The 54,988-nt window shown below is 68.9% G+C and carries 51 protein-coding genes (2 of these 51 running past the window's edge); 16 read left to right on the top strand and 35 right to left on the bottom strand.

Annotated features, from left to right (window positions below):
- Positions 1-230, bottom strand: partial view of a hypothetical protein gene (locus ASG63_RS01545; RefSeq protein WP_056211332.1) — the 5' portion only. Its footprint begins 136 nt before the window's first position; the window shows 230 of its 366 coding nt (coding positions 1-230); the start codon lies at positions 228-230; its stop codon lies off the left edge, out of view.
- Between the two features lie 455 nt (positions 231-685).
- Positions 686-1,489 (bottom strand): response regulator, encoded by an 804-nt coding sequence (locus ASG63_RS01540; protein WP_055953119.1) that lies wholly within the window; start codon positions 1,487-1,489, stop codon positions 686-688.
- 180 nt (positions 1,490-1,669) lie between these two features.
- On the opposite strand from ASG63_RS01540, the gene ASG63_RS01535 reads away from it, so the two are divergent.
- Positions 1,670-1,894 carry a NepR family anti-sigma factor gene (locus ASG63_RS01535; RefSeq protein ID WP_056211330.1) on the top strand — a complete coding sequence of 75 codons (225 nt, stop codon included), beginning with the start codon at positions 1,670-1,672 and terminating at the stop codon, positions 1,892-1,894.
- 142 nt (positions 1,895-2,036) lie between these two features.
- On the opposite strand, the gene ASG63_RS23900 is transcribed toward ASG63_RS01535, so the two are convergent.
- The 9 genes from ASG63_RS23900 to ASG63_RS01495 all read right to left on the bottom strand — a co-directional run bounded on the left by ASG63_RS23900 (position 2,037) and on the right by ASG63_RS01495 (position 7,721).
- On the bottom strand, positions 2,037-2,213 hold the full coding sequence (locus ASG63_RS23900) for a DUF1328 domain-containing protein (RefSeq protein WP_003599466.1): 177 nt from the start codon (positions 2,211-2,213) through the stop codon (positions 2,037-2,039).
- Positions 2,214-2,393: 180 nt separating this feature from the next.
- Positions 2,394-2,594, bottom strand: coding sequence for a hypothetical protein (locus ASG63_RS01530; protein WP_056211328.1), 201 nt, complete (start codon positions 2,592-2,594; stop codon positions 2,394-2,396).
- Positions 2,595-2,708: 114 nt separating this feature from the next.
- Positions 2,709-3,902, bottom strand: coding sequence for a poly(ethylene terephthalate) hydrolase family protein (locus tag ASG63_RS01525; RefSeq protein WP_056211486.1), 1,194 nt, complete (start codon positions 3,900-3,902; stop codon positions 2,709-2,711).
- 139 nt (positions 3,903-4,041) lie between these two features.
- Positions 4,042-4,245 (bottom strand): hypothetical protein, encoded by a 204-nt coding sequence (locus tag ASG63_RS01520; RefSeq protein ID WP_156394037.1) that lies wholly within the window; start codon positions 4,243-4,245, stop codon positions 4,042-4,044.
- Positions 4,246-4,336: 91 nt separating this feature from the next.
- The gene (locus tag ASG63_RS01515) at positions 4,337-4,777 is read right to left on the bottom strand and encodes a response regulator (RefSeq protein ID WP_056211325.1); all 441 of its coding nucleotides are present in this window, start codon (positions 4,775-4,777) and stop codon (positions 4,337-4,339) included.
- A 154-nt stretch (positions 4,778-4,931) separates the two neighbouring features.
- Positions 4,932-5,795 (bottom strand): dienelactone hydrolase family protein, encoded by an 864-nt coding sequence (locus ASG63_RS01510; protein WP_056211485.1) that lies wholly within the window; start codon positions 5,793-5,795, stop codon positions 4,932-4,934.
- Positions 5,796-5,925: 130 nt separating this feature from the next.
- Complete coding sequence (locus ASG63_RS25885) at positions 5,926-6,456, bottom strand: hypothetical protein (protein WP_200957516.1); 531 nt, start codon at positions 6,454-6,456, stop codon at positions 5,926-5,928.
- 138 nt (positions 6,457-6,594) lie between these two features.
- Positions 6,595-7,092 (bottom strand): DUF192 domain-containing protein, encoded by a 498-nt coding sequence (locus tag ASG63_RS01500; protein ID WP_443189761.1) that lies wholly within the window; start codon positions 7,090-7,092, stop codon positions 6,595-6,597.
- An 11-nt stretch (positions 7,093-7,103) separates the two neighbouring features.
- A complete protein-coding gene (locus tag ASG63_RS01495; protein WP_056211323.1) occupies positions 7,104-7,721 on the bottom strand; it encodes a cold-shock protein in 618 nt (205 codons plus the stop codon).
- A 302-nt stretch (positions 7,722-8,023) separates the two neighbouring features.
- Here ASG63_RS01495 and ASG63_RS01490 point away from each other — a divergent pair, with 302 nt between their 5' ends.
- Positions 8,024-9,013: a DUF1624 domain-containing protein gene (locus ASG63_RS01490; RefSeq protein ID WP_156389521.1), complete on the top strand. Its 990-nt coding sequence runs from the start codon at positions 8,024-8,026 to the stop codon at positions 9,011-9,013.
- A gap of 26 nt (positions 9,014-9,039) precedes the next feature.
- Here the strand turns inward: ASG63_RS01490 and efp are convergent, their stop codons facing one another.
- On the bottom strand, positions 9,040-9,606 hold the full coding sequence (efp, locus tag ASG63_RS01485; protein WP_056211320.1) for an elongation factor P: 567 nt from the start codon (positions 9,604-9,606) through the stop codon (positions 9,040-9,042).
- Positions 9,607-9,788: 182 nt separating this feature from the next.
- Here efp and epmA point away from each other — a divergent pair, with 182 nt between their 5' ends.
- The 3 genes from epmA (at position 9,789) to ASG63_RS01470 (ending at position 12,455) form a co-directional block, all read left to right on the top strand.
- Positions 9,789-10,841 carry an EF-P lysine aminoacylase EpmA gene (gene epmA / locus ASG63_RS01480; RefSeq protein WP_056211318.1) on the top strand — a complete coding sequence of 351 codons (1,053 nt, stop codon included), beginning with the start codon at positions 9,789-9,791 and terminating at the stop codon, positions 10,839-10,841.
- Positions 10,838-11,890 (top strand): lysine-2,3-aminomutase-like protein, encoded by a 1,053-nt coding sequence (locus ASG63_RS01475; RefSeq protein ID WP_056211316.1) that lies wholly within the window; start codon positions 10,838-10,840, stop codon positions 11,888-11,890. Before epmA ends, ASG63_RS01475 begins: the two co-directional genes overlap by 4 nt.
- A 115-nt stretch (positions 11,891-12,005) precedes the next feature.
- Positions 12,006-12,455: a hypothetical protein gene (locus tag ASG63_RS01470; RefSeq protein WP_056211314.1), complete on the top strand. Its 450-nt coding sequence runs from the start codon at positions 12,006-12,008 to the stop codon at positions 12,453-12,455.
- 3 nt (positions 12,456-12,458) lie between these two features.
- Here the strand turns inward: ASG63_RS01470 and ASG63_RS23895 are convergent, their stop codons facing one another.
- Positions 12,459-12,851 (bottom strand): phage holin family protein, encoded by a 393-nt coding sequence (locus ASG63_RS23895; RefSeq protein ID WP_082487734.1) that lies wholly within the window; start codon positions 12,849-12,851, stop codon positions 12,459-12,461.
- A 101-nt stretch (positions 12,852-12,952) separates the two neighbouring features.
- Complete coding sequence (locus ASG63_RS01460) at positions 12,953-14,377, bottom strand: DEAD/DEAH box helicase family protein (protein WP_056211312.1); 1,425 nt, start codon at positions 14,375-14,377, stop codon at positions 12,953-12,955.
- Between the two features lie 182 nt (positions 14,378-14,559).
- On the opposite strand from ASG63_RS01460, the gene ASG63_RS01455 reads away from it, so the two are divergent.
- The gene (locus ASG63_RS01455) at positions 14,560-15,201 is read left to right on the top strand and encodes a hypothetical protein (RefSeq protein ID WP_244479781.1); all 642 of its coding nucleotides are present in this window, start codon (positions 14,560-14,562) and stop codon (positions 15,199-15,201) included.
- Between the two features lie 6 nt (positions 15,202-15,207).
- Here the strand turns inward: ASG63_RS01455 and ASG63_RS01450 are convergent, their stop codons facing one another.
- Positions 15,208-17,262, bottom strand: a complete 2,055-nt coding sequence (locus ASG63_RS01450) for a methyl-accepting chemotaxis protein (RefSeq protein WP_056211309.1) — start codon at positions 17,260-17,262, stop codon at positions 15,208-15,210.
- 483 nt (positions 17,263-17,745) lie between these two features.
- On the opposite strand from ASG63_RS01450, the gene uvrA reads away from it, so the two are divergent.
- From uvrA to ASG63_RS01435, 3 genes are all read left to right on the top strand, one after another.
- Positions 17,746-20,721, top strand: a complete 2,976-nt coding sequence (uvrA, locus tag ASG63_RS01445) for an excinuclease ABC subunit UvrA (RefSeq protein WP_056211308.1) — start codon at positions 17,746-17,748, stop codon at positions 20,719-20,721.
- A gap of 511 nt (positions 20,722-21,232) precedes the next feature.
- Positions 21,233-22,192, top strand: coding sequence for a transporter (locus ASG63_RS01440; RefSeq protein WP_056211306.1), 960 nt, complete (start codon positions 21,233-21,235; stop codon positions 22,190-22,192).
- A gap of 255 nt (positions 22,193-22,447) precedes the next feature.
- The gene (locus tag ASG63_RS01435) at positions 22,448-23,026 is read left to right on the top strand and encodes a fasciclin domain-containing protein (protein WP_056211304.1); all 579 of its coding nucleotides are present in this window, start codon (positions 22,448-22,450) and stop codon (positions 23,024-23,026) included.
- A gap of 94 nt (positions 23,027-23,120) precedes the next feature.
- Here ASG63_RS01435 and hflX read toward each other — a convergent pair whose 3' ends face one another.
- From hflX to ASG63_RS01415, 4 genes are all read right to left on the bottom strand, one after another.
- Complete coding sequence (hflX, locus tag ASG63_RS01430) at positions 23,121-24,533, bottom strand: GTPase HflX (RefSeq protein ID WP_056211302.1); 1,413 nt, start codon at positions 24,531-24,533, stop codon at positions 23,121-23,123.
- Between the two features lie 113 nt (positions 24,534-24,646).
- Positions 24,647-24,901 carry an RNA chaperone Hfq gene (gene hfq / locus ASG63_RS01425; RefSeq protein ID WP_009866358.1) on the bottom strand — a complete coding sequence of 85 codons (255 nt, stop codon included), beginning with the start codon at positions 24,899-24,901 and terminating at the stop codon, positions 24,647-24,649.
- A gap of 154 nt (positions 24,902-25,055) precedes the next feature.
- Complete coding sequence (gene ntrX / locus ASG63_RS01420; RefSeq protein WP_056211300.1) at positions 25,056-26,426, bottom strand: nitrogen assimilation response regulator NtrX; 1,371 nt, start codon at positions 26,424-26,426, stop codon at positions 25,056-25,058.
- Positions 26,423-28,696, bottom strand: a complete 2,274-nt coding sequence (locus ASG63_RS01415; protein WP_056211298.1) for a sensor histidine kinase NtrY-like — start codon at positions 28,694-28,696, stop codon at positions 26,423-26,425. Before ASG63_RS01415 ends, ntrX begins: the two co-directional genes overlap by 4 nt.
- Positions 28,697-28,995: 299 nt before the next feature.
- Between ASG63_RS01415 and ASG63_RS01410 the strand changes: the two genes are divergently transcribed.
- Positions 28,996-30,594 carry a gamma-glutamyltransferase family protein gene (locus ASG63_RS01410; protein ID WP_056211295.1) on the top strand — a complete coding sequence of 533 codons (1,599 nt, stop codon included), beginning with the start codon at positions 28,996-28,998 and terminating at the stop codon, positions 30,592-30,594.
- Between the two features lie 99 nt (positions 30,595-30,693).
- The gene (gene oxlT, locus ASG63_RS01405; RefSeq protein ID WP_056211293.1) at positions 30,694-31,968 is read left to right on the top strand and encodes an oxalate/formate MFS antiporter; all 1,275 of its coding nucleotides are present in this window, start codon (positions 30,694-30,696) and stop codon (positions 31,966-31,968) included.
- Positions 31,969-32,040: 72 nt separating this feature from the next.
- Here oxlT and ASG63_RS01400 read toward each other — a convergent pair whose 3' ends face one another.
- The 4 genes from ASG63_RS01400 to dusB are packed head-to-tail and all read right to left on the bottom strand — an operon-like array spanning position 32,041 to position 36,322.
- A complete protein-coding gene (locus tag ASG63_RS01400; RefSeq protein WP_244479780.1) occupies positions 32,041-32,649 on the bottom strand; it encodes a DUF6886 family protein in 609 nt (202 codons plus the stop codon).
- Entirely contained in the window at positions 32,646-34,109 is a 1,464-nt protein-coding gene (gene ntrC, locus ASG63_RS01395; protein WP_056211291.1) for a nitrogen regulation protein NR(I), read from the bottom strand. Before ntrC ends, ASG63_RS01400 begins: the two co-directional genes overlap by 4 nt.
- Positions 34,110-34,118: 9 nt before the next feature.
- Positions 34,119-35,234: a two-component system sensor histidine kinase NtrB gene (locus ASG63_RS01390; protein WP_056211472.1), complete on the bottom strand. Its 1,116-nt coding sequence runs from the start codon at positions 35,232-35,234 to the stop codon at positions 34,119-34,121.
- Between the two features lie 35 nt (positions 35,235-35,269).
- On the bottom strand, positions 35,270-36,322 hold the full coding sequence (gene dusB, locus ASG63_RS01385) for a tRNA dihydrouridine synthase DusB (protein ID WP_056211289.1): 1,053 nt from the start codon (positions 36,320-36,322) through the stop codon (positions 35,270-35,272).
- 182 nt (positions 36,323-36,504) lie between these two features.
- Between dusB and ASG63_RS01380 the strand changes: the two genes are divergently transcribed.
- The 3 genes from ASG63_RS01380 to ASG63_RS01370 all read left to right on the top strand — a co-directional run bounded on the left by ASG63_RS01380 (position 36,505) and on the right by ASG63_RS01370 (position 40,349).
- Positions 36,505-37,800, top strand: a complete 1,296-nt coding sequence (locus ASG63_RS01380; protein ID WP_056211287.1) for a bifunctional 2-C-methyl-D-erythritol 4-phosphate cytidylyltransferase/2-C-methyl-D-erythritol 2,4-cyclodiphosphate synthase — start codon at positions 36,505-36,507, stop codon at positions 37,798-37,800.
- On the top strand, positions 37,797-38,300 hold the full coding sequence (locus ASG63_RS01375) for a CinA family protein (RefSeq protein ID WP_056211285.1): 504 nt from the start codon (positions 37,797-37,799) through the stop codon (positions 38,298-38,300). The genes ASG63_RS01380 and ASG63_RS01375 overlap by 4 nt, the downstream gene beginning before the upstream one ends.
- 258 nt (positions 38,301-38,558) lie before the next feature.
- Complete coding sequence (locus ASG63_RS01370; RefSeq protein WP_056211283.1) at positions 38,559-40,349, top strand: ABC transporter ATP-binding protein; 1,791 nt, start codon at positions 38,559-38,561, stop codon at positions 40,347-40,349.
- Positions 40,350-40,362: 13 nt separating this feature from the next.
- Here the strand turns inward: ASG63_RS01370 and ASG63_RS01365 are convergent, their stop codons facing one another.
- The 9 genes from ASG63_RS01365 to ASG63_RS01325 all read right to left on the bottom strand — a co-directional run bounded on the left by ASG63_RS01365 (position 40,363) and on the right by ASG63_RS01325 (position 48,776).
- Positions 40,363-40,818 carry a type II toxin-antitoxin system RatA family toxin gene (locus ASG63_RS01365; RefSeq protein WP_056211281.1) on the bottom strand — a complete coding sequence of 152 codons (456 nt, stop codon included), beginning with the start codon at positions 40,816-40,818 and terminating at the stop codon, positions 40,363-40,365.
- Between the two features lie 7 nt (positions 40,819-40,825).
- Complete coding sequence (gene lipA, locus ASG63_RS01360; protein WP_056211279.1) at positions 40,826-41,788, bottom strand: lipoyl synthase; 963 nt, start codon at positions 41,786-41,788, stop codon at positions 40,826-40,828.
- 130 nt (positions 41,789-41,918) lie between these two features.
- Complete coding sequence (locus ASG63_RS01355) at positions 41,919-42,227, bottom strand: GlsB/YeaQ/YmgE family stress response membrane protein (RefSeq protein WP_244479725.1); 309 nt, start codon at positions 42,225-42,227, stop codon at positions 41,919-41,921.
- Positions 42,228-42,340: 113 nt separating this feature from the next.
- The gene (gene lpdA / locus ASG63_RS01350; RefSeq protein WP_056211276.1) at positions 42,341-43,780 is read right to left on the bottom strand and encodes a dihydrolipoyl dehydrogenase; all 1,440 of its coding nucleotides are present in this window, start codon (positions 43,778-43,780) and stop codon (positions 42,341-42,343) included.
- 86 nt (positions 43,781-43,866) lie between these two features.
- Positions 43,867-45,297 (bottom strand): pyruvate dehydrogenase complex dihydrolipoamide acetyltransferase, encoded by a 1,431-nt coding sequence (locus ASG63_RS01345; protein ID WP_056211274.1) that lies wholly within the window; start codon positions 45,295-45,297, stop codon positions 43,867-43,869.
- A gap of 47 nt (positions 45,298-45,344) precedes the next feature.
- Complete coding sequence (locus tag ASG63_RS01340; RefSeq protein WP_056211469.1) at positions 45,345-45,626, bottom strand: DUF5076 domain-containing protein; 282 nt, start codon at positions 45,624-45,626, stop codon at positions 45,345-45,347.
- A gap of 58 nt (positions 45,627-45,684) precedes the next feature.
- Positions 45,685-47,127 (bottom strand): pyruvate dehydrogenase complex E1 component subunit beta, encoded by a 1,443-nt coding sequence (locus ASG63_RS01335; RefSeq protein WP_056211467.1) that lies wholly within the window; start codon positions 47,125-47,127, stop codon positions 45,685-45,687.
- A 100-nt stretch (positions 47,128-47,227) separates the two neighbouring features.
- Positions 47,228-48,322 carry a pyruvate dehydrogenase (acetyl-transferring) E1 component subunit alpha gene (gene pdhA, locus ASG63_RS01330; protein WP_056211273.1) on the bottom strand — a complete coding sequence of 365 codons (1,095 nt, stop codon included), beginning with the start codon at positions 48,320-48,322 and terminating at the stop codon, positions 47,228-47,230.
- Positions 48,323-48,464: 142 nt separating this feature from the next.
- Positions 48,465-48,776, bottom strand: a complete 312-nt coding sequence (locus ASG63_RS01325; protein WP_055953008.1) for an FtsB family cell division protein — start codon at positions 48,774-48,776, stop codon at positions 48,465-48,467.
- An 81-nt stretch (positions 48,777-48,857) separates the two neighbouring features.
- Here ASG63_RS01325 and ASG63_RS01320 point away from each other — a divergent pair, with 81 nt between their 5' ends.
- The gene (locus ASG63_RS01320; RefSeq protein ID WP_200917646.1) at positions 48,858-49,745 is read left to right on the top strand and encodes a LysR substrate-binding domain-containing protein; all 888 of its coding nucleotides are present in this window, start codon (positions 48,858-48,860) and stop codon (positions 49,743-49,745) included.
- Positions 49,746-49,851: 106 nt separating this feature from the next.
- Complete coding sequence (gene mntR, locus ASG63_RS01315) at positions 49,852-50,304, top strand: manganese-binding transcriptional regulator MntR (RefSeq protein ID WP_056211271.1); 453 nt, start codon at positions 49,852-49,854, stop codon at positions 50,302-50,304.
- A 27-nt stretch (positions 50,305-50,331) separates the two neighbouring features.
- Here mntR and ASG63_RS01310 read toward each other — a convergent pair whose 3' ends face one another.
- The 3 genes in view from ASG63_RS01310 to ASG63_RS01300 are tightly spaced (each overlapping or abutting the next) and all read right to left on the bottom strand, a layout consistent with a single transcriptional unit that may run on beyond the window.
- Positions 50,332-51,249: a transglutaminase family protein gene (locus ASG63_RS01310; RefSeq protein ID WP_056211269.1), complete on the bottom strand. Its 918-nt coding sequence runs from the start codon at positions 51,247-51,249 to the stop codon at positions 50,332-50,334.
- Positions 51,246-53,765: a circularly permuted type 2 ATP-grasp protein gene (locus tag ASG63_RS01305; RefSeq protein WP_056211266.1), complete on the bottom strand. Its 2,520-nt coding sequence runs from the start codon at positions 53,763-53,765 to the stop codon at positions 51,246-51,248. Before ASG63_RS01305 ends, ASG63_RS01310 begins: the two co-directional genes overlap by 4 nt.
- Positions 53,762-54,988, bottom strand: partial view of a transglutaminase family protein gene (locus ASG63_RS01300; protein WP_056211264.1) — the 3' portion only. The gene runs 2,058 nt beyond the window's last position; the window shows 1,227 of its 3,285 coding nt (coding positions 2,059-3,285); its start codon lies off the right edge, out of view; its stop codon occupies positions 53,762-53,764. Before ASG63_RS01300 ends, ASG63_RS01305 begins: the two co-directional genes overlap by 4 nt.

The following is a 54,988-nucleotide window of genomic DNA, read 5'->3' as shown; positions in this document are numbered from 1 at the left end:
GGAGCAACCGGCTCGGAACGCGGTGCCGCACTCGGAACGGACGCGAGATACACCTGGCCAACCGTTGCCGGAATGTCGCGGATTTCGGGATTTTCTTGCTGCGCAAGCGAAGCGACCGGTTTGGTTGCGGGCGCCCACTGATCGGCCGCCAGGCGGATCGTCGGATGGATCAGCAACGTCAGTACGGCGGCCGGTCCACTCACGCTGAGAAAGAAGCCAGACCGAGACATTGTCTTAATCTCCGCGCAGAGCTTGACAGGTTGTCAGCTCAACGCAGACCGGAAACAACGGTTCCTTAACCCTTTTGATCTGGATATCCAGTCCTTAAGGCGATGCGTCGCATTCTCTGGATTGCCGAGGCCATGGCCCCGGGCCTCTCGGATCCCGTGGCGAATTTGCATCGGCACAGGAAAAAAGCGCTCGCCGAGATGCCGGATCGGAACCGCTCCGGGCGCTGGTTGTTGTTCCTGCACCCGGCCGCCTGGTCCTCCCCCGCATTCCCCTTGTGCATAGGCCGGAACCTTTCAACGGGTCGGAGCAAATCCGACCCGTTTTTTTGTGCCGCTTTTCCGGGCGGCGGTGGCTCGTGAAGGTGGCGTGAAAAAACCCCGGCCGCTGGACCGGGGTTCGTTTGGTCGCTCGTAAGCCGATCCTCGCAGGCGGCCAATACGCGCTTGGCGGACGATCAGGCCGATTTGGCCTCGCGCCGCCGCGCGCTCTGCTGGAAGAACAGCGCCTGGCTGATCACCGCCGAGACGTTGGCGGGCTGGAAAGGCTTGGCGATGAGGAAGGCCGGCTCGGGCCGCTCGCCGGTGAGGAAGCGCTCGGGATAAGCTGTGATGAAGATCACCGGAACCTCGAAGGTCTTCAGGAGGTCGTTCACCGCGTCGAGCCCGGAGCTGCCATCGGCGAGCTGGATGTCGGCCAGGATCAGGCCCGGGCGCGTGCCGCCGGAGGCGATCTTGATCGCTTCGGTGCGGGTGCGTGCGACGCCGATCACATTGTGGCCCAGGCCTTCCACGAGCGCTTCGAGATCCATCGCGATCAGCGGCTCGTCCTCGATGATGAGGATCTCGGTCGCCATGTCGGCGGCGAGCTCGCGTCCGGCTTCGTCCACGAGGTCGCGGACCTGGCTGACGTCGACGTCGAGGATGATCGCGGCATCCTCCTCGGAGAAGCCCTCGAGGCAGGAGAGCAGGAAGGCCTGGCGCGGCAGGGGCGTGATCTGACCGAGGCGGACTTCCGCCGGCAGATCGTGCTGAACCTGCTCGCTCTGGCCGTTCACCGAGAGCGAGTTCCAGATGCGGGTGAAGACGCGGAACAGGTCGGCCTTTACGTTGGAGCTGCGGCCGAGTGTCTCCGGCTCGTTCACGAGTGTTTCCAGCGTGGCTGCCACGTAGGCGTCGCCAGCAACCTGGCTGCCGGTCAGCGCCCGCGCATAACGGCGCAGGTACGGCAGATGCTGAACGACGAGTTGAGCTGTCGACATTATATCCCCTTGGCTTTGCCGTTCTATCGGGCGCCTCCGCCACAACGCGGAATGCAGGGCTCCGTTCCGCTGAGCGGGAACCGATTGTTCACACCAGCGTTGCAGGTGCAGCCATGGCCTATGTGAAGCCGCAAAACAATCGCGGGGATGTCGCTTGTCGACATCCAAGGGGACCGACGTATGGACGAAAACGGACCGGGTGCCGGCCCCTCACCCGAGGGTGCCGACCCGAAGACAGGCGACGCTTTGCCCGGGCAGGGCCTGAGTGATCATACTCAGAAGCGAATCGGGCTTCACCTGCGGGCCATGTACGACACCATCGTGCAACAACCGGTGCCGGATCGATTCCGCGATCTCATTGCCAAACTCGACGCCTCGGCCACCAATTCCGAGCCCTCGAGCTGAGGCGGTTCCCGTCGCACCTGCATTCCCTCCCTGGGCCGCATAGGTCCGTGGCGGCGCCTCCGCCCGCATCGAAAAAGGGCCGCTCTTCGTGAGCGGCCCTTTTCATGTCTTCAAACGTCCGGCGCGCTTGCGTCGAGGGACGTCAGAGCGTCGGCGAACGACCGCGCATCAGGCCGATCACGGCCGAGATGGCGAACAGGACGATCGCGACGAAGAACACGAGCTTCGCGGCTTCCATCGCCGTACCGGCAATTCCACCAAAACCAAGCAGCGCCGCGACGAGGGCGACGACCAGGAACGTAACGGCCCATCCGAGCATGTGACTCTACCCTTCATCAAGTACGGTGCAGCATCGGCTGCGACCTCATGACAGCATAACGCCAAGTTAGCGGGACGGTTCCTGGGTTCGTCACAGGTTCGCCACGTTTTCCCCGGGCGATGGACGGCACGTTTCACTCAGTTCTTCGATGGCGCCCCTGGGCAGAAACCGGGATCGGCGTCACAGAGCGTTGCGGCGGACGACGCGTCGCCAGACGAGACCGGCTAGGGCGAGGGCGAGGCCGTACTGCGCGAAGCCGTTCTCCGCGAGATCGCCGATCGGTCCGTGCATCTGAAGCAGAAGGCGCGTCAGTCCATTCAGGACGATCACGGTACCACAGAACAACGCTGACGCGGCTAGGATAGCGATGAAATCGGGCATGGCGGCGTATCCGGTTGACCCGGACACCTCCACGCAAAGCGTGCGCCAGAGCCCCGATCCCTCACGAAAGCGGGCTTCCGCCTCCCGGCCGTACGGCGGGGCTGAACGCGCGCGTCAGGGGCGGCGCGACGCCGCCGGCTTCGGACGGGTACCCGTCGTCGCCGGGGTCGGTGCGGCGGCCGGCTGGGCCGCGGGCGGGCGCGGCGTTTCCACGACGAGGCGTTTCACCGGCCAGCCGTCGGCCCAACGCTCCATGTCGCTGAAGCGCGGGTTGGCTTTCAAGCCCGCGGCGTCTGTTCCACCGAAAGCCGCAGCCGCGGCGAGGTCGAAGGTCTTCCAATAGGCGAGATAGTCGAGGCTGTCGGCGCGGGAATTGTTGATCTGGGAGACCAGGGTGGTTTGCTCGCCGGTGAGGGCCATGTCGGGCGACCACTTGAAGGGCGGTGCCGGCTGCTTCGGGTCGCGGGGCGGCTCTGGCGGCAGCTTGATTGCCGATCCGTCATAGGCGGCATCCACGCCGGCCGGCGACGTCAGCGTCGCGGCTAGGGCGGGAAACCCATGGTCGTCCGAGAGGGCGCGCACGAACAGCTTGCGCTCGCTCGGCACGCCGCTGGCCTCCCGCAGAAGGCGTCGCCCCGCCAGGTCGGCAGCCCGCGCGTCCCGGTCGCCGATGACGGTGATGACCAGAGTCTCGGGCGCGATCCGGCCGAGATCGTGCAGGACGATCCCACGGGCACGTGCGTCGCTGGCGATACCGCCGGGCATGATCGCGAAGACGAGACGCGGGATCGGTAGGCCCTGCTCGGCCGCGTCGGCGGCGAGGTTGGCGGCGATCGGTGCGCCGGCGAGGTGCCCGATGACTGCGACCCGCTTTGGGTCGGGCTTGGCGTCGGCATCGCTCGCCAGGTCGGACAGCGTCGACTTGAGGATGCGCTCGGCGATCGCGCTCGCCTCCGACGGGCGCGTCCGGTTGAGGTCCTGAAAGCGCGGAAAGATGACGAGCGAGCCGGTTCGGGCAAGGTGGTCGATCCAGCTGCCGTAGGCCTGCGGATTGGGGGCGCCCCAAGCGTGAAGGAAGACGACGACCGGGCGGCCCTCGGCCGGTGCGGCGCCCGCCTTGTGGAAGACGAAGCTGCCGGAGCCGGCCTTGCCGAGGCCGCGCTTCACGACGGTCGCGGCGCGATCGCCGACCCCGCCGGGCCCTTCCGCGGGCTGGCTCGGCGGGGCGGCGGCGATGGCTGGAACGACCGCCGCCATCAGCGCGGCGAGGCCCAGAGCGGCAACGCCGAGGCTCAGTGTGAAACGCATGGACAGTCCGATGACGCGGCCCGTGAGCTTCGAAGGCCAGTCCTCGCGAAGCACGGATCGAATGTGGGCCGAACCATACGGTAATCCGACGCGTCTGAGTGCGGTATTCCCGCCGCACTGGGCCGGCGGAATGTGGGATTCAGCGCTTGAACTGGCCGCGCCGCTCGTCGATCATTGCCGCAAGTCGCATCAGATCGTTGGGCTGCGTTGCGTCGGTAACCGCTCGATAGACGTCGCGAAGACTGCTTCCGAGTGTCGCGAGCATCCGATCTTCGGGCAAGCCGGTCAGGGACGACCACGCTTCATCCAAACGCTGGGCACGGACCGATGGGGCAAAGTTCATCGTCGGCTTTCGGGCCATCGCGCGGCCTCTCGATTGCGTGAACCCGGACAACGGTCAAGCGCCCCGATGTTTCCACTGATCTATGATAATTTCAGGTTCCGCGCAGAGGGGAGCCGATGACGTCCGGCCCGGAGGCTACGTCGTCGGGGCGTCCGGCGGCCTCCTCGACCCAGGCCAGGATATCCGCGGCGCGCCAGGGCTTTGGAATGAACGTGGCCGAGACGCGCAGGTCGCTGGGCTGGTCCCCGGCATCCCCGGAGGTCAGAAGGACCCGAACACGCGGCCAGGTGACGCCGATGATCCGGGCCAGTTCGAAGCCCCCGATCGGCCCCGGTGTGCGGACATCCGAGAAGACGACGCTGACCTCATCGCCCCGATCATTGAGGATCGCCAGGGCGCGTTCGGCCGTCTCGGCCTCGATCACCCGGAAACCGGTCTCTTCGAGAAGCTCGGCCGCGAGGAACCGCTCATCTGGCTCGTCCTCGACGACGAGGATCACGGGACGTGCGTCAGATGGGGTCACTGCACTCATGGGTCCGGTACGCTCTTCGGGCCAGAACGGCGGGCCAAGTGCAATCTTGCGCCACGGAGGCGCGAAGCTGTCAATGTGGCGGAACCGACCAATAGCCCCGAAGGAACGCCGCGCAGGCCCGTTGTGCTTTCAGTGCCACGCTTTCGCGAGGTTTTTAGCCAACACCATGAGATTTGAGAAAGGCTAGGGCCCGCGCCCAACCGTCCTTCGCATCGCCTTCACGGTAGCTCGGCCGGTAATCCGCATGAAATCCATGCGGCGCGTCCGGATACACGACGAGTTCCACCGACTTGCCAGCGGCCCTGGCCTTGTCCCGCGCCGCTTCCACGGCCGGGACCGGGATGCCGGTATCCGCGCCACCGTACAGGCACAGGAGCGGTGCGTTGATATCCGCCGCCAGATCCGTGGCCGTGCGAGGCTGGATCTCGGTGCGCTCACCGCCGACGGGTCCGTACCACGCGACACCCGCCTTGAGGTCCTTCCGGTGGGCGGCGTAGAGCCAGACGCCACGGCCGCCGCGGCACCAGCCCATCGTTCCGATCCGTGACGGATCCCCATGCGAGGCCGAGACCGCCCAGCCCGCGGCGGCATCCAGGTCGGCGATCCATTGGGCGTCCGGAGTCTTCGAGATGACATCGCGAATGATCACCTTCGCGTCCGTCATGGTCGAAAGATCGCCCTGGCGGGCATAGAGCTCGGGAGCGACCGCACAGTAGCCGACCTTAGCGAGCCGGCGGCAGATATCCTTGATGTAGTCGTGAACGCCGAAGATCTCTTCGATGATGAGGATGACCGGAAACGGCCCCTCTCCCTTCGGCATGGCCCGGTATCCGGGCATCGGGCCATCGGCGGCGGGGATCTTCACTTCACCGGCTTCGATTTCCTCGGCGTCGGTCCTGATGACCTGGGCCTCGACGGAACTCGTCGCGAGGGTCAGCCCCGTCATCAGGCTCGTCATGACGAAACCGCGCCGGGAAAAGGGCGGTGTCAGGAGTCCGTCGAGGCCCTCGAGCGGCATGGTGTCAGCGCGATGATCCGACGTGTTCGACATGGTGTTCCCGGGGCGAACTGGGAGAAGCGATCGCGGGGGACGAAGACATCCTGGATCGCAACCGGGAAGTTAGGGCTCGGCGCCGCGCCGAACAGTCTCAGAGGGCCACGCGCTGGCGTGCCGCTCCGCCCGTCCGCGGATCGGCCGGCGAGCCTGCGCGCCGCGTCGCCGACCGGGCCTCGCCGGCCGGGTTGCGCTTCCGGGCCACCCCTGAACTCGCCGGCTTCGGCCGAACGAGATCGCCCAGGGTCACGAAGCCCGCGTCGCCCCGTCGCGTCCCGGCGCCGGTGACCACCCCGAAGGCGATCGCGAAGGACTGCGAGAGGCCGGAATCCATCTCGACCCCGAATGCCGCCACAGCGGCGAGGAACGCTTCCCGGAAGCTGCGCGGTGTGCACCAGCTTTTCTCGGCCAGATGCATCGGCCATTCCCAGAGGTCGCCCCGCCGCTGGGAAACCATGTCACGCGCGATGAAATAGCCGGTCTCGCGATGCACGAGGCCGTCGGCGGCGACGCACCAGTCGGCGTTCTCGAACAGGATCGCCATCGGCTGGCACCCGTGGTCGGGAGACAGGTCGTCGAGAGGCAGATCGTCCAGAGGCGAGTCGTCCAAGGGCAGGTCGAACATGATGTCCCCTCTTCGCCAGCTTCGGAGCCGCCGCGTGGCCGTCCCGAAATGGATCAGAACATTGAGGGAACAGTGGGGATAAATCGATCGAGCGTCAAGGGTTTGTTCTTGGTGTGTTCGATCGGAGCAAAGGCAGCCCTAGCGCGGCGTCCGCTCGAACAGCGCATGCTCCACCCGATCGCCGGCATGGATCCGAAGACGCGCGGCCGTTCCGGCGTTCAGCTCCAGCACGGAGAGAACCGGCTCGTTCGAAGGGATCACCTTGGTGGAGAGCGGCTCGGTATCGGCGGCGATCTTGGCGATGGTGCCGTCGGCCCGGATGAACAGCATGTCGAGCGGCAGGTAGGTGTTCTTCATCCACATGGCCACGGGCGCCGAGGCCTGGAAGTCGAACAGCATGCCGTGGTCGGGCGCCATGGTGCGCCGGTACATCAATCCGCGCGAGCGGTCGGCATCGGTGCGCATCACCTCGACGGCGAAGACGTGCCGCCCCTGGCGGCCGACGATGCTCAGCGGCTCGGTCGGCCCGGAGGCCGTATCCTGCGCCGTCGCGTGGCCGAGGAGCAGCCCGAACAAGGCGAGGGCGAGGAGCGCGCGAATCCCGTCGCGCCAATCGATCAAACGTCGCGTGACCACCGGACCATCCGTCAGTGTGAGGCGGGCAGTGCACCGTCGAGGAGCCGAACTTCGGCGGCCATCTTGCCCTTGGAACCATCGCCGTAGCGGACGAGAACGGTCTCGCCCGGCTTGAGTTCGGCGATTCCGTAACGGCGGAGCGTCTCCATGTGAACGAAGATATCCGGCGTCCCGTCGCCGCGGCTGAGGAATCCGAAGCCGCGCAGGCGGTTGAACCACTTCACCACGGCGGTTTCGAGGCCGCTGGTCGGCGTGACGGTGACGTGGGTGCGCGGCAGGGGCAGTTCGGAGGGATGGAGCGCGGTGGACTGATCGAGGGAGATGACCCGGAAGGCCTGCCAGCCGCGGGGCCGCTCCGTGGCCTCCACCACCACGCGGGCTCCCTCGCTAGCGCTCTGATGCCCGTCCCGACGCAGGCAGGTGATGTGGAGGAGCACGTCGGCCGAGCCGTCGTCCGGCACGATGAAGCCGAAGCCCTTCGCCACATCGAACCATTTGATCCGGCCCGATACCTCCGTGAGGTCGAGCGGGCGCTGCGCCTCGGCGCCCTGGCCCTCGACGGCGCGGGTGTCGTCCTGCTCTCCCGACGAACGCTGCCCGAAGGGGCCTGAACCGAACTCGTCAGACATGTAAGCAACCCACACCGAATCACGTCTCGCGACCCGCACCAGAGATTAACAAAGTCATGACTCGGCGGAAGCCCGTTTGGCGATCCTCGTTGGACTTCGATGCCGCATTGTTCGGCAGGGCGGTGCGGGGGCAACAGCAGACCCCCGACGATCGCGCCCCAAGCTCGCGCTGAGCTTCAGTATTTTTGGGCTCGGATCGTCGGCGATCAAAATTTGTTAGCCAAGGGCGCGGAAAAGCTGCGAAGTCTGTCATCGACCCTGGACCGTCGCAACGGCTCGGGATCGATGCTAGGGCCTGCGCGATGATGCGCCCGCCCCCCTCCTCCGCTGCACCCCGCTTCCGGTACGCGGCCCTCGATGTCACGCGCGGCATCGCCCTCGTGGCCATGGCGCTCTACCATGCCACCTGGGATCTCGGGGCGGTGCGTCTCACGCCCGAAAACTATGCGCTGACGCCGTCGGGCCGTCTCGCCGCACACGGCATCGCCGGAAGCTTCCTGCTCCTCGTCGGGATCGGGCTCGTGCTGATGAACGGCGAGCGCTTCGCGGCGCGGCCGTTCGTTCTGCGGCTGGCGCGGATCACCGGTGCAGCGCTGCTCGTGACCGTCGCGACGGTCGTCACCGATCCGTCCAGTTACATCTTCTTCGGAATCCTGCACTGCATCGCCGTATCGAGCGTGCTGGCGCTGCCCTTCGTGCGGGTCCTGCCGCGCTGGGCTTCGGTTCTCGCCGCGGCGCTCGTTCTGGCAGGGCCGCACCTGATCTCGGGCGGGATCCTCGATGCGCCGATGCTGTCCTTCCTGGGACTCGGGCGCGCCATGCCGCAGACCAACGACTACGTACCGCTGTTTCCCTGGTTCGGACTGGTTCTCGCCGGTGTCGCGACGGCCCTGTACGGCCTGGCCGCCGTCCGCCGCTCGCGGCTCGCGACCTGGACGCCCACCGGCCGCCTTGCGCGGGGGCTGGCTTGGGCCGGGCGCCACAGCCTGGCGATCTACCTGATCCACCAGCCGATCCTGATGGGACTTTTCCTGGGGCTGGTGACCGTGACGGGCCCGCACCCGCAGGCGGGAGTGGCCGAATTCCGGGCGCTCTACGTGCGCAACTGCGTCGCGACGGGGGGCGAGACACAGGCCTGCACCCGCGCGGCGGCCTGCGTCTCCGATGCGTTCCGCCGGGAAAACCTCTGGGCGGACCGGCCGCGCAGCTTCACCGCCGAGGAGCGCCTGCGGGCCCAGGGCCTGTCGCAGGGCTGTTACGAGGCAGCGGAGGGAACGGCGCCGGCTCCGTGAATCCGGCTCGCGATCCTCCGGTGCGGTCAGTCCTTGGCGCGCTCCACGTAGGAGCCGTCCTCGGTCATGATCACCACGCGGGTGCCGACGGCGATGTGCGGCGGCACGGCGGTACGAACGCCGTTGGAGAGGATCGCGGGCTTGTAGGACGAGGAGGCCGTCTGGCCCTTCATCGCCGGCTCGGTCTCGGTGACTTCGAGGACGACGCGCTGCGGCAGATCGAGGGTCAGCGCCACGCCGTTATGAGTCGAAACCATCACGGCCATGCCTTCCTGAAGGTACGGGGCGGCATTGCCGACGACGTCCTTGGGGATCGCGACCTGATCGTAGTTCTCGGGGTTCATGAAGTGGAAGCCCTCGCCGTCCTCGTAGAGGAAGGTGTGCTCCCGGTCCTCGACGAAGGCGCGCTCGACCGATTCGGTGGTGCGGTAGCGCTCGGACACCTTCACGCCATCGGTGATGCGGCGCATGTCGAGCTGGGTCACCGGGGTGCCCTTGCCGGGGTGGATGTTCTCGACCGTCAGGATGACGTAGAGCTTGCCATCCTTGTCGACGACGTTGCCCTTGCGGAGCGTAGAGGCGATCACCTTCACGGGGTCTGGTCCTGCTGTGTTCGTTGAGAAAAACGACTCGGCACCCCGACGCGGATCTCTCCGCGGGAGCGACATCTTGGCTCCGCCACTAACCTATCCGCGCCACCGTTGCCAGTCGCTCCGCGAGACGCCACTCCCGAGACGTCGATTCCAGGTCTGAAGCAGGTCGCAAAGCTCGCCGCATGAACACCCCCTCCCCCTGGTGGGCGCCCCATCGCCACGCCGACCGACGGCCAGCCCTGATGGTGCGCAACCGCATCGTCGCGGCCTTCCGAGCGCATTTCGCGGCGGCCGACTTCGTCGAGGTCGAGGCGGCCGCGCTGCAGGTCTCGCCCGGCAACGAGGCCCATCTCTCGGCCTTCGCCACCGAGGCCCTGGGTCCGGACGGCGCGCGGCAGGCGCTCTACCTCCACACCTCGCCGGAATTCGCCTGCAAGAAGCTCCTGGCCGCCGGCGAGCCGCGCCTCGTCAGCTTCGCCCGCGTCTACCGCAACCGCGAGCGGGGGCCCCTGCACCACCCGGAATTCACCATGCTCGAATGGTACCGGGCCGGGGCCGACTACACCGCGCTGATGCGCGACGGGGCCGAGCTCCTGGCGCTCGCCGCGGAGACGGCGGGTGTCCCGACACTGCGCCATCGCGGTCGCACGGCCGATCCCTTCGCGAAGCCCGAGCGGGTGACCGTGGCGGAGGCCTTCGCCGCGCGTGCTGGCATCGACCTCCTCGCCACCATCGATGCCGACGGCACCACCGACCGTGCGGCGCTCGCGGCGGCCGTGTCCGGGGCCGGGCTCCGGGTCGCCGCTGACGACACCTGGGCCGACCTGTTCAGCCGGGTCCTGGTGGCGCGGATCGAGCCGCATCTCGGGCTCGGGCGCCCGACGATCCTGTGCGAGTACCCCGTGAGCGAAGCCGCCCTGGCCCGGCCGAGCCCGCGCGACCCGCGCGTGGCCGAGCGCTTCGAGCTCTATGCCTGCGGCGTCGAACTCGCCAATGCCTTCGGCGAGCTCACGGACGCCGAGGAGCAACGCCGGCGCTTCACGCTCGAGATGGTTGAGAAGGCGCGCGTCTACGGCGAGTCCTATCCCATCGACGAGGATTTCCTCCACGCCCTGGCGATCATGCCGGAGGCGAGCGGAATCGCCCTCGGCCTCGACCGCCTCGTCATGCTGGCGACCGATGCCCGCCACATCGAGGATGTGCTCTGGACGCCGGTGGTGGGGCCGGCGCGATGAGTCCGTCCCTGCGTCGGCCGGCCGACCTCGCCCGCGTCGGGCTCGTTGCCCCCGCCGACCTTCCGGCCCTGGAGGCCGTGGCGGCCCGCTATGCCGTCTCCGTCACCGCCGACATGGCCGAGCTGATTGATCCGCACGATCCGGCGGACCCGATCGCCCGGCAGTTCCTGCCCCGGGCCGAGGAATTGCAGACGCAGGATCAGGAGGCGGCCGACCCCATCGGCGACGGGGCCCACAGCCCCCTGCCCGGCCTGGTCCATCGCTACCCGGACCGGGTGCTCCTGAAGCCGCTGCATGTCTGTCCGGTCTATTGCCGCTTCTGCTTCCGGCGCGAAATGGTCGGGCCGGAGGGCCTCGGGACCCTGGGTGAGGCCGATCTTGCCCGGGCCCTCGCCTACATCGCCGAACGGCCCGAGATCTGGGAGGTCGTGGTCACCGGGGGCGACCCCTTCGCCCTGGCGCCGCGCCGGCTGGCCCAGATCGCCGCCGCCCTCGCGGCGATCCCGCACGTGCGGGTGTTGCGCATCCACACCCGGGTTCCGGTGGTGGACCCCGGCTCGGTCGGCGCGGAGCTCATCGAGGCCCTGAAGCGATTCGAGGGGGCGGTGTTCGTCGCGCTGCATGCCAATCACCCGCGCGAGTTCACCCCGGCGGCCTGCGCGGCCGTGGCGCGCCTCGTCGATGCCGGCATCCCGATGGTGAGCCAGACGGTGCTGCTCGCCGGGATCAACGACGATCCGGAGACCCTGGCCCTGCTGATGCGGCGCTTCGTCGAGAACCGGATCAAGCCCTACTACCTGCATCACGGCGACCTCGCACCCGGGACCAGCCACCTGCGCACGGATCTCGGCGCGGGCCGCGACCTCGTCCGGGCCCTGCGCGGACGCCTCTCGGGTCTCGCCCAGCCCCTCTACGTGCTCGACATCCCGGGCGGGCACGGCAAGGTCCCGGCCGGGCCCGATTATCTCGCCGAAGCCGGCGCCGGATGGCGGGTGACCGACCCGCAGGGAGCCGTCCACGACTATCCGCCCAAGGCGTGCGAGCCGTGAAGCGGCAGGTGCGTTGACACGCCTCCGGCGCCAAGCTTTTGATGCGAAAGCGGTGTCGTGGGACGGTCCGGCCAGATCCGGGTGCAGCCCATTTTGAAAGTCTTCGGGGAGCCGGATGGGTGTGTTTCAGGAGTTCGTCGGGCGCTTCTCCCAGACCATGGGCGCCTATCTGGGCGACCGGGCGCTGATGGAAGCGGCGGTCTCGGCCTCGGCCAACGTCATCCTGGCGGATTACGAGATCGACGAGGAGGAGATCGAGGTCGCGCTCGCCGGCATGCGGTCCAATCCGATCCTCGAGCGCGGCTACGACACCCTCAAGCTGGAGGCCGAGCTGTTCGAGGGGATCGCCCGCGCCCGTACCCGCGCCGGCCGCGCCGAGAACCTGCACTTCGTCGCCGCCATCGCGGAGCGCGAGATCGCCCAGCGCACCAGCGTGTTCCTGATCGCCGCGGACGTCGCCGACCAAGCCGGAATCAGCGAGCCGGAGCACGCGGCCCTGGCCGAGATCGCTGCGGCGCTCGGCGTGGACAAGGACGCCTTGCTCGGCTCCGTCCGGAAGGCCTGAGGTTCAGTCGGCGACGCGGCTGGCCACCAGGGCGGCGTCCTTCTCCACCTGGCGCTCGAAGCGACGCGGCAGCAGGTTGGAGCGGTCCATCCGGCGCAGGCCCAGGACCATCAGGACGAGGGCGATTCCAGCGAAGGGCGCCCCGACGATGAGCGCCGCCAGGATCTCGGATCCGATCAGGGCGGCGATGCCCTTCACCAGCGCCACGAACAGCATCACCAGGGCGGCGACCACGAGGGTGAGCGCGGTGCCGAACCGGGCGACGAGGCCGAGGATCGCGCGGATGTTCCCGTCCGTCTCGCGCCGCATCAGCTCAAGTTCCTGGCCGACGAGGTCGCCGCCATGGCGCAGGCCCTCGCTGATCAGGCGGCCAAGGCTCGGCGTCGGTCGTGCCATCGGGATGGTCCTCCTCGTTGGGGGTAGGCGCCCCGGCGAGACGGGACCCTGATGGCCACAACCGTGGCGGTTCGATCCCGTTCCAACGGAACGAGGCCGACCTAGGCCGCCTCGCCGGCCTGCACCTCGGCGATGGCCTGGGCGATCGCGTCGATCAGCCTGGTGTCCTCGCCCGCCATGGCGTCCATCGAGGCCATGCGGCCGACGACGGTGGCGGCGATGCTCTCCTCCACCGTGCCCTCGGCGAGGGCGTAGTAGATCGTCGCCTGCTGTCCGTCCCGGTGGCAGCGGCCCTCGATCTGCGTCAGCTGGATCGCGCTGTGGCGCAGGTCGTGGACGATGAGCGCGCGCGGCTTCTCGCCCCCCGGCAACTCGTGGGCATGCAGGGAGATCGATTCCGTCACGGTGAAGACGACGGCGTCGAGCCCACCGGTCTGGAAGGCGAGCCGCACGGCCTCGTTCGCCTCGCCCGACTGCGTGCCCGTGATCGCGTCGGCCCGCCAGCCCGCCGCCTGCATCGCCTCGACCAGCGCGGAAGCCGTCTCCAGGAAGGCCACCGAGATCGCCACTGCGTGGCCGTCCTCCATCAGGAGGTCGGCAAAGGCCGTGGTGCCCGAGACCCGGAGCAGACTCGCCTTCTGGCGGAATCGCAGGTCCGCCGCCCAGCCGGCCGGCTTGCGGGTGCTGCCGCCGAGGAGGCCCCATTCCCGGCGGAACTCGCGCCAGGTCGCGTCGTAGAGGCGGCGTTCGGACGGCGTGAGGGCGACCGCGCTCAGGGCGCGCTGCACCTCGGGCCACCCGGCGATGTCGCCGGGGCGCCGGCGCAGGCCGATCGCCCCCTCCCCCTTGAACAGCAGGTCGGCCATCACCGTGCAGTCGCGCGGGTTCGCGTCCCAGGACCAGTTGGTCCAGCGGCCCTTGGCCCGGCCGATCCCGAGGTGCTGCATCAGACCTCGGAAGTCCGCCAGGGTCGCTGTGGGCTGGCCCGCGGCCTCACCCAGCAGGCGCCCGAGATAGGAGAGCTCGTGCGGGGCCTGGCCGGCGGTGGCGCTGAGATAGATCGTGAAGGCGGCCGCCTCCGCGATCTGCCGGCAGACGAGGCTCTGCTGGGCGTACGGGTTCCGGATCCGGTGGCTCTCGTCGAAGACCACCAGGGACCAGGTCCGCTTCGGTGTGCCATGCCGGGCGAGCGCATTGTTCTTTGCCCGGGTCGAGCGCCGGTTGCTGGCGGGAGGCGGCGCCATCAGCGCCTTGGTGCGCTCGTAATTGATGAGCGTCACCGCCTTCTCGCCGAGATGCGCCAAGGCGATCGTGCGCCGCCACTGGGGCATCGCGCCCTTGGGACAGACGATGAGGACATCGCGCTCGGGCATGGCCGCGACCGCGCTCCAGACCGACAGGGTCTTGCCGAGGCCGGTCGTGTCGCCGAGCAGAAATCCTGTCCGGCCGGCAGCACGTGCAGCCAGGATCGCGTCGCGCGCCGAACGCTGATGCGGGCGCGGAACCAGGTGTTCACTGGCAACCATCAGGCGACCGGTCCGCGGATGCGATCCGAGCCGGATTTTTTTCTCTTCTCGGCTGCGAAAGCAGGCTCGCGAAGTCTTGGCACAGCCCTCACCATCTTTTGAAAAACTCGGAACTGTTCAGGTTGTGCTTTTGTTAAGGGGTCATCTCGGCGCGCCGTCGGGCGCCTCACCCGGAGACATCGATGCCGACGATCCCGTTCTCCGCAGCCACGCGCACTGTCGCCGCTCCCGTTTTCGGACTGATGATGCTCACGCTTCCGGCGTGCGCTCAGAGCGCCGATGGCGGCCTGTTCGACCTGCTCTTTGCGCCCGCACGGCCGGCGCAGCAAGCCGCGCCCGCGCCGGTGGCCGATCCTGGCTTCGACTATCAGCAGGCCCGTCGCTCGATCCGAAAGGCCACGCGCCAGCGTCCGAAGATCCGCTACGCCGCGCTTCCCAAATCCGAGCCCCTGCAGATCAAGGTCACGGACCGCCAGACCCCGCTCGACATGAAGGCCGGCCCCGCGGCCGCCTTCATGAAGGACGAGACCCTCCGCCCCGGGGATATCGTGGTGATGAAGGACGGCGCGAAGGTCTTCACCGGGCGGCCCGACGACCGGCACACCGTTCGCGACTTCGAGAGCGTCGGGCGCTCCGACTTCGTCGATCGGCGCACCCGCAACCAGCTCGCCGCGATGATGCTGCCGATCGGCGCTCTTCCAGCGGATCAGGCCCGCAAGATGATGGCGCAAGCGCGCAAGGTGATGCCCGCGAGCGTCGACCAGTCCGTGAAGACGGAATTGACGGCGATGCGCGTCATCAACCCCTGGAAGACCAACCCGTAGGGCGGATCAGGCGGCCCGAACCGTGACCAGGAAGCCGTCGACTTCCCGGCGCAGGGCCGAGGCCTGACGGGCGAGATCGCTCGCCGCGGTGAGCACCTGCGCCGACCCACTGCGGGCGGAATCCGCCGCTTCGCGGACACCGACGATGTGGCCGGATACGGCCCGGGTGCCCTCGGACGTCAGGACCGTATTGCGGGCGATCTCCTGCGTGGCCGCTTCCTGTTGGTCGACGGCCACCGAGATGTCCTCCGAGATCCGACTCAGGCGCTGGATGACGTCGGTGATTCCACCGATGGCCGTCACGGACGCGTCGGTCGATTGGGCGATCTCGCCGACCTTCGCGGCGATCTCTTCGGTGGCCCTGGCTGTCTGGGTCGCGAGGCTCTTCACCTCTGCGGCGACGACCGCGAATCCGCGCCCGGCCTCGCCGGCTCGGGCCGCCTCGATGGTGGCGTTCAGCGCCAGGAGGTTGGTTTGGGCCGCGATACTGGTGATCAGGCCGACGATCTCGCCGATGCTGCTCGCCGCTTGGGCCAGGCGATGGACATCCTCCGCCATCCGCGCCGCATCGCGCTCCGCCTCGCCGGCGACCGCGCTCGAGGCCTCGACGCGGTTGCCGATCTCCCGCACCGATGCGCTGAGCTCCTCCGTGGCCGCCGCCACGGTGTCGGCCGTGGCCGCGGTTTCCGCCGAGGCTGCGGCCACGGACCCACTCAGGGATGACGTGTCGGTCGCGGCCTGGGTGAGGGCATAGGCCGCCGTTTCGAGCTGGCTCGCGGCGGCCGACACTGCCTCGACGATCCCGCTGGCCTGGGCCTCGAAGCGATCGGCCAGTGCCACCATCTCGGCGCGGCGGGCCGCCGCGGCGTGGGCGGTGAGGTGGTCGGCTTCCGTGGCGATGCGCCGGCGCTCGACCACGCTGGCCTGGAAGTCGACGGCCGCTGCCGCGATGGCGCGAACCTCGCGGGCGCCGTTCTGCGGGATCGGGCCGGCTTCCTCGCCTCGGCCGATGGCTGTCAGGGAGGCGGCGATGCGGGTGAGCGGACGGGCGATGGCGGTCCCGACGGCGAAGGCGAGGCCGCACGAGAGGACCAGGATCGCGAGTCCCACGGCCATCCAGACCAGGACGCTCCGCTCGGCATCGGCGCGCGCGTCTCCGGCGGCGGCTCCGAGATCCGCGGTGAGCCGGTCCTCGATCGTCTTGAGCGTATCGATGCGCTCGGTCGCGAGGCGGAACCAGGCGGGCGCATCGGTGAAGGCGAGCGGCGTGCCGGGGGGCGTGTCGAGAACGAGGCGGCGGAGACGATCGACCTCCCGGGCCGCGGGCGCAGCCTTGCCGGCATCGAGGAGGGCCACCTGTTCCGGCTCGGCCCCAAGGCGGAACAGGGATTCGTAGGTGCCCTGGCCCGCGCTCAGACCCGCCAGACGCTCGTGGCCGGCAAGATCGATCTGGCCGGCGCCGAAGATCGCCGAGGCCGCGGCCCGCTCCTGGCCCGCCAGCTCCTTGAGGGCGAGGAACGACGAGTAGGAACTGATGCGGGCGGCGAGATCGGCGCTGGCGGCGACCTGGGAAACCTCGCGCACCAAGTCGAGCGCGTTGGCGATCACCCCCGAATAGAGCCCCATGTTCTGGGCCGGCGTGCGACCGAGCCCGTCGACCGCCGCGCGGTGGGGGACGATCGCCGCCAGCTGCTCGGTCAGCGCCGCATTGCGACGGGCGACGCCGGCTCCGAAGGCGGCGAGGTCGAGGCCGGCCCGGCCCGCGTCCAGGGCTGCCCGGGCGGCATCGGTCCGCAGGCGCTGCGCATCGAGTTCGGATCGAAACTTGGTCCCCTTGGCGGCGAGATAGAGGCTCGATGCCCCGCGCTCCCGCTGGGCTTCGTGCACCAGGGCGCTGATCTGGCCCGCCATGCCGACGAGGTCCTGCACATGGACCATCCGGGTCCGAGCATTCATCCGCTCAGTGATGGCAAGGCCCACGAGCATCGCAAACGCAAGACATGGAGCGAGGGCAACCAGAAGAATCCGAATGCGCAGCGATGAAAAAAGACCGGCGGACATCACATGAAACCTGCTTCGAAACGCTGCGGCACTGTCGGAGCAGCCGGTAAAAGTTGTGTTTCAAATTTATCTTATGATCAATTTTTGGTCGGTCCCTTCAATTTTTAAGCAGGGCGGGTCGGGAGCTTAAGCGAACCATCCAGTTGCTTCGTGATCCGCTTCACTCACGCGACCGCTGGACCGCGAAGCAACTGATCCGTCTGCGGAGGCGGCAGGGGTCGGCCCAATCCTGCGGCCGAAGCCGCGGGGGCCGCGTCTTCCAAACCGTCGGCAGCGAACTTCCTCATGCCATTCGGTGCGGTCGCGGCGGCTGAAACCTCTGCCGGAAGGCCGCGATATTGTCCGCGTACGCTTTTTGTTCTAGCTGAAGAGCGGCTATGCGTGGCGCGCGCCTTGCCCGACGCGGTGGTGCGCCCGACATGCCGCAGGGGCTCCGGTCGAGTCCCGACGAGTTCCGCGCCGAAGACGTTCCGAAGAGACCTCATGGCCAAAGCCAAAGCCGCTGCCAAGACATCGCAAGCCGAGGCCGAGCGGGTCGAAGCCAAGATCGAGGCGCTGTTCGACGGGGCTCGCGACGCGCGGGTCATCTCGGTGCGCGGCGCGCGCGAGCACAATCTGAAGAACATCGACCTGACGATTCCCCGCGATCGCCTCGTTGTCTTCACGGGTCTGTCCGGTTCCGGCAAATCGTCGCTCGCCTTCGACACCATCTACGCCGAGGGCCAGCGCCGCTACGTCGAATCCCTCTCGGCCTACGCGCGCCAGTTCCTGGAGATGATGTCGAAGCCCGATGTCGACCAGATCGACGGGCTCTCGCCGGCGATCTCCATCGAGCAGAAGACCACCTCGAAGAACCCGCGCTCGACGGTCGGCACCGTCACCGAGATCTACGACTACATGCGCCTGCTCTGGGCGCGGGTGGGCATTCCCTACTCGCCCGCGACCGGGCTGCCGATCGAGAGCCAGACCGTCAGCCAGATGGTGGACCGCGTCCTGGCCCTGCCGGAGAAGAGCCGACTCTACCTCCTGGCACCGGTGATCCGCGGCCGAAAGGGCGAGTACCGCAAGGAGATCGCCGAGTTCCAGAAGAAGGGCTTCCAGCGCCTGCGGATCGACGGCGAGTACTATGCCATCGACGACGTGCCGAAGCTCGACAAGAAGCTGAAGCACGACATCGACGTGGTGGTGGACCGGATCGTGGTGCGGGCGGACATCGCGGCGCGGCTGGCCGATTCCTTCGAGACCGCCCTGGAACTCGCCGACGGCATCGCCCTGATCGAGTTCGCCGAGACGCCGGAGGGCGCGGCGCCGCGGGAGGCCATCACCTTTTCGTCGCGCTTCGCCTGCCCCGTCTCCGGCTTCACCATCGCGGAGATCGAACCGCGGCTCTTCTCGTTCAACAATCCCTTCGGCGCCTGCCCGACCTGCGGCGGCATCGGCCACGAGATGCGGATCGACCCGGAGCTCGTGATCTCGGATGCCAAGCTCAGCCTGAAGCGCGGTGCCGTCGGTCCTTGGGCGAAGTCGACCTCTCCCTATTACGGCCAGACCCTCGACGCGCTGGCCCGCCACTTCGGCTTCAAGACCACGGTCGCCTGGGCCGATCTGCCGACGAAGGCCCGGGACGTGATCCTGTCCGGCACCGGTTCTGAATCGGTCCGCTTCGCCTACGACGACGGCATGCGCGCCTACGAGGTGAACAAGCCCTTCGAGGGCGTCATCCCGAACCTGGAGCGGCGCTACAAGGAGACCGAGAGCGACAGCTCGCGCGAGGAGATCGCGCGCTTCATGAGCGAGACGCCCTGCGCCACCTGCGGCGGCAAGCGCCTGAAGCTCGAAGCACTCTCGGTCAAGATCGCGATGCAGGATGTGGGCGAGATCACCGCCCTCTCGGTCCGAAATGCCCATGCATGGTTCTCGGAGCTGCCGGGAAAGCTCACCGAAAAGCAGAACGAGATCGCCTACCGGATCCTCAAGGAGATCCGCGACCGGCTGACCTTCCTGATCGATGTCGGGCTCGAGTACCTGACGCTGGCGCGCGGCTCCGGCTCGCTGTCCGGCGGCGAGAGCCAGCGCATCCGTCTGGCCTCCCAGATCGGCTCCGGGCTGACCGGCGTGCTCTACGTGCTGGACGAGCCGTCCATCGGCCTGCACCAGCGCGACAACGAGCGCCTGCTCGGCACGCTGAAGCGCCTGCGCGACCTCGGCAACTCGGTGATCGTGGTCGAGCACGACGAGGACGCGATCCTGCAGGCCGACTACGTCGTGGATGTCGGCCCGGGCGCCGGCATCCATGGCGGACGGATCATCGCCCAGGGCACGCCCGAAGAGGTGCTGAAGAACCCGGATTCGCTGACCGCCAAGTATCTCACCGGCGAGATGAGCGTGCGGGTGCCGACGGCGCGTCGCAAGGGACGGAAGGGCACGCTCAGCCTCGTCGGGGCCCGGGGCAACAACCTCAAGAACGTCTCGGTCGACATCCCGCTCGGCACCTTCACCTGCATCTCGGGTGTCTCCGGCGGCGGCAAGTCAACCCTGATCATCGACACGCTCTACAAGGCGGTGGCGAAATCCCTGAACGGTGCCCTGGAGCACCCGGCGCCCTTCGAGCGGCTCGACGGGCTGGAGCACCTCGACAAGGTCATCGACATCGACCAGTCGCCGATCGGCCGAACCCCGCGCTCCAATCCCGCAACCTACACGGGCGCCTTCACGCCGATCCGCGACTGGTTCGCGGGCCTGCCGGAGGCCAAGGCACGCGGCTATCAGGCCGGGCGCTTCTCCTTCAACGTGAAGGGCGGACGCTGCGAGGCCTGTTCCGGCGACGGCGTCATCAAGATCGAGATGCACTTCCTGCCGGACGTCTACGTCACCTGCGACGTCTGCAAGGGCCGCCGTTACGACCGCGAGACCCTGGAGGTGAAGTACCGCGACCACTCGATCGCCGACGTCCTCGACATGACCGTCGAGGAAGCCGCCGATTTGTTCAAGGCGGTGCCCACCATTCGCGAGAAGATGGAGACCTTGGCCCGGGTCGGCCTCGGCTACGTCAAGGTCGGGCAGCAGGCGACCACTCTGTCGGGCGGTGAGGCGCAGCGGGTGAAGCTTTCGAAAGAACTGTCCAAGCGCGCCACAGGCCGCACGCTCTACATTCTCGACGAGCCGACGACGGGACTGCACTTCCACGACGTCGCCAAGCTCATGGACGTGCTCCACGAGCTCGTCGACCAGGGCAACACCGTGGTGGTGATCGAGCACAACCTCGAAGTCATCAAGACCGCCGACTGGGTCATCGATATGGGCCCCGAAGGCGGCGACGGCGGTGGCGTCGTCGTGGCCCAAGGAACGCCCGAGCAGATCGCCAAGTCGCGGGCGAGCCACACGGGTCGATTCCTGCGCGACGTCCTCGCGCGTCGGCCGGTCGCGGCGCCCGCGAAGGGTCGGGCCGCCGCCGAATAGCGCATCGGGACGACGCGAGATCCGACGATTCGCCGAGTCGACCGATCCGAACCGGTGGCGCAACGCATCAACCCGCCGGTCGGGAGCTCGGTCCGACCCGACCGAGCGCGCCGGACTGCGCAATGGTCCGCGGGCGGTTGCCGGATCGTCCTGGGACGGAACCGTAACCATAACAGCTTGAGTGTTCAGCGGTATTTTGCCGTTCCAGGTCTTCGCGGAGGCGCGAAGACGTCGGCCAACCTGCTCAAAAGGTTAACAAATCCTTCCGCTGCACTGCACCGAAAATGCGACTTTTGCGCAACGGTCGGATCCGAACTGCCCCGTTTCCAAGCATTCCTCTGTCCTTCCGCGCCGTCATGTAGAATAGTTCTCGACGTTGAGACTTGAGAACGGGCCGCAAGGGGGGCCGCCGGATCCACTGCAAACAAGCTGCGAACAAGCGGCGCATCGGCAGAATGGTTCGGACGGCTGCGTGGCGGACGCCTGAAATCCTTGGGAAGGAAGAGTAAAAATGTCGAAGAACTGGCTCGTTGCCGGAGCGCTCGCGCTCACGGTCGGCATGACCGCCACCGCATCCTACGCTCAGACCACGACGGTTCCGGGCGAGCAGGTCGGCCTGGCCACCGGCGCCCCGCTGCCCGAGGGCATCTATGCGCTGAACACGTTCGTCTTCCAGTCGCGGGACAATCCGTCGGCCGTCGACGTCGGTGTGAACGTCCCAGTGCTGGTCTGGTCGACCCCGTTCGTTCCCTTCGGCGGCCGCGTCGAGCTCCTCGTTGCTCCCCCCACCGTGTTCGCCTTCGGCAAGCGCGGCGGCCCCACCGGCGTGCGTGATCTGTCGATCAACGTCGGTACCTTCGTGGGCGGCATCTGGGCCTTCGATCTCGGCGGCGGCTTCGGCGTCAGCTTGCTCGGCGGTGTCTACCTGAACGAGCTGAACGGCGACCGCGGCGTTCTGGTGCAGAACAACGGTGTCCTCGGCGCCGGCGCCGTGCTGCCGCAGCTCTCCTCGAACACCTACCGCGCCGGCATCGCAGGCAGCTACACGGCTGATGGCTGGAACATCACCGCCAACCTGACCGCCAACTTCTACGACTCGCCGTCGTCGTTCGGTGGTGGCCGGAACTTCGGTACCGTCTACACCCTGTCCGACTCGCTCAACCTCGACCTGACCGCGACCAAGAAGTTCGGCAAGTTCGAGATCGGCGCCATCGCCTACGGCACCGTCAACTTCGACACCAGCCTCGGTCGGGTCGGCACCGTCAACGCCGCCTTCAACGATCGCGGCCGGTTCCTGATGGGCGGCCTCGTCGGCTACGACTTCGGGCCCGTCACCGCGCAGGTCTACGTCGCCCGCACCGTCGCGACCACCAGCTTCGACAGCACCGAGATCTCGGGCCGCCTGATCGTTCCGCTGTACTCGCCGACCCCGGTTGCCGCCGCTCCCGCGCCGATCATCCGCAAGTACTGATCCGACGTCCGGCGGCGGGGCCTGGCCCCGCCGCAGAGGGGATCGCGCAAAGCCCGTCCGAAACCTGTCGGACGGGCTTTCGCGTGTTCGGCGACAGAGAGCGCTCCGAGAGGGGGTCCGAGCCGGTGCCTCGCGGGTAAGAGAAACCCCGTCCGCCCTTCAAGCAATCCGCCGACGTCTGAAACTTTATCCGACCGTCCTCCGTACCGGACGATGATGCCCACGAAGGGGCAATCGTTCCAGAGGATACGCTCCATGATCACGCGTCACGCCCGTCGCCCGGTGGCTTCCAAGATCGCCGCCGTCCTGCTCGCCTTCTCCGTCGGCGCCACCTTCCCGGTCGCGGCCTTCGCCAAGAACCCGATGGTCGGCGGTGCGCCGATGTACGCCTCGAAGAACATCGTCGAGAACGCGGTGAACTCGAAGGACCACACCACCCTGGTCGCCGCCGTGAAGGCCGCCGGCCTCGTCGACACCCTGGCCAGCCCCGGCCCGTTCACGGTGTTCGCGCCCACCAACGCCGCCTTCGCCAAGCTGCCGGCCGGCACGGTCGAGACCCTGGTGAAGCCCGAGAACAAGGCGACCCTGACCAAGATCCTGACCTACCACGTGGTCCCCGGCACCTACACGGCCAAGGATCTGATGAAGCTCGCCAAGGACGGCGGCGGCGAAGCGCAGTTGAAGACGGTCGAGGGCGAGCCGCTGACCGTCCAGACCAAGGGCAAGAAGGTCTACGTGACCGACGCCAAGGGCAGCACCGCCACCGTCACCACCGCCAACGTGATGCAGTCGAACGGCGTCATCCACGTCATCAACGGCGTGCTCCAGCCCTGATCGTTTCGGGCCCTCGGCGCCACTGACGGAAACGCCCGCGATCCGGAAGGATCGCGGGCGTCACGCGTTCAGGGACGAGCCGTCGGAAAGGTCGTCAACTCACCCGATTGAGGCGCCGCGCGCCCTCGAAGCGGTTCAGGAAGCGCGGCTCCTTCTCGGGCGCGATGCGGATGGCGAGGTGCATCGTGCCGCCCTCCTCCTCGCGCCGGTCGAGCACCTCGGCATTCTCGTAGAGCCAGTGCAGGGCGGCGCCGTCCTCCGGCGGGAGAACCACCGCGAAGGTCGAACGCTGGCGCGCGATCCGCGCCTCGATGCGCGCCGTCAGGACACCGAGCCCCTCCCCCGTCAGGGCCGAGACCAGCACCGGTGCATCGCTGTCCCGATCGCTGCGGCCCTGTCCGCTGAGATTCAGGAGGCGGGTTCGCTCATCCGCATCGAGGAGATCGGCCTTGTTCCAGACCTCGATGATGCGCGAGGCCGAAGTCTCGATCCCGAGCTCGCGCAGAACGGAGCCCACATCCTCCGCCTGGGCGGCGCTGTCCACGTGAGACACGTCGCGGACATGGAGCAGGATGTCGGCGTGGATCACGTCCTCCAGGGTCGCCCGGAAGGCTGCGATCAGGGAGGTCGGCAGCTCCGAGATGAAACCCACCGTGTCGGAGAGGATCACGGTCTCGCCGTGCGGCAGCTTCGTCGCCCGCGCCGTCGGGTCCAGGGTCGCGAACAGCATGTCCTGCGCCATGACCTGGGCCTTGGTGAGGGTGTTGAACAACGTCGACTTGCCGGCATTGGTGTAGCCCACGAGGGCCACGATCGGGTAGGGCACCCGTGCCCGGCTCTGTCGGTGCAGGCCGCGGGTGCGGGTCACGCTGTCGAGCTCGCGCTCGATCTTCGTCATCCGTTCCTGGATCATGCGCCGGTCGGCCTCGATCTGCGTCTCACCGGGACCGCCGAGGAAGCCGAAGCCGCCCCGCTGGCGCTCCAGGTGGGTCCAGGACCGGACGAGGCGGCTCTTCTGGTAGGCAAGATGGGCATGCTCGACCTGCAGCGTGCCTTCGCGAGTCGAGGCGCGCCGGCCGAAGATCTCCAGGATCAGGCCGGTGCGGTCGATGACCTTGCAGCCGAACGCCTTCTCAAGGTTGCGCTGCTGCACCGGCGACAGGGCGCAGTCCATCACCACGAGACCGATCTCGCGGGCGCGAATCACGCCGGCCAGCTCCTCGACGCGTCCCTTGCCGAGATAGGTTGACGGGCGGATCCGCTGCACCGGCGCCACGATGGCTTCGACGACGTCGAGCTCAATGGCGGCCGCGAGCCCGGCGGCCTCGTCGAGGCGCGCCTCGGTCGAGCGCAAGGCTTCCGGGCTGCCGTCGGAATTGCCTCGGGCGGCGGCGGCGCGCCCGAGATAGGGTCCGACGACGAAGGTGTGGGTTGCCGCCGCGATGTCACCCTCGGGGGCGGCCATCGCCTGGAGCCGGGCTTCGCCGGGCGTCATCGGTTCAGTCATGAAGTTCTTTGTTCAACCCTGTCCTGCGTGTCTTCAGGACAATGGGCGCTTGCCGGCCCCAGACAAGGGCGCGGCAAACCTTTCCGGCCGGACGGATGCAGTTTCCCGCGCGCTCAGGCCTTGTCCGGCGCCGTTTCGTCGGGCTCGAACAGCTGCACCGGGTGCCCCGGCATGATCGTCGAGATGGCGTGCTTGTAGACGAGCTGCGAATGGCCGTCCCGCCGCAGGAGCACGCAGAAATTGTCGAACCACGTCACCACGCCCTGAAGCTTGACGCCGTTCACGAGGAAAATCGTGAGCGGAATCTTGTTCTTGCGAACATGGTTCAGGAACGTGTCCTGGAGGTTCTGAGCGCGCTCGCCCGCCATTTTTTCTTATCCTTGGTTCGCATCGCCGCCCGCCGTAATGACGGGTTCTCGTCCGTTGGTCTCGCATGCCCCGACCCGCTGCGCAGCAGGGCGACGGTGCGGGAACATTACACGTGTATCGCGGTCGCGATGCAAGTGCATCGCCGCGGTGTTCTCAGGGGCCGATCCCGAGCGACTTGAGTTTTCGGTGGAGTGCGGAGCGCTCCATGCCGATGAACTCCGCCGTGCGGGAGATGTTGCCGGAGAATCGGGCGATCTGCGCGATCAGGTACTCGCGCTCGAAGATCTCGCGGGCCTCGCGGAGCGCCAGGCTCATCAGCTTCTCGCCGCCCGACCCGTTCGGCGTCGTCGGCACCAGGGCGCCGATCTCGGTGGGCAGCATCTCGGAGGTCACTTCCTGATCCGGGTCCGTGTGGGTCAGGATCATCAGGCGTTCGACGTTGTTGCGCAGCTGGCGGACGTTGCCGGGCCAGTCGTGCGACTGGAGGACCGCCATGGCGTCCTCGGCGATGCGCCGACGCGGCAGGCCGGTCGCGCCCGAGATCTGCTCCATGAAGAAGGTGATCAGTTCGGGCACGTCCTCGCGGCGCTCCGACAGGGATGGCACCCGGATCGGCACCACCGAGAGGCGGTGGAACAGGTCCTCCCGGAAGCGGCCCCCGGCGATCTCCTCGGCGAGATCGCGCGACGAGGACGAGATGATGCGGACATCCACGTGCACCCGCGTCGTGCCGCCGACGCGCTGGAAGTTCTGATCGACCAGGACGCGCAGGATGCGGTTCTGGGTCTCGCGCGGCATGTCTGCGACTTCGTCGATGTAGAGCGACCCGCCATGGGCCTCCTCCAGGGCACCGACCCGGCGCGCCCGGCCCTCCCCCGCCTCGACGCCGAACAGCTCGGCCTCCATCGTGTCCGGTGTGATGGTGGCGGCGTTGATGACCACGAAGGGCCCGTTCGCCCGGGCCGACAGGGCGTGGAGGGTGCGTGCCGAGAGCTCCTTGCCCGAGCCCGGTGCCCCGAGGATCATCACGCGGGCGTTGGTCGGCGCCACCCGCTCCACGGTCTGGCGCAGCTGGTTGACCACCACCGAGGCGCCGACGAGCCGGCTGGCCTGACCCGACCGGGCCTTGAGGTCGCGAACCTCGCGCTTGAGGCGCGAGGCTTCGAGGGCGCGCTCGGCCACCAGGATCAGCCGGTCGGCCTTGAACGGCTTCTCGATGAAGTCGTAGGCGCCGGCCTTGATCGCCGCCACGGCGGTCTCGATGTTGCCGTGGCCCGAGATCATCACCACCGGCAGGTCCGGGTGGCCGGCCTTGATCTGGTCGAGAACCTGCAGGCCGTCGAGGCGCGAGCCCTGCAGCCAGATGTCGAGGAAGACGAGGTGGGGCCGACGGGACTCGATCGCCGCCAGGGCCTCGTCCGAACCGCCGGCGGTGCGAGTGCGATGGCCCTCGTCGTCGAGGATACCGGCCACGAGGTCGCGGATGTCGGCTTCGTCGTCGACGATGAGGATATCGGCGCTCATGACTGGATCTCCGCGATTGGGGGGGCCGTCCGCGCGGCGCCCTTCTCATCCTGCGCAGAGGGGTTGCCCTCCGGCGGCGTGTGGTTGGCTGAGTCTCGGACGGGGGCGGCGCTGGTGTCGCGCGGGACGCGCAGGCGTACGCGCCCTCCCCGACCTTCCGGATTGTCGTTCAATTCGATCCCGCCGCCATGCTCTTCGAGGACTTTGCTAACGATGGCCAGCCCCAGGCCGGTGCCACCCTCGCGGGTGGTCATATAGGGCTCCAGCAGCCGCTGGCGTCCCTCGATGGGAAATCCCTTGCCGTTATCCGTGACCTCGATGATCACGAACCCCTCTTCGAGGACGAGGCGCACGTCGACCTTGCCCTGGCCGAGTTCGGCCTCCGGCACGGCCTGCACCGCCTCGACGGCGTTCTTCAGGATGTTCGTGATCGCCTGGGACAGCAGGCGGATGTCGAACGCGGCCAGGATCGGCTGATCGCCGTCCTCGCCGAACGAGAATTCCATGTCGGGATGCGCCACCCGCATCATGAAAAGGTTCTGGCGCGTGATCTCGCTGAGGTCGTTCTGCGCGATGGCCGGCTTCGGCATCCGTGCGAAGGACGAGAACTCGTCGACCATGCGCTTGATCTCATCGACTTGGCGCACGATCGTCGCCGTGCACTGGTCGAACACCTCCTTGTCGGTGGTGATGACCTTGCCGTACTTGCGCCGGATGCGCTCGGCCGAGAGCTGGATCGGGGTCAGCGGATTCTTAATTTCATGGGCGATGCGCCGGGCGACGTCCGCCCAGGCCGAGGTGCGCTGGGCCGAGACGAGATCGGTGATGTCGTCGAGGGTGACGACGAAGCCGCGGGCGCCGCCCTGAGCCTGCTCGCTGGTGACCCGAACGGTCACGGTGCGCTCGCGACCGTCCCGCGTGAGCTGGATCTGCTGCTGCAGGGTGCGCAGGCGCGCCTCGCCGCCCTCTGGGAACAGCGCCTGCAGCTCGGGTACCGCCTGGGTCAGGGGTTTGCCGACGATCGCGTCGGCCGAGAGCCCGAGGGTGCGCTCCACCGACGGATTGGCGATGGTGACGTGCCCCGCCGCGTCGACACCGAGGACGCCGGGGGAGACGCCAGCCAGCACGGCCTCCGTGAATCGACGGCGCCGGTCGATGAGATCGCTGGCTGCCGTCAGACCGTCATGCTGGCGGCGCAACTCCTGCGTCATCTTGTTGAAGCTCTCGGACAGGTGCGCGAGGTCGCCGTCGCTCTTGCGGGCCGGGACCTGGGCGTAGAAGTTGCCCGAGGCGACCTGGTCGGCGGCGTTGATCAGGCGTCGGATCGGCGCGACGAAGCGGTTGGCGAAGTTGAGGCCGAACCACACCGCCGAGAGCAGGGCGATCAGGGCGATCAGCACGAAGACCGAGGCGAAGCTGATCTGGATCGAGCGCTTCAGCGAGTCGTAGGTCAGGTACTCGGCGGCGGCCGCCCGCGACACGCCTGGGAACTCGATGGCGAGCTGGCTCACCTCGCGCTGCACCAGCAGTACGGCGCCGTCGTAGGCCGGCATCCGCAGGAGGGCGGCGAAGATGCGCCCTTCGCTCGGTACGAGGCAGATCGGATCGGTCGATTTCGCCGCGTCCTCGAAGGCCGCCGCCGAAGGCAGGCGGCGTTCCTTCAGGGTATCGATCTTGGCGCGCGCCACCACCTCGTTCGGGCCGCGCATGATCTCGGCCACCGGCAGGCCGAGGGCCGTGGCGCGGGTGGTGAGGAAGCTCTCGAACCAAGCGCGATTCACGTCGAAGTTCGGCCGCGCCCGGGTGAGGTCGTCGGCCAGGATGCGGATCTCGCGCGCCAGGCTCTGGCACTGGTTTTCCTGATAGGCATCCGCCACCTCGACGGATTTGAGAACCACGTCGCGGACCCGATCGGTGAAGCCGAGCGACAGGCCACGATCAATGGTCACCGCCGCCACCACTGCGAGGAGCACGGTCGGCAGGATGGCGATCAGGCTGAACAGGCCGACGATGCGGGTGTGCAGGCGGGCCACCGCGGCATTCGTCCGCCGCGCGTAGAGGAAGACCCGCGCCTCCCAGGCGATGATCACCACGAGGCCGAGGACGAGGAAGACATTGATGCCGAGGAGGGTCAGTCCCACCGTCGGCGTCGGCGTGACCCGGATCACGCCGGCCAGGATCAGAAAGGTGGTGATGGCGGAGACCAGCGCCGTGATGACCACCAGCGCACCGATCAGGCCTGGGCCGCGCGGCGGGGGACGCACCGTCATGGGTGATCGGTCGGTCCCGCCGGTCTCCGCTGGATCGGCGGAGCCCGAACCCTCCCGGGAGGCCTTGGAATTGTGGGACGAGCGGAGCCACGGCATTGCTGATGCGTCGCCACAACAGTGTGGCGAAATTAATACGAATTGGGCACGGAGGAGGGTCGGAATCTTCTAGAAGGCGAGGCGCCGCTTGGGCCCGAAGCCGCCGTCTGCGCCGGTGGGCCCGGCGCCCAGACCAGCCCGACAACGATCGACGCCCCGTGTAAATACATTATCCTCCAGCGCATCCTCACGCAGAGATCACCATGTCCAACACCCCTGTCTTCGCTTCGGCCGCGGTCGCGGCGCCCCACCGCCTCGCCGCCCAGGCCGGGCAGCACGTCCTGGCGCAGGGGGGCAACGCGATCGAGGCGATGACGGCCATGGCCGCCGCCATCGCGGTGGTCTACCCGCACATGAACGGGATCGGCGGCGACGGCTTCTGGCTGGTACGCGAACGCGGCGGGCGGGTGCGCGGCATCGAGGCTTGCGGCCCGGCCGGCCAGAACGCCACGATCCGGCGCTACCGGGAGAAGGGCTATGAGGTCCTCCCGTCCCGGGGCCCGGATGCGGCGCTCACCGTGGCGGGCGCCATCGGCGGCTGGCGCCTCGCCCTCGACCTGTCGAAGGCGCTGGGTGGCCGCCTACCCCTCTCCACCCTGCTCGCCGACGCGATCCGCCATGCCCGGGACGGCGTCGCGGTCTCGCCCTCGGAGGCGCGCTACGTCCCGAAGGAGCTCGACACGCTCCACGACCAGCCGCACTTCGCGGAGACCTTCCTCGACGGCGGCAAGCCGTTCGCGGCTGGCGCCCTCCGCAAGCTGCCGGTGCTCGCCGGCACTCTGGAGCAACTGGCCCATGCGGGTCTCGACGACTTCTACAAGGGTGACCTCGGGCGCGAGATCGCCGCCGACCTCGAGCGCCTCGAAACGCCTGTCACCCGGGCCGACCTCGAAGCCTATGCGCCCCGTGAACGCGCGCCGCTCGCGATCCGCCGCCGGGATGCCATGCTCTACAACTTCCCGCCGCCCACCCAGGGCATCGCCGCGCTGTTGATCCTCGGCATCTTCGACCGCCTTCGGATCGACCGGCCCGAGACCACCGCGCATTACCATGGGCTGATCGAGGCCACGAAGCGCGCCTTCGCGATCCGCGACCGGATCGTGACCGACTACGATCGGCTGGCCGTCGACCCCGCCAGCTTCCTGACGCCGGAGCGCATGGACCGCGAGGCGGCACAGATCGACATGCGCCGGGCCGCGAGCGTGCCCCTGCGCAACCCCGGCGAGGGCGACACCGTCTGGATGGGTGCCATCGACCGCGACGGCCTGGCAGTGTCCTACATCCAGTCGATCTACTGGGAATACGGCTCCGGCATCGTGTTGCCGAAGACCGGCATCCACTGGCAGAACCGGGGGACCTCGTTCTCCCTCGACGCCACGGCGGTGAACCCACTGGAGCCCGGCCGTCGCCCGTTCCACACACTGATTCCGGCCCTCGCCTGCTTCGACGACGGCCGCGTGATGTCCTACGGCAGCATGGGCGGCGACGGGCAGCCGCAGTTCCAGTCGCAGATCTTCGTGCGCTACGCCGATTACGGCATGGACCCGGCGGCCGCCGTCGACGCGCCGCGCCTTCTCTACGGCCGGACCTGGGGGGCCGAATCCCTCACCGTAAAGGTCGAGGACCGCTTCGACCCGGCCTGCATCGCCGCGCTGCGCAAGCTCGGTCACGAGATCGAGGAACTCGGCGGCGCCTACATCGACTCCCTCGGCCATGCCGGCATGCTCGTGCGTCACCCAAGCAACGGCGCGATCGCCGCGGTCCACGATCCGAGATCCGACGGTGGTTCGGAGGGGCTGTAACTTCCCCTGATCTTCGCGGCTGGGTTGCGTCATAAGACGAGATGGAACAACGACTTGGCACCATCCTTGCGAAGGCCGGTCCATCGCAAGGAGCGAATAATGGATACGACCCTTTCCCGCCAACGCTGGCTGCAACTCGGCCTCGGGCTGATCGCCATGATGGCGATCTCCAGTCCGCAGTACGTCTGGACGCTCTTCACCAAACCGCTGATCGCGACGACCGGCTCGACGCTGCCGCAGATCCAGTGGACCTTCACGATCCTGATCGTGCTGCAGACCTTCTTCTCGCCGGTACAGGGCTACCTGATCGATCGGTTCAGCCCCAAGCTGATGATCGCGCTGGGGGCCGCCCTGTCCGGCCTCGGCTGGGTTCTGGCTGCCCGGGTCGACACCCTTCTGGGTGTCTACGCCACCTATGGGCTGTTCTGCGGCCTCGGCACCGGCATCGTCTATGTCGGCATCGTCGGCCTGATGGTGAAGTGGTTTCCCGACCGGCGCGGCTTCGCCGTCGGCGTGGTCGCGGCCGGTTACGGTATGGGCGCCATGCTGAGCACCTTCCCGATCAGCGACATGCTCACCGCATCGGGCTACCGTCACACGCTCACGGTGTTCGGCATCGTGCTCGGAGCGATCGGAGCGCTCGCGGCCCTCGGTCTGCGCGCACCGCGCGCCGGTGAGGTGCTGCCGCCCCCGGCCGTCAACCTGTCGACCTGCGTCCACGACACCCCCCCGCGGGTGATGCTGCGGACGCCGCTGTTCTGGCTGATGTTCGTGATGATGACGATGATGTCGACCGGCGGCCTGATGGTGGTGGCCAACTTCGCCTCCTTCGCCCGCGACTTCGGTGTCGCCGATTCGATCATCTTCGGCTTCGTTGCCCTGCCCTTCGCGCTGACCTTCGACCGCATCACCAACGGCCTGACCCGCCCGTTCTTCGGCTGGGTCTCCGACAAGATCGGTCGCGAGAACACCATGGGCATCGCCTTCGCGGCCGAAGCGGTGGCGATCGCCCTGCTCCTGGTGTTCCGCGAGAACGCCTACGCCTTCGCGCTGCTCTCCGGCGTGGTGTTCTTCGCCTGGGGCGAGATCTTCTCGCTGTTCCCCTCGATCCTTACCGACACGTTCGGCACCAAGCATGCCACGACGAATTACGGCTTCCTCTACATGGCCCAGGGCATCGGCTCGCTCTTCGGCGGCCCGATCGCGGCTTGGATCTACGCCGTGCAGGGATCGTGGCTGCCAGTCTTCGCGATCATCATCACCCTCGACGTGCTGACCGCGATCCTCGCCTACTTCGTGCTGAAGCCGATGCGTCGGCGCTGGCTCGACGGAAGCGTCGAACCGGTGCTCGTGGGCAAGCCCGCCATGGCCTGATAGGCGACACAGCGAGAGCGCGGCGGCGACGCGGACGGGGCAACCCGTCCGCGTTTCGCTGTGCGGGGATCGTCAGGGCCGATGGGCGATCGGCCGAGGCGGTCCGCCCTCGGGGGTTACCCAATCCTGTGCGTTCCGGAGGCGAATGCCGCTGGCGTGCAGGCTCGATCGCCAGATCGGCGCGAGCGGGGTGAGACGGGGCAGCATGCGAAGCTCCACACCCGCCATCGCCATTGCAGCCGGCAGATCGGGGAGGCTGTCACGGCTGTCCGGAATGACAGCGCGCCGCGAGACCCAGGTGCCGAGATCTCCGGCAGGCTCGAACGCTTCGGATGGCATCCCGTAGCGGTGGAGCGTCCCGGATCGGATCCGGTCCATCCAGGCTTCCTCCACATAGGCGACGGCGCGGCCCGCGACGTCTCCGAACCAGGTCCGCCGGTCCTCCGGCGAGGTCTCGGCGGTCGGCCAGATCACGATCCGGGGACAGTCGCGGGGGAAGAGGTAGAGCAGGCTGTAAGCAGCATCGATCGCCCAGACCAGGGGGCCGTTCAGCCAGGCCCGGTCCGGACCGCGATCGATGGGGACCCGAACGGGACGCGGCACGAAGAGCCGGATCGCCGGATCCTCGCTGAAGTGGAACAGGCCGGGTGCGCGCCCCGCGGCGTCGCCCGGGCGGGTCACCGCGCGTTGCGGAAGACCTGCAGGTCGAGGTCTCGGACCTTCTTGCGCAGGGTGTTGCGGTTCACGCCCAGTAGCTCCGCCGCCCGGATCTGGTTGCCGCGGGTGGCGGCCAGCGCCGCACCGATGAGCGGCCCTTCGATCTCGCGCATGATGCGGTGGTACAGGCCCGGCGGAGGCAGCGTGTCCCGGTATCCGCTGAAATACTCGGCGAGGTGGCGCTCCACCGCGCCCGACAGCGTCTCGGCCTCGCCGGGTGGCTTGCGGGCGCCGGCCGCGCCGTTCGGCTGGCTCTGGGCCAACGGTAGGGTGTCGAGCTCGGCCTCGATGACGGGCCCGGTGATCGTCTCCTGCGGGTAGAGGGCCGCGAGGCGCCGGACGAGGTTCTCCAGCTCGCGGACATTGCCGGGCCAGCGATAGCGCTTCAGCCGCTCCATCGCCTCGCCGTCGAGCTGCTTGCGGCTCAGGCCCTCGCGCTCCACCAGGATGAAGAAGTGGCGGATCAGGTCGGGCACGTCCTCGGAGCGCTCGCGCAGGGCCGGCAGGCGCAGGGGCACCACGTTCAGCCGGAAGAACAGGTCCTCGCGGAAGATTCCCTGCTGGATCGAGACCCGCAGGTCCTTGTTCGTCGCTGCGATGATGCGGACGTTGGTCTTGATCGGCACCCGGCCGCCGACGGTGGTGTACTCGCCCTGCTGCAGCACGCGCAGGAGGCGGGTCTGCGCCTCCATGGGCATGTCGCCGATCTCGTCGAGGAACAGCGTGCCGCCCTCGGCCTGCTCGAAGCGGCCGGCCGAGCGCGACAACGCGCCGGTGAAGGCTCCCTTCTCATGACCGAACAGCTCGGATTCGATGAGGTCGCGCGGGATGGCGGCCATGTTCACGGGCACGAACGGGCCGGTCCGGCGCCGTCCGTAATCGTGCAGCGCCCGGGCGACGAGCTCTTTGCCGGTGCCGGACTCGCCGGTGATCATCACGGTGAGGTCGGTCGGCATCAGCCGGGCCAGCGCCCGGTAGATCTCCTGCATGGCCGGCGAGCGCCCGACCAGGGGGATGTCCTCGTTGCCCGGGTCGGCCCCGGCGGGTGCGGTGCCGCGCGGACGGGACAGGGCGCGCCCGACGATGGCGATCAGCTCCTTCAGGTCGAAGGGCTTGGGCAGGTATTCGTAGGCGCCCCGCTCGGACGCGCGGATCGCCGTCATGAAGGTGTTCTGAGCACTCATGACGATGATCGGCAGCTCCGGCCGCACCCGCTTGATGCGCGGCAGCAAGTCGAAGACGTTCTCGTCCGGCATCACCACGTCGGTGATGACGAGGTCGCCCGCGCCTTCGGCGACCCACCGCCAGAGGGTGGCGCAATTGCCGGTCGAGCGGACCTCGTACCCGGCCCGCGACAGGGCCTGGTTGAGGACGGTGCGGATGGCGGCGTCGTCATCCGCGACGATGATGTGTCCGTTGGGCATGACGCGACTCTACAGCTCCGCGGACGATTCGCGCCCGTCGCGGGCGCTCGACATGGGGAGAAGAAGGCGGAACGTGGTTCGGCGGGGGACCGGATCGCACTCGACGATCCCGCCATGGTCGCCGATGATCTTGGCGACCAATGCAAGTCCGAGGCCGGAGCCTTGCGCCTTCGTCGTGACGAAGGGATCGAACAGGTCGGGCAGCAGGTCCGCCGAGACGCCGGGACCGTTGTCCCGCACAGCGACCTCGATCGGCAGGCTGACGCGCTCGCGCGACCCCGGCACCTGCAGGCGCAGGCCGGTGCGGAAGGCCGTCGACAGGGTGATCTCGCCGTCGACCGCGTCGGCGCCGATGGCCTCGGCGGCGTTCTTCACGAGGTTCAGGATCACCTGCACGAGCTGGTCTCGGTTGCCCAGCACCGGCGGCAGGGAGGGATCGTAGGTTTCGACGAAGCGGATATGGCGGGCGAAGCCCGACTGTGCCGAGCGCTTCACCTGGTCGAGCACGCCGTGCACGTTGACCGAGCCGCGCTCCACCGGGCGCTCGTCCCCGAACAGCTCCATGCGCTCGACGATGCGTACGATCCGGTCGGATTCGTCGCAGATCAGGCGGGTCAGGAGACGATCGTCCTCGTTGCCCGACTGCTCGAGGAGCTGGGCCGCCCCGCGGATGCCCGCGAGCGGGTTCTTGATCTCGTGGGCCAGCATGGCGCCGAGCGCCACCATGGAACGTGCCGCGCCCCGATGGGTAAGCTGGCGGTTCATCTTGTCGGCGATGGTGCGTTCCTGGAGCATGAGGACCACGGCTTCCTCGTCGTCGCCCAGGGGCGTCGCGAAGACGTCGACGCTGCGCTCGAGGCCCGAGCGCGGCTGCACCAACTCCACCCCGTACTCGCTGACGCTGGCCCGGCGCCGCCGCACCTCCGCCACCAGGGCGATGATCGGCGAGGCGAAGGGGATGATGTCCGAGAGGCGCCGCCGCTGCATCAGCCGGGCGGAATGATCGAAGAAGGTCTCGCCGGCATGATTGACGTGGAGGATGTGGTCGTCCGCCCCGACCGTCAGGACCGGCAGCGGCAGGGCGTTGATCACCGCCTCGTTGGTGGGGATGGCGTCGGGTCGCATGGCACCGCCGCGCCCCGAGATCGGCTTGTCCGAGCTCATGCGGCCTCCCCGATGGCGTGCGGCAGTATCCCGCCGCAATCCGCGCCGAAGGCCCGGGCCAGGAGGGTGGTGGCGACCGCCGGGTCCGTGGTGGTGAGAAGGCGCATCCGATCCTCGGCCGAGAGGCCGCCGCCGGCCTCCGCATAGGCTGCCAGGTGCTTGCGGGCGTGGCGCACGCCCATGCGCAGGCCGTAGAGGGCGAGGAGGCCTTGATAATGCTCCACCGCCAGGGCGGCCTTCTCGGCACCCGACAGGACGGGCGCGGGCTGGCCCGCGAGGCCGGCGGCGAGGGCGCCGACGAGCCAGGGCCGTCCCACCGCCGCCCGCCCGACCATCAGGCCGGCGGCGCCGGAGCGCGCGAGGCAGGTTCGCGCCTCGGCGAGGGTGGCGATGTCGCCGTTGGCGATGACCGGAATGGCCACCGCCTCGACCACGGCGCGGATCGCGACCCAATCGGCCTGGTCCTTGTAGAATTGCTGCCGCGTCCGGCCGTGCACCGTCACGGCGTTCAGCCCGAGCCTCTCGGCCCGGCGCGCGAGGTCGGGGGCATTGAGGTTGGCATGGTCCCAGCCGAGCCGCATCTTCACCGTGACGGGGACCCGCACGGCCCCCCGCACGGCGGCGAGGATGCGGGTCGCCCCCTCGATGTCGCGCATCAGCGCCGAGCCCGAGGCGACGCCGGTCACCACCTTGGCCGGACAGCCCATGTTGATGTCGATCACGTCCGCCCCGTTGGCTTCTGCGATGCGCGCGGCCTCCGCCATCGGCTCCGGGGCGCAACCCGCGAGCTGCACGATGTGCGGATCGACGCCGCTGCCCTCCGCCCGCAGCCGAGCTTCCTGGTCGCCGCGGGCGAGTTCCGCGGCGGCCACCATCTCGGAGACGACCGCGCTCGCACCGAGGCGTCGCGCGATGCGTCGGACATGCAGGTCGGTGACGCCGGACAGCGGCGCCAAGAGGACCGGAACGGGTCGCTCGCCGCCGGGGGGCGCGAGGCCACCCTCGGTCTCCGACCCGCGGAGAAAGCTCAAATAATCATCAGCGCACATTGTGCTCAACAAATAGACAAAACGGCAGGCCGCGCAAGCGATTCCCGGGATTTGATTTCAGCTTCTCCCGCGCTTAAACGACAGACCGCCCATCGGTGGGCCACCGAGCCATTCGCATCGCGCGCGCGTGGGGATTGGTCGGAGCGCGAATCTTCACACACCCGAAGCGCGGGAGCATACCCATGTCTGGTACCGCGTGGAATGCGGCAGCGGTGGTCGTCGCCGCCGGCCGCGGCATCCGCATCGGGGGCGACACCCCGAAACAGTACCGCCGCGTCGGCGGCCAGGCGGTGCTGACCCGGACGCTGGCGGCCCTGGCGGCCCATCCGGGCATCGGCCGAATCCAGCCGGTGATCGCCCCGGACGCTGCGGACTTCTATCGCGCCTGCCTCGACGATCTCGACGCCGCCATCCGGGACAAGCTCGCCGATCCCGTGCCCGGCGGCGCCACCCGCCAGCAATCGGTCCGCGCCGGACTCGAGGCCCTGGACGGCACCGGCGCACCGGATCTCGTCCTCGTTCACGACGCCGCGCGTCCGCACGTGGATGTGGCCCTGATCGAGCGCGCCCTCGTGGCCGGCCGCGACCATCGCGCCGCCGTGCCGGGCATCGCCGTCACCGACACCATCAAGGTGGTGGAGGACCTCGGCGACGGCACCGGCCGGGTCCGCGAGACGCCGCAGCGCGAGGGCCTGCGCGCGGTTCAGACGCCCCAGTCCTTCGCCTACGGCCCGCTGCGCGACGCCCATCGCCGCGCGGCCGAGGCAGACCTGCACGCCTTCACCGACGACGGGGCCCTCGCCGAATGGGCCGGCTTAGCCGTCGTCGTCTTCGAGGGCGACCCGCGCAACCGCAAGATCACCCAGCCGGCCGACCTGATCGAGGCCGATCGCGGCTTCTCCGGCCAACACCCCACCGCCCTGAGCGAGGCCCATCCCATGACCACCTACGTCACCCGCCTCGGTACCGGCTTCGATGTCCACGCCTTCACGGAGGGCGACCATGTCTGGCTCGGTGGCGTGAAGATCCCGGCGGACCGGGGCGTCCTCGCCCACTCGGACGGCGACGTCGCCCTCCACGCCCTCACCGATGCCCTGCTCGGTGCAATCGCGGACGGCGATATCGGCACCCATTTCCCGCCGAGTGACGAGCAGTGGCGCGGCGCCTCGTCCGACCGCTTCCTCGCCCATGCGGTGGACCTGGTGCGAGCGCGCGGCGGCAAGATCGACCACCTGGACATCACCGTCCTGGCTGAGGCCCCGCGCATCGGCGCGTATCGCGAAGCCATCCGCGCCCGCATCGCCGAGATCGCCTGCGTGCCGCTGAGTTCCGTCTCGATCAAAGCGACCACCACCGAGAAGCTCGGCTTCGTCGGCCGTGCCGAGGGCCTCGCCGCTCAGGCCGCCGCCACGGTGCGGCTGCCCGAGATGACGGCCGAGCTCAACGCCGCCGACGAGACGGCCGAGCGCCGCGCGTGATCGACGATCCCGCCCTGCTGGCCCGGGCGGAGGCGCTTGTTGCCGCCTACGCGGCGGCGGGCCTGACGGTCGCCACGGCCGAATCCTGCACCGGCGGCCTCGTCGCCGGGCTGCTCACTGCGATCCCGGGCTCCTCGGCGGTGGTGGAGCGTGGCTTCGTCACCTACTCGAACGCCGCGAAATCCGAGTGCATCGGCGTACCCGCCGACCTCATCGCCGCCCACGGCGCAGTGAGTGCGCCGGTGGCCCGCGCCATGGCCGATGGGGCCCTGGCCCATGCCCGCGCCAGTGTCGCTGTTGCGATCACCGGTATCGCCGGGCCCGGCGGCGGCAGCGCCGACAAGCCGGTCGGCCTCGTGCATTTCGGTCTCGCCGCCAGGGGCAACACCGTGCGCCACCTGGAGCGTCGCTACGGTGACCTCGGCCGCACCGAAATCCGCCGGCAGGCGGTGGCCGATGCGCTCGGCCTCCTCGAATCGGTCCTCGCACCGACGTCTTGAAACCGACACGCCCGACTGCCAGGATGCCACTCACGGCGCACCCACGCCGTGTTCGCCCGCGAACCCAGGGGAGGCTGCATGACATCGATATCGTTCGCCGCCCCGGCCCGCCCGCGCCGCGTGCGCCTGCCGGTCTGACGTCGCCGCGCGCCTGAGCGCGCCAGCGCGTCCCCGTTCCGTCCCCCCTTCTTCGGCCACTCGCTGCGGCGCCCGGGCCGTCCACGGAGTCGGCGCGCGTTCCGCGCCGTGATCGCGTCCATGATTCTCGACCGCCTGAAAGGCGCGAAGGCCTATCGGGCCGTTCTCGCGTTCCTCGTCCGCCAGTGGCGCAGTCGGCTCCGCCTCCTCGGCGGTGTCGTCGCGGCGATCGTCGGATCGACCCTGGCCGACGTGTTCCTGCCCCTGTTCGCCGGTCGGCTGGTCGATGCGCTCTCGGCCGTCGACCGCGCGTCGGCCCGCTTGGATGCCCTCGTCGCCTTCGCCGCCATGGGCGGCCTCGGGCTCGTCACCCTAGGTCTACGTCACGTGGCTTGGTCCCTTGTGGTGCCGCTCACCCTCTCGACCATGCAGACGGTGGCGCAGGCAGGCTTCCACCGGGTTCAGCGCCTTTCCACCGAGTGGCACGCCAACAGCTTCTCGGGCTCCACCGTGCGCAAGGTCTCGCGCGGGATGTGGGCCCTCGAAGGCCTGAACGACACGCTGTTGCTGGAACTGCTGCCGGCCTTCGTGGTGCTCGTCGGCACCATGTTGCTCCTCGGCTTGCAATGGCCCGTGATGGGGCTGGTGATCGGCCTCGGCTCGCTGATCTATCTCGGCATCGTCGTGGCCCTCGCCACGCGGGTCATCGCACCGGCGGCCCAGCTCTCCAACGTCTGGGATTCCCGGCTCGGCGGAGCCCTGAGCGACGCAGTCGGGGCCAATGCGGTGGTCAAGGCCTTCGGCGCCGAGGCGCGCGAGGATGCGCGCCTCGCGCGGCTCCTCGGCAAGTGGAACCGGCGCACGCACCGCACCTGGATGCGGATCACCTGGAGCATCACGGCGCAGTTCGCGCTGCTCCTCCTGCTGCGCACGGCGATCGTCGGCACGGCCCTGTGGCTGTGGTGGACGGGGGCGGCGACTCCCGGCGACGTGGCGTACGTGCTCACCACCTACTTCGTGGTGCATGGCTACCTGCGGGACATCGGCAGTCAGATCAACCGGGTGCAGCGGGGGGTGAACGAGATGGAGGAACTCGTGGCCCTCGAGGCCGAGCCCTACGGCGTCGCGGATCGGCCGGGCGCCACGGCGCTCGTCGCAAAGGGCGGCGACCTCCAGTTCGACCGCGTCACCTTCCACTATGCCGGGCACGCGACGCCGCTCTATCGCGACCTCTCGGTGCACATTCCCGCCGGGCAACGGGTCGGGCTCGTCGGCCGCTCGTGCTCCGGCAAGACGACCTTCGTCAAGCTGGTGCAGCGCCTCTACGACGTCACCGGCGGTCGTGTCTGCATCGAGGGGCGGGACGTCGCCGGCGTGATGCAGGCGTCCCTGCGCGCCCACATCGCCATCGTGCCGCAGGAGCCCGTCCTGTTCCACCGGTCGCTGGCCGAGAACATCGCCTATGCCCGCCCCGGGGCCTCGGCGGACGAGATCGCGCGCGCGGCCCGCCTCGCCAACGCACACGACTTCATCGCCCGCCTGCCTCAGGGCTACGCCACTCTGGTGGGCGAACGCGGCGTCAAGCTCTCGGGCGGCGAGCGCCAGCGGGTGGCGCTGGCCCGCGCCTTCCTGGCTGACGCGCCGATCCTCATCCTCGACGAGGCCACGTCCAGCCTCGACTCGGAATCGGAGGCGCTGATCCAGGAGGCCATGGAGCGGCTGATGCGCGGGCGCACGGCCATCGTGATCGCGCACCGGCTCTCCACCGTGCGGTCCCTCGACCGGATCTTCGTCTTCGACGGCGGCCGCATCGTCGAGGACGGCACCCACGACCACCTGCGGGTTCGGCCGGGGGGACGCTACCGCGCCCTGTTCGAGCGCCAGGCCAGCGGCGGCGTGGCAGCGGCGTGAAGGGCGGCGCGGCTCAGGCCGCGCCGTAGACCCGGTTCGCCCGCGCCTCGAAGGCGTCTGTGAACTTGCGGAAGGCGCGATCGAACATCGTGCCCATGAGCATCCCGAGCGTCCGGCTCTTGAACTCGTAGGTGATGAAGAAGTCGATCGTGCACGCCCCGTCCACGGCTTCCTTGAAGGCCCAGCGGTTCTCGAGGTGGCGGAACGGGCCGTCGATGTACTCGGCGACGATGAGCAGGTTCTGGGGGTCGAGGGTGACGCGCGTGGTGAAGCGCTCGCGGATCGCCTTGTAGCCGACGCCCATCTCGGCCACGAGCACCTCCGTGCCGTCCGCCCCCGGCTGGCGCCGGAGCACGCGCAGGGATTCGCAGAGGGGCAGGAAGTCCGGGTAGCGCTCCACGTCGGCCACGAGGTCGTACATCTGGCGCGGCGAGTGGCGCACCGCGCGGTTGATCCGGAATGAGGGCATCGAGACTCTAGGCGTTGGCGATGCGGGCGAGACGGGCCGCCTTCAGCTTTGCGAAATCCTCTCCGGCGTGATGGGAGGAGCGGGTCAGGGGCGTCGCCGAGACGAGGAGGAAGCCCTTGGTGTAGGCGGTGGTTTCCAGGCCCCTGAACTCGTCCGGGGGCACGAAGCGCACCACCTCGTGGTGCTTCTTGGTCGGCTGGAGGTACTGGCCGATGGTGAGGAAGTCGACATCCGCCGAGCGCAGGTCGTCCATGAGCTGAACCACCTCGTTCCGTTCCTCGCCGAGGCCGACCATGATGCCGGACTTGGTGAAAATGGTCGGGTCGAGTTCCTTCACGCGCTGGAGCAGGCGCACCGAGTGGAAGTAGCGCGCGCCGGGGCGGACCGTGAGGTAGTTACCCGGCACGGTCTCCATATTGTGGTTGAACACGTCGGGCCGGGCCGCGACCACGATCTCAAGGGCGCCGGCTTTGCGCAGGAAATCCGGGGTGAGCACCTCGATGGTTGTGGCGGGGCTGCGCGCGCGGATCGCCCGGATGGTGCGGGCGAAGTGCTCGGCGCCGCCATCGGCGAGATCGTCGCGATCCACCGAGGTGATCACCACGTGGTGCAGGCCGAGCTTGGCAACGGAATCCGCGACCTTGTCGGGTTCGCCCACATCGAGGCCCTCCGGCAGGCCGGTGCGCACGTTGCAGAAGGCGCAGGCCCGCGTGCAGGTGTCGCCCATGATCATGAAGGTGGCGTGCTTCTTCTCCCAGCACTCGCCGATGTTGGGGCAGCCGGCCTCCTCGCAGACCGTGACGAGGCCGTGCTCGTGGACGATCCTGCGCGTGTCCTCCCAGCCCTTGGAGCCGGGGGCCTTCACGCGAATCCAGTCGGGCTTGCGCTGAATCGGCTTATCGGGCCGGTGCGCCTTCTCGGGGTGGCGCGGACGCTGGTCGTTACGAAGGAGGTCGAGGACGACGGCCATGACAATCCACGGGATTCGCCCGCGAGACGCCGGCGCGTGCCCAGGACTTAAGGCGTGACGCCCCCGACCGCAAACCCGCCGCGGCGGAACGGCGCGACAGGGGCCGTCGTTCGTCAGCTCCGCCGCCGGCTCAATACCGGCGTCCGGCCACCGTCGGGTCGATCGTGGCCATGAGGATCGCGCCGACCGTCGCCGAGATCGGGTTGTGCGAGAATCCGAAGATCGGGATGGGCCGCTTGTGGGCGAGGCCGTTGCCGAGCCAGCCGCAGAGGATCCCCGTCACGAAATCGGCAAGGCGACCCATGTTCGCCGCGGTCAACCGCTCGGCGAGCCATCCCGCCAGCGCCCCGACGACGATCGCCATGAGCAAGGCGACGCCGGGCTGACCCAGGGCGCCGTAGACGTGTCCATCCAGCGCGGGCTCTCCTGTGCGCGGCACGCGATCGTTCCGGTCGGCGGGCGCTCGGGTGTCGCCTTGGCCGGCGGCTTGCGAGGCGGGCGTTCGGCGCGGCCTCGGAGGGGCGGCTGTGCCGCTTGGGTCGTAGCGCGGGATCAGGTGTGGATTACCTTCCCGTATGCATCCAGCACACTCTCGTGCATCATCTCGCTGAGCGTCGGGTGCGGGAAGACCGTGTGCATCAGGTCTTCCTCGGTGGTCTCTAGGTTCATGGCGACGACGTAGCCCTGGATCAGCTCGGTGACTTCGGCGCCGATCATGTGGGCGCCCAGCAACTGGCCGGTCTTGGCGTCGAAGATCGTCTTCACCAGGCCGTCCGGCTCGCCCAGCGCGATGGCCTTGCCGTTGCCCGCGAAGGGAAACCGGCCGACCTTCACGGCGAAGCCCTGCTCCTTGGCCTTGGCCTCGGTGAGGCCCACCGAGGCGATCTGCGGCTGGCAGTAGGTACAGCCGGGGATCTTGGCCTTGTCCATGGCGTGGGTGTGCAGGCCCTTGATCGTCTCGACGCAGAGCACGCCCTCGTGCTCGGCCTTGTGGGCGAGCATCGGCGGCCCGGCGACGTCGCCGATGGCGTAGACGCCGGGCACATTGGTGTGCCCGAGGCCGTCGGTGACCACGATCCCGCGCTCGACGGTAACCCCGAGAGTCTCGAGGCCGATGCCCTCGATGTTGCCGACGACGCCCACCGCCGAGATCAGCTTCTCCGCCGTCAGTTGCTGGGACTTGCCGTCCCCCGTCTCGATCGTCGCCGTGACGGCGTCGGCGGATTTCTCCACCTTCGTCACCTTGGCGCCGGTGAGGATCTTGATGCCCTGCTTCTCGAAGCGCTTACGGGCGAGGCCCGCGATCTCGGCGTCCTCCACCGGTAGGATCTGCGGTAGCAGCTCGATCACCGTCACCTCGGCGCCCATGGTGCGGTAGAACGAGGCGAACTCGATGCCGATGGCGCCGGAGCCCATGACCAGCAGGCTCTTCGGCATCGTCTCTGGCACCATGGCCTCGTAGTAGGTCCAGATCTGCTTCTTGTCCGGCTCGATGCCCGGTATGGCGCGGGGCCGCGCTCCGGTGGCGACGATGATGTGCTTGGCCGAATAGGCGCCCGCCGCCAGAGCGCCCTTGGGTGCCGGGGCGCGGGTGGTCTCCTTGACGGTGACTTGGCCCGGCTGATTACCCTTGGCGGCCGCCGTGATGGTGGCCTCGCCCCAGATTACGTCGACCTTGTTCTTTTTCAGCAGCATGCCGACGCCGCCGTTCAGCCGGGTCGAGACCCCGCGCGAGCGCTTGACGATTGCCGCGGTGTCGAATCCGACCTTCTCGGCCGACAGGCCGTAATCGGAGGCGTGCTGCATGTAGTGGTAGATCTCGGCCGTGCGCAGCAGCGCCTTGGTGGGGATGCAGCCCCAGTTCAGGCAGATGCCGCCGAGATGCTCGCGGTCCACCACCGCCGTCTTGAACCCGAGCTGCGCCGCCCGAATCGCCGCCACGTAGCCGCCGGGGCCGGCGCCGATGATGAGGATGTCATAGGTGTCGGCCATTGGGCGCTCCTACGTCCTCCACGCACTGGGAGGGACCGGGGTGGGGGTGGTTCAGCCGTATTCGCCAGGCGGACGCTCTGTCCCGCCTAAACCAGCATCCCCATGGGGTTCTCGATCAGCGCCTTGAACGCCGAGATCAGTTCGGCGCCCAACGCTCCGTCGAGGACGCGGTGGTCGCAGGACAGGGTGGTGGTCATCACCTGGGCGACGGCCGGGGCGCCGTCGCGGACCACGATGCGCTTTTCGCCCGCACCCACCGCCAGGATCGAAGATTGCGGCGGGTTGATCACCGCCGTGAAGTGCTTGATGCCGAACATGCCGAGGTTGGACACGGAGGTGACGCCACCCTGGTATTCCTCAGGTTTCAGCTTCTTGGCCCGCGCCCGGGCGGCGAAGTCCTTCATCTCGTTGGAGATGGTGGAGAGCGTTTTCTGGTCGGCCCGGCGGATTACCGGCGTGTACAGGCCGCCGTCGATGGCGACCGCCACGCCGACCTCGGCATTGTCGAAGCGCAGGATCCGGTCCTCGGCCCAGACGGCGTTGGCCGCCGGCACCCGCATCAGGGCGAGGCCCATCGCCTTGATGACGAAGTCGTTGACCGAGAGTTTGAACAGAGGCTTGCCGTCCTTGGTCTTGCCGGCGCTCGTGTTGAGCTGTTCGCGCAGGGCCATCAACGCATCGAGCTCGCAATCCACCGTCAGGTAGAAGTGCGGCGCCAACTGCATCGCCTCAGTGAGGCGTTTGGCGATGGTCTTGCGCATGCCGTCGAGGGGGACTTCCTCGTAAGTGCCCTTCGGGTAGAAGCCGCGTACCTGGTCCGCGGAGAGGCCGGCGGGGGGCGCCGCCTTGGCGGGGGGCGGTGCGGCCTGTGCGGACGCCGCCTGCGGGGTCTCGACGGGCTTCGGCGCGGCGGCGGGGGCCGCCTTGCCGGTTCCGGCCGCGAGCGCCGCGCGGACGTCGCGCTCGATCACCCGCCCGCGCGGGCCGGAGCCCGTCACCGCACCGAGATCGACCCCTTCCTGCTTGGCGATGCGGCGGGCCAACGGCGATGCGAAGACGCGTCCGACCTCGTTCGAGGGCGCGGCGCCGGGGCTCGCGCCCTCGCTCTTGCCACCCGTGGGCTTCGCGCCGTCCGGGGCCTCGTTCACCCGGGCGTAGGACATCGTTCCGCCGCCGGGCGTGGCGTTCTCGGCGGTCGCCTCCGCCTTGGGGGATTCGGCCTTCGAGGCCTCGGCGCCCCCGCCGCCGGGGGCCTGCACGCTGGCCGGGTCCTCGCCGTCCGCCGCGATGATGGCGATCAGGTCGTTCACCGGCACGTCGGCCGTGCCCTCGGCCACCAGGATCTTGGCAAGCACGCCCTCGTCGATGGCCTCCACCTCCATGGTCGCCTTGTCGGTCTCGATCTCGGCGAGCACGTCGCCGGACTTCACCGCGTCCCCCTCCTTCTTCAGCCACTTGGCGAGGTTGCCCTTCTCCATCGTGGGCGACAGGGCGGGCATCAGGACGTTGATCGGCATGGGGGGGAAATCCTGATCGTCAGCGGGCGGTATCGGGGGAGCGGCGGTCAGTTCAGTATCGGCGCGTCGGGGTCGAGGCTCTCGGCTTCGAAGCCGGCGCGGATGCGCGCGAAGGCGTCATCCTCCGACATCTCGGTCTCCAGCGCGTAGACCCGCGCCGCCTGACGGGCGAGATCGGCGAGGAGGCGCCCCCAGGTGGCTGCGTCGTCGAAGGAGCGCCGCAGGGCGATGCTCACGGCCCCGTCGACGACGCTGGCGCGAAGGACCTCGACGCCACCGTTCTCGAGGGCATCCGGCGGGGCGGACAGTTCTTCGAATTTGTCGGTCATCATCTCGTCTCCGGTCTCTCCCCGGACGGGGAGAGTGGGAGGGGAACGCGCGCGGCCCTCAGCGGTAGCAGACCGCCTTTGCCGCCTCGATCACCTCGGCGACGTTGGGGAGCGCCAGCTTCTCGAGGTTGGCGGCGTAGGGCATCGGCACGTCCTTGCCGGTGACGCGCAGGACCGGGGCGTCGAGGTAGTCGAAGGCATCGACCATCAGGCGGGCCGAGATCTCGGCGCCGATGCCCGATTGCGGGAAGCCCTCCTCCACGGTGACGCAGCGGCCGGTCTTTTTCACCGATTCCACCACCGTGTCGGTGTCCATCGGGCGCAGGGTCCGCAGATCGATCACCTCCGCCTCGATACCCTCCTCGGCGAGGGCCTGCGCCGCCTTGAGGGCGTAGGTCATGCCGATGGAGAACGACACGATGGTCACGTCGGTGCCGGGACGGTGAATCCGCGCCTTGCCGATCGGCAGCACGAAGTCGTCGAGCTTCGGCACCGGGAAGCTCTGTCCGTAGAGGATCTCGTTCTCGAGGAAGATGATCGGGTTGGGATCGCGGATGGCCGCCTTGAGCAGGCCCTTGGCGTCCGACGCGGTGTAGGGCGCGATGACCTTCAGGCCGGGCACGTTGGAGTACCAGGCCGAGTAGTCGTGGCTATGCTGGGCACCGACGCGGGCGGCCGCACCGTTGGGGCCGCGGAACACGATGGGACAGCCGAGCTGGCCGCCGGACATGTAGAGGGTCTTGGCCGCCGAGTTGATGATGTGGTCGATCGCCTGCATGGCGAAGTTGAAGGTCATGAACTCCACGATGGGACGCAGGCCCGTGAAGGCCGCGCCGACGCCGATGCCGGCGAAGCCGTGCTCGGTGATCGGGGTGTCGACGACGCGGCGGGCGCCGAACTCCTGCAGCAGCCCCTGCGTGATCTTGTAGGCACCCTGGTACTCGGCGACCTCCTCGCCCATCACGAAGACGGCGTCGTCCTTGCGCATCTCCTCGGCCATGGCGTCGCGCAGGGCCTCGCGGACGGTCGTCGAGACCATCTCGGTGCCCTCCGGAAACTCCTCCATGACCGGCGCCGGCGCCTTGTTGGTGATGGTGGCGGGGGCCGCCGGGGCCCTGGGCGCGTCGTCGCCGGTCTTGGCGCTCGGGGCCGGCTTCTCGGCTTGGCCCTCGGCCTGCATGTCGGGCGCCGGAGCGGGCTGCGCGGACGTCTCGGGTTTCGGGACACCGCCACCAGCGGACGCTGCCGAAACGTCCTCGCCCTCGGCGGCGATGATCGCGATCGGCGTGTTGACCTTCACGCCCTCGGTGCCCTCCTCGACGAGGATCTTGGCGAGCACGCCCTCGTCGATGGCCTCGACCTCCATGGTCGCCTTGTCGGTCTCGATCTCGGCCAGCACGTCGCCGGATTTGACCGGGTCACCCGCCTTCTTCAGCCACTTCGAGAGCTTGCCCTCCTCCATGGTCGGGGAGAGGGCGGGCATCAGGATGTCGGTCGCCATGAAATACTCGTCGATCGAAGATGAGGCGGTCAGCCCTTCGGAGACGGGGGGTGCGGCCGCATGCGCGGGATGCCGCCCCGTCTCCGACACATGATGGGTCTCAGGCGCGGGCTTCCAGCAGGATGTCGGTCCACAGCTCGGACGGATCCGGCTCGGGATCGTGCGTGGCGAACTCGGCGGATTCGTTCACGGTCTCGCGCACCTTGGCGTCGGTGGCCTTCAGCTCGGCTTCGGGCACCCCGTGCATCTCGATCAGGCGCTTGCGCACCATTTCGATCGGGTCGTGCTCCTCGCGCATCTTCGAGACCTCGTCCTTGGTCCGGTACTTGGCCGGGTCGGACATCGAGTGGCCGCGATAGCGGTAGGTCTGCATCTCGAGGATGTAGGGACCCTCGCCCGAGCGGGCGTGCTGGATCGCCCGGGTCGCGGCCTCGCGCACGGTGCGCACGTCCATGCCGTCCACCTGCTCGCCGGGGATGCCGAAGGAGATGCCGCGCCGGGAGAAGTCGGTCTGGGCCGAGGCGCGGGCCACCGAAGTGCCCATGGCGTAGCGGTTGTTCTCGATCACGTAGACCACCGGCAGCTTCCAGAGCTGCGCCATGTTGAAGCTCTCGTAGACCTGGCCCTGGTTGGCCGCACCGTCACCCATGTATGTCAGGCTGACGTTGCCGTTCTTCTTGTAGGCGTCGGCAAAGGCCAGCCCCGTCCCAAGCGAGACCTGGGCGCCGACGATGCCGTGGCCGCCGAAGAACTGCTTTTCGCGGGAAAACATGTGCATCGAGCCGCCCTTGCCGCGGCTGTAGCCGCCGCGCCGGCCGGTCAGCTCGGCCATGACGCCCTTCGGATCCATGCCGCAGGCGAGCATGTGGCCGTGGTCGCGGTACCCGGTGATGACCTGGTCGCCGTCGACCGAGGCCATCTGCATGCCGATGACCACCGCTTCCTGCCCGATGTAGAGGTGGCAGAAGCCGCCAATCAGGCCCATGCCGTAGAGCTGTCCGGCCTTCTCCTCGAAGCGCCGGATCAGCAGCATCTCGTGATAGGCGTGGAGATCTTCCTCGCGGGTGAACTGCGGCGCGTTCGGGGCCGGCGCGTGGGTTTCGGCCGCGCCCGTGGGCTTCGCCCCCCCGGATCGCTCAGCCCCCGCCCGGCTTGTGTCGGAGGCGGCTTGGCCTGCATCCTTCGCGGCATCCATCGGCAACTCCCCGGGACCATCTGTTCACCGGGGGTTCTAGGGCACGCCCGAAGTGAAAGCGAGGCCGCCCGCCCGACAGAACGGGGAAGTTGTCAGTTGCGAAGCGCCTGCGCGGGCGACGGGTTTCGCCGTCCGGGGCCGATCAGGGATCGATGATGACCACGTCGTTGGCATGGACACGGCCGAGCATGACGCGGGCGCGCTCCTCCAAGAGGTCGCGATCGATCTGATCGCTGCGCAGCAGGGCCACCCGGTGCTCCCAGATCGCCCGGTCCGCCTTGGCGGCGTTGAGCTCCTGATTCAGGGCGCGGGCCTGGACCTTGAGGGCGCGCTTGGCCTCGAGGCCGCGGTTGCCGCTTTCGGCCTGATGCACGAAGAAGCCCACGACGAGTCCCGACACGGCGTAGAGGCCGAGGGGCATCAGAACAGCACGGACGCGACGACGGACCACCATGCCGGCACGATGCACCCACAGGGTTAAGGAAGTGCTGACGGAACCGCGAAGGGTCGCCCTGCGCAGGGGGGCCCCGAGCCGATGATGCGCTTCGATCTGGTCGATCTCTCGCTGTTCCGGCACGTGGTGGAGGCGGGCTCGATCACCCACGGCGCGGCCAGGGCGAATCTCGCCCTCGCCGCCGCCTCGGTGCGCATCCGCGCCATGGAGGAGACCCTCGGGGCCGCGCTGCTGACGCGGGGGCGCCAGGGGGTGGTGCCGACGCCGGCGGGGCGGTCGCTCCTCGCCCATGCGCGCGGGCTCCTCGACGGGATCGACCGGATGCAGGAGGACCTGGCCGCCTTCTCGGGCGGCACGGTGGGGCAGATCCGCCTCGTCTCGAACACCAACGCCCTCACGGAATTCCTGCCCGAGGTCCTGAGCGCCTTCCTGGCCCGTCAGGCCGGTGTCAGCGTGGACATCGAGGAGCGGACCTCGGACGAGATCGTCGGGCTGGTGGCCGAGGGCTCGGCCGATCTCGGTATCGTCGCCGGCACCGTCGATACCGGCGCCCTGGAGACCTATCCGTTCCGGCAGGACCGCTTCGTCATGGTGGCGGCCACCGGGCACCCCCTGGCGGCGCGCGCCTCGGTCGCCTTCGCGGAGGTGATCGAGCATCCCCTGGTCGGCCTCGACCGGACCAGCGCCCTCACCCGCTTCCTGGCCGACAAGGCCGCACGCACGGGCCGGCCTCCGATGCGCCTCCGGGTGCAGTTGCGCAGTTTCGACGCGATCTGCCGGCTCGTGGCCTGCGACGTCGGCCTCGGCATCGTCCCCGAGACCACTGCGGCCCGTGCCGCGCGCACCATGGCCCTCGCCATCGTGCCCCTGGAGGATGCCTGGGCCCTGCGCGATCTCACGATCTGCCTGCGCTCGCTGGACGATCTGCCCCGGTTCACGCGGGATTTTGTGGCTCACCTGCGCGGTTGAGGCGGCTTTCCGACCCCGGGGGCTCCCATCCGGGGCGCGGCTTCGGTACAAACCGGCTCGGGCTCCCGTTCGAGGGCGCCATTGTTCGGGGGAGTTCGCCGGCCACATGCAGGATTCGACGTCCTCCGCGCCCGACACCTCCCTGGTCGATCCCGACGTCCACGTGGAGAGCTTCCGGCAAGCCCGCGAGGCGCGCCGGCTGGAACTCGTCGAGGATTACGTCGAGCTCATCGCCGACCTGATCGGCGATGGCGGCGAGGCGCGGCAGGTGGATATCGCCGCGCGCCTCGGCGTGGCCCAGCCGACCGTCGCCAAGATGCTGAAGCGCCTCGCCGAGGACGGCCTCGTTCAGCAGCGCCCCTATCGGGGCGTCTTCCTCACGGAGGCCGGGCAGGCCCTGGCCGTGCAGAGCCGCGAGCGCCACCGCATCGTCGAGCAGTTCCTCTGCGCGCTCGGGGTCAGCCCCGAGATCGCCCGCCGCGACGCCGAGGGCATCGAGCATCACGTCAGCGCCGAGACCCTGGAAGCCTTCCGTCTGTTCACGGCCAAATCCGCCTAGGGTCCGGTCGGATCCCGGCGGGGCCGGTCAGGCCGGGGTGGCCTGGAGCGGAGCCGCATGCTCGGGCATCGGCTCACCGTCCGGCACCACGTCCACCTCGACCTTGAGCTTCTGCGGGCCCGAGGCGGAAACGATGCCGTCGATGGGGGACACGTCGGTGTAGTCGCGTCCACGGGCCACGACGATGTGATCGTCGCACATGCCGATGCCGTTGGTGGGGTCGAGGCCGATCCAGCCGTCCCCGCACCAGACCGAGACCCAGGCATGGCTCGCATCGGCGCCGCGCAGGCGCGGACGACCGGCGGGCGGGATCGTCCGGAGGTAGCCGCTGACATAGGCGGCCGGCAGGCCGAGGCCGCGCAGGGCCGCGATCATGATGTGGGTGAAGTCCTGGCAGACGCCTGCCCGGAGGGCGAAGGCCTCGGCGAGGGGCGTGTGCACGGTGGTGGCCTTCGCGTCGAAGGTGAAGTCCGCCCGGATCCGCTGCATCAGGTCGAAGGCGCCGCCATAGGCGCTCCGGCCCGGGGGAAAGCTCGCCCGGGCATAATCCGTCACCTCCGGCACCAGCGGCACGCGCAGGCTCGGGAATTGGAAGTGCACCGGCCGGTCCGGGCCGAGGCCGCGCCCATTCACCGCCTCGTCGCGCACCTGCTCCCAGGGGCGGCCGGATTCCGCCGGCGGCGGCGGATCGCGCTCGACCCGAACCCGTGATAGGGCCTCCACCCGCAGTTCGGTGTGGGGCGTGTCGATCGTGACCGCGGTGGCATCGAGACCGAAATAGTCGCGCCGGACGATGCGGGTCCGCGGATCGGGCGTTATCGTGAGGCCGCTCTCCAGCACGGTCTGCCCCTCCCCGTCGCGCGGGCGCAGGCGCAGGGTGCAGCGGGCGAAGCGCACGGGGCGGGCGTACCGGTATGTGGTGAGGTGGCGCAGCGTATAGATCACGCGAGCCCCACGAGCTTTTCCGGGCGCAGGGCATGCGGCCCGTTGGGGAAGTAGCGGGTGGCCACGGCGTCGGCGAGGCCCTCGACCTCGTTCTCCAGGCGCATCAGGGCGGCGCCGTCGAACTCCGCCGCCTCGCCGGTGGCGAACTCGGCCAAGAGCTTGGCGGCGATGCGCTGGTGCGGCTCGGGCAACCCGTCGGCCCGCAGAACCGGAAGCTGGCCGAGATGCCGGGTGATCGCCTCGAGCTGGAAGGCGACCGAGCGCGGATTGAACGGATCGAGGAGCACCATGTCGCGCACCGGATCGAGGGCCACCCCCTGCAGGTAGCGGGCACCGAACGAGACATGCGAATCGCACAGGGACAGCATCACGCCGAGGTCCTCGGCGCTGGCGCCGTCGCCGGCGAAGCGGGTGGCGAAGCTCAAGGTGTTGATGGCGCGCTCGATCCGGCGACCGAGATCGACGAAGTGCCAACCGGTGGTGCGGTTCATGTTCTCCTGGGCGAGACCCGACAGGGCCGCGATGTGGCTGAGGGCGCGTTCGGCGAGGCCCAGGAGCTGCGCTTCCGGCAACGCCTGCCCGGCCTCGATCTCCAGGACCTCCTTCAGGTCCGCCAGCGCCCGCCAGGCTTCGCCGGAGAGACGCTCGCGCAGGGTCGCGGCGTTGATCCGCGCGGACAGGCTGTGGCGCAGGGCGGAGCCGTGGGCGTCGTGGCCGCCGAGGGCCTGCTGGGCCAGGGCCGCGGTGGGCAGGTCGGGGGCCTCGATGGCCCCCCACTCGTCGAGGAGTGCACGAATGCGCAGCGCGGTGGGCGCCTTCGCGTCGCCCGCCATGTCGGCGATCACGGCGGAACCGACGCTGCCGAGATGCGCGAGGACGAGGCGGATCACCGCCTCGGCCCGCTCGACGTAGCGCCCGAACCAGAACAGGTTGTCGGCCGCCCGCGAAGGCAGGTGCCCGGCGATCCGGCGCACCCGCGCCGGCCCGGTCTGAATCAGGGTGACCGGCTCCACGGGATCGCGCGACAGGATCCAGACATCGGCCGACTTGATGCCGGCGCGCATCTCAAGAGGCTCGACATCGGGCCGCTCCGAGATGCGGCAGAAGCCGCCCGGCATCACGCGCCAGCCCTCGGGCGTCGCCGCCGCGAAGACCCGCAGCACGAAGGGCCGCGGCACCAGGCGCAGGGAGCCGCCGCTCGGGTCCCAGGCCGGCATGGTGGCGAGCGGCATCGTCTCCTGGGCGACGTAGTCGAAGGGCCGGTCGCGCAGGGCCGCGCGCAGGCGGTCGCGTTCGGCATCGAGGGCATGCGGGGCCAGGATCGCGTCGCGCACGGCTCCCTTCGGAGGCGTCGCCACCGGACGCAGGCTCAAGCTGTCGAGCCGGTCGCGGATCTCGGCCAGCGCCCGCGGATCGCCGCACCACCAGGTCTTCGGCCCGGCGAGTGTCAGGTCCCGCCCGAGGAGATGCCGTGCGATGCCGGGCAGGTAGGCGGCGAGCGCACCGGATTCGAGGATGCCCGAACCCGGCATGTTGCCGACGACGAGGTTGCCGTTGCGCAGGGCTTCCACGATGCCCGGGACGCCGAGGCGCGAGGCCGGGTTGAGCTCCAGGGGGTCGAGGTAGTCGGAGTCGATGCGCCGCCAGAGCACGTCCGCTCGCTTCAGGCCGGAGACGGTGCGGATGTGCAGGGCTCCGTCCTGCATCACGAGGTCGTCGCCCTCCACCAGGAGCAGGCCGAGATAGCGGGCGAGCGCGGCCTGCTCGACATAGGTCGAGCTGAAAACCCCTGAGGTCAGGAGGCAGATGCGCGGGTCGCTGCGCTGCGCACCCACCGCGAGGCCATCGCGAAAGGCCTGGAAGAAGGCGGCCAGGCGCTCGACCTGCAGGTCGGCATGAAGGTCCGGGAAGGCGCGGGTGAGGACGAGCCGGTTCTCAAGGGCGTAGCCGGGCCCGGAGGGCGATTGCGTCCGGTCGGCGAGCACCCGCCAGCGCCTGTCGGGCCCGCGCGTCACGTCGGCGGCGTAGAGCTTGAGGAAGCGGCCGCCCGGCGGCGTGACGCCGACCAGGGGACGCATGAATTCCGGGCTGCCCGCCACCACTGCGGCCGGCAGCAGGCCCTCGGCCACGAGGCGCTCCGGGCCGTAGAGGTCGGCGAGGATCGTCTCCATCAGCGCGGCGCGCTCGACGATGCCGGCGCTCAGCGTCTCCCAGTCCGCCTGTTCGAGGACGAGCGGCAGCGAGCCCAGCGGCCAGGCATGCTCGCGCTTGTCGCCGTAGATCCGATAGGAGATCCCGGTGTCGCGGATGCGCCGGACCGCCGAGATGAAGCGGGCGCCGATCTCGACCTCGTCCATACCGCCGAGCTGATCGAGGAATCGCGGCCAGGCCCCCTTGGGACGGCCCTCGTGATCCATCAGCTCGTCGGGGACGTCCCGATGTGGCCGGTATGCGGAGGTCCAGCGCGCGAGGCGCTCGGCCCGTCCCTGTATCTCCGCCGCGGCCGCTGCGCTCATGGGAGGGTGAAGCCCGGGGGTGCGGGGGTGCGCAGGTCGAGCGTCATCGGAAACTCGCGATTGGTCTCTTCGGGCGGCATCGCGATCTTGCCGGGGGTGTGGCCGTGGGCCTGGAAGCGCGCGAGGCGACGCCCCTCCGCCTCGTAGGTGTTCACCGGGAAGGTCTCGTAGTTGCGTCCGCCCGGATGGCTGACATGGTACCGGCAGCCGCCCAGCGACCGGCCGCTCCAGGCGTCGAGGATGTCGAGGGTGAGCGGCGAGTGCGCGGGAATCGTGGGGTGCATCGAGGAGGCGGGCTGCCACGCCTTGAAGCGCAGGCCGGCCACCGCCTCGCCGGCGGTCCCGGTGCCGGTCATCGGCAGGCGCCGGCCGTTGCAGGCGATGACGTGCCGGCCGGGCACGTAGCCCTCGACCTTCACCTGCAGACGCTCCACCGACGAGTCCACGTAGCGCACGGTTCCCCCGATCGCGCCCTCCTCGCCCAGCACGTGCCAGGGTTCGAGAGCCTGGCGGAGCTCCAGCTTCACGCCGCCCTGCTCCACCGTTCCGAAGACCGGAAAGCGGAACTCGCGCTGCGCCACGAAGGCCGCCGGGTCGAAGTCGTAGCCGGCCGCCCGGAGGTCTTCCAGCACGCCGAGGAAATCGGCCCACAGGAAGTGGGGCAGCATGAAGCGATCGTGCAGGCCCGTGCCCCAGCGGACACAGCCGCCTTCCTGCGGCTCGCGCCAGAGCCAGGCGACGATCGCCCGCAGCAGGAGCTGCTGCGCCAGGCTCATGCGCGGGTCCGGCGGCATCTCGAACGAGCGGAATTCGAGGAGCCCGAGGCGCCCCGTGGGGCCGTCCGGCGAGTAGAGCTTGTCGATGCAGATCTCGGACCGGTGAGTGTTGCCGGTCACGTCCACGAGGATGTTGCGGAAGATGCGATCCACGAGCCAGCGCGGGATGTTGGGCTCGTCGGGCTTCGGCACCTGCGCCATGGCGATCTCGAGCTCGTAGAGCCCATCGTGGCGCGCCTCGTCCATGCGCGGCGCCTGGCTCGTCGGACCGATGTAGAGGCCCGAGAACAGGTAGGACATCGCCGGGTGGCGCTGCCAGTACAGCACCAGGCTCTTCAGGAGGTCGGGCCGGCGCAGGAACGGCGAGTCGTCCGGTGTCGCGCCGCCGAGCACCACGTGGTTTCCGCCGCCGGTGCCGGTGTGTCGGCCGTCGGTCATGAACTTCTG

The sequence above is a fragment of the Methylobacterium sp. Leaf94 genome (assembly GCF_001426045.1).
Lineage (GTDB): Bacteria > Pseudomonadota > Alphaproteobacteria > Rhizobiales > Beijerinckiaceae > Methylobacterium.
The sequence above is the reverse complement of the archived record's forward strand: the minus strand, read 5'-3'. Positions and strand labels throughout refer to the sequence as shown.

What these genes read in the sequence shown, in the direction of transcription:
- ASG63_RS01540 (WP_055953119.1), bottom strand. Translation starts at nt 1,489, where the DNA reads ATGTCGACAGCTCAACTCGTCGTTCAGCATCTGCCGTACCTGCGCCGT.
- ASG63_RS01535 (WP_056211330.1), top strand. Translation starts at nt 1,670, where the DNA reads ATGGACGAAAACGGACCGGGTGCCGGCCCCTCACCCGAGGGTGCCGAC.
- ASG63_RS23900 (WP_003599466.1), bottom strand. Translation starts at nt 2,213, where the DNA reads ATGCTCGGATGGGCCGTTACGTTCCTGGTCGTCGCCCTCGTCGCGGCG.
- ASG63_RS01530 (WP_056211328.1), bottom strand. Translation starts at nt 2,594, where the DNA reads ATGCCCGATTTCATCGCTATCCTAGCCGCGTCAGCGTTGTTCTGTGGT.
- ASG63_RS01525 (WP_056211486.1), bottom strand. Translation starts at nt 3,902, where the DNA reads ATGCGTTTCACACTGAGCCTCGGCGTTGCCGCTCTGGGCCTCGCCGCG.
- ASG63_RS01520 (WP_156394037.1), bottom strand. Translation starts at nt 4,245, where the DNA reads ATGAACTTTGCCCCATCGGTCCGTGCCCAGCGTTTGGATGAAGCGTGG.
- ASG63_RS01515 (WP_056211325.1), bottom strand. Translation starts at nt 4,777, where the DNA reads ATGAGTGCAGTGACCCCATCTGACGCACGTCCCGTGATCCTCGTCGTC.
- ASG63_RS01510 (WP_056211485.1), bottom strand. Translation starts at nt 5,795, where the DNA reads ATGCCGCTCGAGGGCCTCGACGGACTCCTGACACCGCCCTTTTCCCGG.
- ASG63_RS25885 (WP_200957516.1), bottom strand. Translation starts at nt 6,456, where the DNA reads ATGTTCGACCTGCCCTTGGACGACTCGCCTCTGGACGATCTGCCTCTC.
- ASG63_RS01495 (WP_056211323.1), bottom strand. Translation starts at nt 7,721, where the DNA reads ATGTCTGACGAGTTCGGTTCAGGCCCCTTCGGGCAGCGTTCGTCGGGA.
- ASG63_RS01490 (WP_156389521.1), top strand. Translation starts at nt 8,024, where the DNA reads ATGATGCGCCCGCCCCCCTCCTCCGCTGCACCCCGCTTCCGGTACGCG.
- epmA (WP_056211318.1), top strand. Translation starts at nt 9,789, where the DNA reads ATGAACACCCCCTCCCCCTGGTGGGCGCCCCATCGCCACGCCGACCGA.
- ASG63_RS01475 (WP_056211316.1), top strand. Translation starts at nt 10,838, where the DNA reads ATGAGTCCGTCCCTGCGTCGGCCGGCCGACCTCGCCCGCGTCGGGCTC.
- ASG63_RS01470 (WP_056211314.1), top strand. Translation starts at nt 12,006, where the DNA reads ATGGGTGTGTTTCAGGAGTTCGTCGGGCGCTTCTCCCAGACCATGGGC.
- ASG63_RS23895 (WP_082487734.1), bottom strand. Translation starts at nt 12,851, where the DNA reads ATGGCACGACCGACGCCGAGCCTTGGCCGCCTGATCAGCGAGGGCCTG.
- ASG63_RS01460 (WP_056211312.1), bottom strand. Translation starts at nt 14,377, where the DNA reads ATGGTTGCCAGTGAACACCTGGTTCCGCGCCCGCATCAGCGTTCGGCG.
- ASG63_RS01455 (WP_244479781.1), top strand. Translation starts at nt 14,560, where the DNA reads ATGCCGACGATCCCGTTCTCCGCAGCCACGCGCACTGTCGCCGCTCCC.
- ASG63_RS01450 (WP_056211309.1), bottom strand. Translation starts at nt 17,262, where the DNA reads ATGTCCGCCGGTCTTTTTTCATCGCTGCGCATTCGGATTCTTCTGGTT.
- uvrA (WP_056211308.1), top strand. Translation starts at nt 17,746, where the DNA reads ATGGCCAAAGCCAAAGCCGCTGCCAAGACATCGCAAGCCGAGGCCGAG.
- ASG63_RS01440 (WP_056211306.1), top strand. Translation starts at nt 21,233, where the DNA reads ATGTCGAAGAACTGGCTCGTTGCCGGAGCGCTCGCGCTCACGGTCGGC.
- ASG63_RS01435 (WP_056211304.1), top strand. Translation starts at nt 22,448, where the DNA reads ATGATCACGCGTCACGCCCGTCGCCCGGTGGCTTCCAAGATCGCCGCC.
- hflX (WP_056211302.1), bottom strand. Translation starts at nt 24,533, where the DNA reads ATGACTGAACCGATGACGCCCGGCGAAGCCCGGCTCCAGGCGATGGCC.
- hfq (WP_009866358.1), bottom strand. Translation starts at nt 24,901, where the DNA reads ATGGCGGGCGAGCGCGCTCAGAACCTCCAGGACACGTTCCTGAACCAT.
- ntrX (WP_056211300.1), bottom strand. Translation starts at nt 26,426, where the DNA reads ATGAGCGCCGATATCCTCATCGTCGACGACGAAGCCGACATCCGCGAC.
- ASG63_RS01415 (WP_056211298.1), bottom strand. Translation starts at nt 28,696, where the DNA reads ATGACGGTGCGTCCCCCGCCGCGCGGCCCAGGCCTGATCGGTGCGCTG.
- ASG63_RS01410 (WP_056211295.1), top strand. Translation starts at nt 28,996, where the DNA reads ATGTCCAACACCCCTGTCTTCGCTTCGGCCGCGGTCGCGGCGCCCCAC.
- oxlT (WP_056211293.1), top strand. Translation starts at nt 30,694, where the DNA reads ATGGATACGACCCTTTCCCGCCAACGCTGGCTGCAACTCGGCCTCGGG.
- ntrC (WP_056211291.1), bottom strand. Translation starts at nt 34,109, where the DNA reads ATGCCCAACGGACACATCATCGTCGCGGATGACGACGCCGCCATCCGC.
- ASG63_RS01390 (WP_056211472.1), bottom strand. Translation starts at nt 35,234, where the DNA reads ATGCGACCCGACGCCATCCCCACCAACGAGGCGGTGATCAACGCCCTG.
- dusB (WP_056211289.1), bottom strand. Translation starts at nt 36,322, where the DNA reads ATGTGCGCTGATGATTATTTGAGCTTTCTCCGCGGGTCGGAGACCGAG.
- ASG63_RS01380 (WP_056211287.1), top strand. Translation starts at nt 36,505, where the DNA reads ATGTCTGGTACCGCGTGGAATGCGGCAGCGGTGGTCGTCGCCGCCGGC.
- ASG63_RS01370 (WP_056211283.1), top strand. Translation starts at nt 38,559, where the DNA reads ATGATTCTCGACCGCCTGAAAGGCGCGAAGGCCTATCGGGCCGTTCTC.
- ASG63_RS01365 (WP_056211281.1), bottom strand. Translation starts at nt 40,818, where the DNA reads ATGCCCTCATTCCGGATCAACCGCGCGGTGCGCCACTCGCCGCGCCAG.
- lipA (WP_056211279.1), bottom strand. Translation starts at nt 41,788, where the DNA reads ATGGCCGTCGTCCTCGACCTCCTTCGTAACGACCAGCGTCCGCGCCAC.
- lpdA (WP_056211276.1), bottom strand. Translation starts at nt 43,780, where the DNA reads ATGGCCGACACCTATGACATCCTCATCATCGGCGCCGGCCCCGGCGGC.
- ASG63_RS01345 (WP_056211274.1), bottom strand. Translation starts at nt 45,297, where the DNA reads ATGCCGATCAACGTCCTGATGCCCGCCCTGTCGCCCACGATGGAGAAG.
- ASG63_RS01340 (WP_056211469.1), bottom strand. Translation starts at nt 45,626, where the DNA reads ATGACCGACAAATTCGAAGAACTGTCCGCCCCGCCGGATGCCCTCGAG.
- ASG63_RS01335 (WP_056211467.1), bottom strand. Translation starts at nt 47,127, where the DNA reads ATGGCGACCGACATCCTGATGCCCGCCCTCTCCCCGACCATGGAGGAG.
- pdhA (WP_056211273.1), bottom strand. Translation starts at nt 48,322, where the DNA reads ATGGATGCCGCGAAGGATGCAGGCCAAGCCGCCTCCGACACAAGCCGG.
- ASG63_RS01325 (WP_055953008.1), bottom strand. Translation starts at nt 48,776, where the DNA reads ATGGTGGTCCGTCGTCGCGTCCGTGCTGTTCTGATGCCCCTCGGCCTC.
- ASG63_RS01320 (WP_200917646.1), top strand. Translation starts at nt 48,858, where the DNA reads ATGATGCGCTTCGATCTGGTCGATCTCTCGCTGTTCCGGCACGTGGTG.
- mntR (WP_056211271.1), top strand. Translation starts at nt 49,852, where the DNA reads ATGCAGGATTCGACGTCCTCCGCGCCCGACACCTCCCTGGTCGATCCC.
- ASG63_RS01305 (WP_056211266.1), bottom strand. Translation starts at nt 53,765, where the DNA reads ATGAGCGCAGCGGCCGCGGCGGAGATACAGGGACGGGCCGAGCGCCTC.